Origin of the sequence: Mycobacteroides franklinii, from assembly GCF_001853795.1 — a bacterium.
GTDB classification, from domain to species: domain Bacteria; phylum Actinomycetota; class Actinomycetes; order Mycobacteriales; family Mycobacteriaceae; genus Mycobacterium; species Mycobacterium franklinii.
On the sequence record NZ_MLIK01000027.1, the window covers coordinates 56,938 to 113,313 of the forward strand.

The 56,376-nt window shown below is 64.3% G+C and carries 62 protein-coding genes and 1 pseudogene (2 of these 63 cut by a window edge); 23 read left to right on the forward strand and 40 right to left on the reverse strand.

Annotation, left to right across the window (positions count from 1 at the left end; genetic code table 11):
- Positions 1-880, forward strand: the 3' portion of a protein-coding gene (locus BKG76_RS23360; RefSeq protein ID WP_083338213.1) for an FAD-dependent monooxygenase. It extends 359 nt beyond the left edge of the window; the window shows 880 of its 1,239 coding nt (coding positions 360-1,239); the start codon falls outside the window, past its left edge; it ends in the stop codon at positions 878-880.
- Between the two features lie 7 nt (positions 881-887).
- Here BKG76_RS23360 and pgsA read toward each other — a convergent pair whose 3' ends face one another.
- Complete coding sequence (pgsA, locus tag BKG76_RS23365) at positions 888-1,487, reverse strand: CDP-diacylglycerol--glycerol-3-phosphate 3-phosphatidyltransferase (RefSeq protein ID WP_109420990.1); 600 nt, start codon at positions 1,485-1,487, stop codon at positions 888-890.
- A gap of 42 nt (positions 1,488-1,529) precedes the next feature.
- Between pgsA and BKG76_RS23370 the strand changes: the two genes are divergently transcribed.
- A complete protein-coding gene (locus tag BKG76_RS23370; protein WP_109420991.1) occupies positions 1,530-2,075 on the forward strand; it encodes an amino-acid N-acetyltransferase in 546 nt (181 codons plus the stop codon).
- A gap of 41 nt (positions 2,076-2,116) precedes the next feature.
- Entirely contained in the window at positions 2,117-2,773 is a 657-nt protein-coding gene (locus BKG76_RS23375) for a carboxymuconolactone decarboxylase family protein (protein ID WP_070940258.1), read from the forward strand.
- Here the strand turns inward: BKG76_RS23375 and BKG76_RS23380 are convergent.
- Positions 2,770-5,268 (reverse strand): FtsK/SpoIIIE family DNA translocase, encoded by a 2,499-nt coding sequence (locus BKG76_RS23380; RefSeq protein WP_070940139.1) that lies wholly within the window; start codon positions 5,266-5,268, stop codon positions 2,770-2,772. The two genes, BKG76_RS23375 and BKG76_RS23380, sit on opposite strands and share 4 nt — an antisense overlap.
- A 127-nt stretch (positions 5,269-5,395) precedes the next feature.
- A complete protein-coding gene (locus tag BKG76_RS23385) occupies positions 5,396-5,938 on the reverse strand; it encodes a hypothetical protein (RefSeq protein WP_070940140.1) in 543 nt (180 codons plus the stop codon).
- 147 nt (positions 5,939-6,085) lie between these two features.
- On the opposite strand from BKG76_RS23385, the gene BKG76_RS23390 reads away from it, so the two are divergent.
- On the forward strand, positions 6,086-7,450 hold the full coding sequence (locus BKG76_RS23390; RefSeq protein WP_070940141.1) for an oxygenase MpaB family protein: 1,365 nt from the start codon (positions 6,086-6,088) through the stop codon (positions 7,448-7,450).
- Here BKG76_RS23390 and BKG76_RS23395 read toward each other — a convergent pair.
- The gene (locus tag BKG76_RS23395; protein WP_070940142.1) at positions 7,447-7,950 is read right to left on the reverse strand and encodes a hypothetical protein; all 504 of its coding nucleotides are present in this window, start codon (positions 7,948-7,950) and stop codon (positions 7,447-7,449) included. The genes BKG76_RS23390 and BKG76_RS23395 overlap by 4 nt on opposite strands.
- Positions 7,951-8,118: 168 nt before the next feature.
- On the opposite strand from BKG76_RS23395, the gene BKG76_RS23400 reads away from it, so the two are divergent.
- Positions 8,119-8,685 carry a TetR/AcrR family transcriptional regulator gene (locus BKG76_RS23400; protein WP_070940143.1) on the forward strand — a complete coding sequence of 189 codons (567 nt, stop codon included), beginning with the start codon at positions 8,119-8,121 and terminating at the stop codon, positions 8,683-8,685.
- Here BKG76_RS23400 and BKG76_RS23405 read toward each other — a convergent pair.
- Positions 8,645-9,226, reverse strand: coding sequence for a hypothetical protein (locus BKG76_RS23405; RefSeq protein WP_070940144.1), 582 nt, complete (start codon positions 9,224-9,226; stop codon positions 8,645-8,647). The genes BKG76_RS23400 and BKG76_RS23405 overlap by 41 nt on opposite strands.
- Before the next feature lie 91 nt (positions 9,227-9,317).
- On the opposite strand from BKG76_RS23405, the gene BKG76_RS23410 reads away from it, so the two are divergent.
- The 3 genes from BKG76_RS23410 to BKG76_RS23420 are packed head-to-tail and all read left to right on the forward strand — an operon-like array spanning position 9,318 to position 11,321.
- Complete coding sequence (locus tag BKG76_RS23410; protein WP_070940145.1) at positions 9,318-9,629, forward strand: putative quinol monooxygenase; 312 nt, start codon at positions 9,318-9,320, stop codon at positions 9,627-9,629.
- A gap of 1 nt (position 9,630) precedes the next feature.
- Positions 9,631-10,449, forward strand: a complete 819-nt coding sequence (locus BKG76_RS23415) for a mycofactocin-coupled SDR family oxidoreductase (protein ID WP_070940146.1) — start codon at positions 9,631-9,633, stop codon at positions 10,447-10,449.
- A gap of 2 nt (positions 10,450-10,451) precedes the next feature.
- Positions 10,452-11,321, forward strand: coding sequence for an SAM-dependent methyltransferase (locus BKG76_RS23420; RefSeq protein ID WP_070940147.1), 870 nt, complete (start codon positions 10,452-10,454; stop codon positions 11,319-11,321).
- Here BKG76_RS23420 and BKG76_RS23425 read toward each other — a convergent pair.
- The 3 genes from BKG76_RS23425 to thyX form a co-directional block, all read right to left on the reverse strand.
- On the reverse strand, positions 11,318-13,009 hold the full coding sequence (locus BKG76_RS23425) for a ribonuclease J (RefSeq protein ID WP_070940148.1): 1,692 nt from the start codon (positions 13,007-13,009) through the stop codon (positions 11,318-11,320). The genes BKG76_RS23420 and BKG76_RS23425 overlap by 4 nt on opposite strands.
- Positions 13,010-13,885 carry a 4-hydroxy-tetrahydrodipicolinate synthase gene (gene dapA, locus BKG76_RS23430; protein ID WP_083338214.1) on the reverse strand — a complete coding sequence of 292 codons (876 nt, stop codon included), beginning with the start codon at positions 13,883-13,885 and terminating at the stop codon, positions 13,010-13,012.
- Between the two features lie 82 nt (positions 13,886-13,967).
- Positions 13,968-14,720, reverse strand: coding sequence for an FAD-dependent thymidylate synthase (thyX, locus tag BKG76_RS23435; protein ID WP_070940260.1), 753 nt, complete (start codon positions 14,718-14,720; stop codon positions 13,968-13,970).
- A gap of 67 nt (positions 14,721-14,787) precedes the next feature.
- Between thyX and BKG76_RS23440 the strand changes: the two genes are divergently transcribed.
- Positions 14,788-15,330, forward strand: a complete 543-nt coding sequence (locus BKG76_RS23440; protein ID WP_070940149.1) for a YceI family protein — start codon at positions 14,788-14,790, stop codon at positions 15,328-15,330.
- On the opposite strand, the gene BKG76_RS23445 is transcribed toward BKG76_RS23440, so the two are convergent.
- The 9 genes from BKG76_RS23445 to dapB form a co-directional block, all read right to left on the reverse strand.
- A complete protein-coding gene (locus tag BKG76_RS23445; RefSeq protein WP_070940261.1) occupies positions 15,293-16,510 on the reverse strand; it encodes a winged helix-turn-helix domain-containing protein in 1,218 nt (405 codons plus the stop codon). The two genes, BKG76_RS23440 and BKG76_RS23445, sit on opposite strands and share 38 nt — an antisense overlap.
- Positions 16,511-16,521: 11 nt before the next feature.
- Complete coding sequence (locus tag BKG76_RS23450; RefSeq protein WP_070940150.1) at positions 16,522-17,187, reverse strand: DsbA family protein; 666 nt, start codon at positions 17,185-17,187, stop codon at positions 16,522-16,524.
- Entirely contained in the window at positions 17,184-17,675 is a 492-nt protein-coding gene (locus BKG76_RS23455) for a dihydrofolate reductase (protein WP_070940151.1), read from the reverse strand. Before BKG76_RS23455 ends, BKG76_RS23450 begins: the two co-directional genes overlap by 4 nt.
- Positions 17,672-18,472: a thymidylate synthase gene (locus BKG76_RS23460; RefSeq protein ID WP_070940152.1), complete on the reverse strand. Its 801-nt coding sequence runs from the start codon at positions 18,470-18,472 to the stop codon at positions 17,672-17,674. The genes BKG76_RS23455 and BKG76_RS23460 overlap by 4 nt, the downstream gene beginning before the upstream one ends.
- Positions 18,473-18,546: 74 nt before the next feature.
- Positions 18,547-19,779, reverse strand: coding sequence for a phthiocerol/phthiodiolone dimycocerosyl transferase family protein (locus tag BKG76_RS23465; RefSeq protein WP_070940153.1), 1,233 nt, complete (start codon positions 19,777-19,779; stop codon positions 18,547-18,549).
- Between the two features lie 235 nt (positions 19,780-20,014).
- The gene (locus tag BKG76_RS23470; RefSeq protein ID WP_070940154.1) at positions 20,015-20,476 is read right to left on the reverse strand and encodes a hypothetical protein; all 462 of its coding nucleotides are present in this window, start codon (positions 20,474-20,476) and stop codon (positions 20,015-20,017) included.
- Positions 20,477-20,598: 122 nt separating this feature from the next.
- Entirely contained in the window at positions 20,599-21,051 is a 453-nt protein-coding gene (locus tag BKG76_RS23475) for a flavodoxin family protein (RefSeq protein ID WP_070940155.1), read from the reverse strand.
- Positions 21,048-21,509: a tetratricopeptide repeat protein gene (locus BKG76_RS23480; RefSeq protein ID WP_070940156.1), complete on the reverse strand. Its 462-nt coding sequence runs from the start codon at positions 21,507-21,509 to the stop codon at positions 21,048-21,050. Before BKG76_RS23480 ends, BKG76_RS23475 begins: the two co-directional genes overlap by 4 nt.
- Positions 21,510-22,238 carry a 4-hydroxy-tetrahydrodipicolinate reductase gene (gene dapB, locus BKG76_RS23485; protein WP_165611560.1) on the reverse strand — a complete coding sequence of 243 codons (729 nt, stop codon included), beginning with the start codon at positions 22,236-22,238 and terminating at the stop codon, positions 21,510-21,512.
- Between the two features lie 537 nt (positions 22,239-22,775).
- Between dapB and BKG76_RS25380 the strand changes: the two genes are divergently transcribed.
- Both BKG76_RS25380 and BKG76_RS23495 read left to right on the forward strand, forming a co-directional pair.
- Positions 22,776-23,000, forward strand: coding sequence for a hypothetical protein (locus tag BKG76_RS25380; RefSeq protein WP_070940263.1), 225 nt, complete (start codon positions 22,776-22,778; stop codon positions 22,998-23,000).
- 121 nt (positions 23,001-23,121) lie between these two features.
- Positions 23,122-25,371 (forward strand): SulP family inorganic anion transporter, encoded by a 2,250-nt coding sequence (locus tag BKG76_RS23495; protein ID WP_070940157.1) that lies wholly within the window; start codon positions 23,122-23,124, stop codon positions 25,369-25,371.
- A gap of 8 nt (positions 25,372-25,379) precedes the next feature.
- Here the strand turns inward: BKG76_RS23495 and BKG76_RS23500 are convergent, their stop codons facing one another.
- On the reverse strand, positions 25,380-25,895 hold the full coding sequence (locus tag BKG76_RS23500; protein ID WP_070940158.1) for an HTH-type transcriptional regulator AldR: 516 nt from the start codon (positions 25,893-25,895) through the stop codon (positions 25,380-25,382).
- A 101-nt stretch (positions 25,896-25,996) separates the two neighbouring features.
- Here BKG76_RS23500 and ald point away from each other — a divergent pair, with 101 nt between their 5' ends.
- Positions 25,997-27,112: an alanine dehydrogenase gene (gene ald / locus BKG76_RS23505; RefSeq protein WP_070940159.1), complete on the forward strand. Its 1,116-nt coding sequence runs from the start codon at positions 25,997-25,999 to the stop codon at positions 27,110-27,112.
- 78 nt (positions 27,113-27,190) lie between these two features.
- Here ald and BKG76_RS23510 read toward each other — a convergent pair whose 3' ends face one another.
- From BKG76_RS23510 to BKG76_RS23550, 9 genes are all read right to left on the reverse strand, one after another.
- A complete protein-coding gene (locus BKG76_RS23510) occupies positions 27,191-28,216 on the reverse strand; it encodes a hypothetical protein (RefSeq protein ID WP_070940160.1) in 1,026 nt (341 codons plus the stop codon).
- On the reverse strand, positions 28,213-29,739 hold the full coding sequence (locus BKG76_RS23515) for a flavin-containing monooxygenase (protein WP_070940161.1): 1,527 nt from the start codon (positions 29,737-29,739) through the stop codon (positions 28,213-28,215). Before BKG76_RS23515 ends, BKG76_RS23510 begins: the two co-directional genes overlap by 4 nt.
- A 106-nt stretch (positions 29,740-29,845) precedes the next feature.
- Complete coding sequence (locus tag BKG76_RS23520; RefSeq protein WP_070940162.1) at positions 29,846-30,667, reverse strand: SDR family oxidoreductase; 822 nt, start codon at positions 30,665-30,667, stop codon at positions 29,846-29,848.
- Between the two features lie 9 nt (positions 30,668-30,676).
- Positions 30,677-31,456, reverse strand: coding sequence for a DUF2182 domain-containing protein (locus tag BKG76_RS23525; protein ID WP_083338215.1), 780 nt, complete (start codon positions 31,454-31,456; stop codon positions 30,677-30,679).
- Positions 31,457-31,485: 29 nt separating this feature from the next.
- Entirely contained in the window at positions 31,486-32,799 is a 1,314-nt protein-coding gene (locus BKG76_RS23530) for a M16 family metallopeptidase (protein ID WP_083338216.1), read from the reverse strand.
- The gene (locus tag BKG76_RS23535; RefSeq protein ID WP_070940164.1) at positions 32,783-35,041 is read right to left on the reverse strand and encodes a polyribonucleotide nucleotidyltransferase; all 2,259 of its coding nucleotides are present in this window, start codon (positions 35,039-35,041) and stop codon (positions 32,783-32,785) included. Before BKG76_RS23535 ends, BKG76_RS23530 begins: the two co-directional genes overlap by 17 nt.
- Positions 35,042-35,328: 287 nt before the next feature.
- On the reverse strand, positions 35,329-35,835 hold the full coding sequence (gene lppU / locus BKG76_RS23540; protein WP_109420994.1) for an LppU family putative lipoprotein: 507 nt from the start codon (positions 35,833-35,835) through the stop codon (positions 35,329-35,331).
- A 17-nt stretch (positions 35,836-35,852) separates the two neighbouring features.
- Positions 35,853-36,122 carry a 30S ribosomal protein S15 gene (gene rpsO / locus BKG76_RS23545; protein ID WP_005057119.1) on the reverse strand — a complete coding sequence of 90 codons (270 nt, stop codon included), beginning with the start codon at positions 36,120-36,122 and terminating at the stop codon, positions 35,853-35,855.
- Between the two features lie 92 nt (positions 36,123-36,214).
- Complete coding sequence (locus BKG76_RS23550) at positions 36,215-37,177, reverse strand: bifunctional riboflavin kinase/FAD synthetase (RefSeq protein ID WP_070940166.1); 963 nt, start codon at positions 37,175-37,177, stop codon at positions 36,215-36,217.
- Positions 37,178-37,254: 77 nt separating this feature from the next.
- On the opposite strand from BKG76_RS23550, the gene BKG76_RS23555 reads away from it, so the two are divergent.
- The 6 genes from BKG76_RS23555 (at position 37,255) to BKG76_RS23580 (ending at position 41,316) form a co-directional block, all read left to right on the forward strand.
- Positions 37,255-37,977, forward strand: coding sequence for a metal-dependent transcriptional regulator (locus BKG76_RS23555; protein WP_070940167.1), 723 nt, complete (start codon positions 37,255-37,257; stop codon positions 37,975-37,977).
- Position 37,978: 1 nt separating this feature from the next.
- Positions 37,979-38,545, forward strand: a complete 567-nt coding sequence (locus tag BKG76_RS23560; protein WP_070940168.1) for a DUF4262 domain-containing protein — start codon at positions 37,979-37,981, stop codon at positions 38,543-38,545.
- A 106-nt stretch (positions 38,546-38,651) separates the two neighbouring features.
- Positions 38,652-38,969, forward strand: coding sequence for a WXG100 family type VII secretion target (locus BKG76_RS23565; RefSeq protein WP_070940169.1), 318 nt, complete (start codon positions 38,652-38,654; stop codon positions 38,967-38,969).
- Positions 38,970-38,973: 4 nt separating this feature from the next.
- Positions 38,974-39,285: a WXG100 family type VII secretion target gene (locus tag BKG76_RS23570; RefSeq protein WP_070940170.1), complete on the forward strand. Its 312-nt coding sequence runs from the start codon at positions 38,974-38,976 to the stop codon at positions 39,283-39,285.
- Position 39,286: 1 nt separating this feature from the next.
- Positions 39,287-40,579, forward strand: a complete 1,293-nt coding sequence (locus tag BKG76_RS23575) for a polymorphic toxin type 37 domain-containing protein (RefSeq protein ID WP_070940171.1) — start codon at positions 39,287-39,289, stop codon at positions 40,577-40,579.
- Complete coding sequence (locus BKG76_RS23580) at positions 40,576-41,316, forward strand: hypothetical protein (protein ID WP_070940172.1); 741 nt, start codon at positions 40,576-40,578, stop codon at positions 41,314-41,316. The genes BKG76_RS23575 and BKG76_RS23580 overlap by 4 nt, the downstream gene beginning before the upstream one ends.
- A 3-nt stretch (positions 41,317-41,319) precedes the next feature.
- Here the strand turns inward: BKG76_RS23580 and truB are convergent, their stop codons facing one another.
- Genes truB through BKG76_RS23600 form a run of 4 tightly spaced genes read right to left on the reverse strand, consistent with a single transcriptional unit; the run spans position 41,320 to position 44,335 of the window.
- Positions 41,320-42,216, reverse strand: coding sequence for a tRNA pseudouridine(55) synthase TruB (gene truB / locus BKG76_RS23585; protein WP_083338217.1), 897 nt, complete (start codon positions 42,214-42,216; stop codon positions 41,320-41,322).
- A complete protein-coding gene (gene pptT, locus BKG76_RS23590; protein WP_070940265.1) occupies positions 42,213-42,854 on the reverse strand; it encodes a 4'-phosphopantetheinyl transferase PptT in 642 nt (213 codons plus the stop codon). Before pptT ends, truB begins: the two co-directional genes overlap by 4 nt.
- Positions 42,855-42,891: 37 nt before the next feature.
- Complete coding sequence (locus tag BKG76_RS23595; RefSeq protein ID WP_070940173.1) at positions 42,892-43,845, reverse strand: metallophosphoesterase family protein; 954 nt, start codon at positions 43,843-43,845, stop codon at positions 42,892-42,894.
- Positions 43,846-43,858: 13 nt separating this feature from the next.
- Positions 43,859-44,335 carry a carboxymuconolactone decarboxylase family protein gene (locus tag BKG76_RS23600; RefSeq protein ID WP_070940174.1) on the reverse strand — a complete coding sequence of 159 codons (477 nt, stop codon included), beginning with the start codon at positions 44,333-44,335 and terminating at the stop codon, positions 43,859-43,861.
- A 119-nt stretch (positions 44,336-44,454) separates the two neighbouring features.
- Between BKG76_RS23600 and BKG76_RS23605 the strand changes: the two genes are divergently transcribed.
- Positions 44,455-45,075, forward strand: coding sequence for a DUF3558 domain-containing protein (locus BKG76_RS23605; protein WP_070940175.1), 621 nt, complete (start codon positions 44,455-44,457; stop codon positions 45,073-45,075).
- Between the two features lie 7 nt (positions 45,076-45,082).
- Here the strand turns inward: BKG76_RS23605 and BKG76_RS23610 are convergent, their stop codons facing one another.
- The gene (locus tag BKG76_RS23610) at positions 45,083-45,352 is read right to left on the reverse strand and encodes a DUF2277 domain-containing protein (protein ID WP_070940176.1); all 270 of its coding nucleotides are present in this window, start codon (positions 45,350-45,352) and stop codon (positions 45,083-45,085) included.
- Positions 45,353-45,433: 81 nt separating this feature from the next.
- Here BKG76_RS23610 and BKG76_RS23615 point away from each other — a divergent pair, with 81 nt between their 5' ends.
- The 3 genes from BKG76_RS23615 to BKG76_RS23625 are packed head-to-tail and all read left to right on the forward strand — an operon-like array spanning position 45,434 to position 48,536.
- Positions 45,434-46,642: an acyl-CoA dehydrogenase family protein gene (locus BKG76_RS23615; RefSeq protein ID WP_109420995.1), complete on the forward strand. Its 1,209-nt coding sequence runs from the start codon at positions 45,434-45,436 to the stop codon at positions 46,640-46,642.
- On the forward strand, positions 46,639-47,781 hold the full coding sequence (locus tag BKG76_RS23620; protein ID WP_070940177.1) for an acyl-CoA dehydrogenase family protein: 1,143 nt from the start codon (positions 46,639-46,641) through the stop codon (positions 47,779-47,781). Before BKG76_RS23615 ends, BKG76_RS23620 begins: the two co-directional genes overlap by 4 nt.
- The gene (locus BKG76_RS23625; RefSeq protein ID WP_070940178.1) at positions 47,778-48,536 is read left to right on the forward strand and encodes an enoyl-CoA hydratase; all 759 of its coding nucleotides are present in this window, start codon (positions 47,778-47,780) and stop codon (positions 48,534-48,536) included. Before BKG76_RS23620 ends, BKG76_RS23625 begins: the two co-directional genes overlap by 4 nt.
- Here BKG76_RS23625 and BKG76_RS23630 read toward each other — a convergent pair.
- Both BKG76_RS23630 and BKG76_RS23635 read right to left on the reverse strand, forming a co-directional pair.
- A complete protein-coding gene (locus tag BKG76_RS23630; RefSeq protein WP_070940179.1) occupies positions 48,533-49,141 on the reverse strand; it encodes a GNAT family N-acetyltransferase in 609 nt (202 codons plus the stop codon). The two genes, BKG76_RS23625 and BKG76_RS23630, sit on opposite strands and share 4 nt — an antisense overlap.
- A gap of 86 nt (positions 49,142-49,227) precedes the next feature.
- Positions 49,228-49,449: a hypothetical protein gene (locus BKG76_RS23635; protein WP_070940180.1), complete on the reverse strand. Its 222-nt coding sequence runs from the start codon at positions 49,447-49,449 to the stop codon at positions 49,228-49,230.
- A gap of 119 nt (positions 49,450-49,568) precedes the next feature.
- Between BKG76_RS23635 and BKG76_RS23640 the strand changes: the two genes are divergently transcribed.
- A complete protein-coding gene (locus tag BKG76_RS23640; RefSeq protein ID WP_070940181.1) occupies positions 49,569-49,931 on the forward strand; it encodes a hypothetical protein in 363 nt (120 codons plus the stop codon).
- On the opposite strand, the gene BKG76_RS23645 is transcribed toward BKG76_RS23640, so the two are convergent.
- From BKG76_RS23645 to BKG76_RS23665, 6 genes and pseudogenes are all read right to left on the reverse strand, one after another.
- Positions 49,932-51,239 carry an MATE family efflux transporter gene (locus BKG76_RS23645; RefSeq protein ID WP_070940268.1) on the reverse strand — a complete coding sequence of 436 codons (1,308 nt, stop codon included), beginning with the start codon at positions 51,237-51,239 and terminating at the stop codon, positions 49,932-49,934.
- Positions 51,240-51,258: 19 nt separating this feature from the next.
- On the reverse strand, positions 51,259-52,254 hold the full coding sequence (locus tag BKG76_RS23650) for a DHH family phosphoesterase (protein WP_070940182.1): 996 nt from the start codon (positions 52,252-52,254) through the stop codon (positions 51,259-51,261).
- Positions 52,235-52,711, reverse strand: coding sequence for a 30S ribosome-binding factor RbfA (rbfA, locus tag BKG76_RS23655; protein WP_070940183.1), 477 nt, complete (start codon positions 52,709-52,711; stop codon positions 52,235-52,237). The genes BKG76_RS23650 and rbfA overlap by 20 nt, the downstream gene beginning before the upstream one ends.
- A gap of 1 nt (position 52,712) precedes the next feature.
- Positions 52,713-55,472, reverse strand: coding sequence for a translation initiation factor IF-2 (gene infB, locus BKG76_RS23660; protein ID WP_070940184.1), 2,760 nt, complete (start codon positions 55,470-55,472; stop codon positions 52,713-52,715).
- Positions 55,473-55,662: 190 nt separating this feature from the next.
- Positions 55,663-55,878 (reverse strand): annotated as a pseudogene (locus BKG76_RS25480) (YlxR family protein); the annotation flags it as partial.
- A gap of 474 nt (positions 55,879-56,352) precedes the next feature.
- On the reverse strand, positions 56,353-56,376 hold the end of the coding sequence (locus BKG76_RS23665; protein WP_131815841.1) for a BTAD domain-containing putative transcriptional regulator. The gene runs 3,318 nt beyond the window's last position; 24 of the gene's 3,342 nt are visible here — the last part of the coding sequence; the start codon falls outside the window, past its right edge — the gene reads right to left on this strand; the stop codon is at positions 56,353-56,355.

The window sequence follows — 56,376 nt, forward strand, 5'->3', positions numbered from 1 at the left end:
GGGCATGGAGATCCGCTACTCCACCATGCCCATGAAGATCGACCAGCACACCGATGGCGTCTCGGTAACGCTGTCCAACAGTGCTGATTCTGCCAACACCACCGTCTACACCGAGGAATTCGACCTCGTAGTGGGCGCGGACGGATTGCGCTCCACGGTGCGCAGGCTCGCATTCGGGCCGGACGAGAAGTACTTGCGGCGTCTCAACCACATTGTCGCGACATTCGAAATGCCCCGAAAGCTCAGCGATTTGGCGACCGAAGACGGTGCCTGGTTGGTGGAATCGGGGCGCTCCCTCATCATCTACCCGATGCGCGGCCGCATGCCCACCGCGCAGCTCTCGTACCGGACAGACGACGTCGACGCGGAGTTCACCGAACCCCCCGCGGTACGGCTGCGCAAGGTGTTCGGATCGACGCCCTACGGTCCGATCCTGGGTGAAGTGCTCGATGCCTTTGACGGCACCGATGAGTACCTCTTCGACTCTGTCGAGCAGGTCCATATGGACCGCTGGCACAACGATCGCGTGGTGCTGGTCGGTGACGCCGCCTGGTGCGAAACGATGTATTCGGGCCTCGGGGTGTCATCGGCGCTGGCTGGCCCCGACCTACTGGGCACCATGGTGCAGCGCTACGCCAACGACCTGAACACGGCACTTGCCGAATGGGAACGTTCGCTGCGGCCGTTCATCGACGCATATCAAAGCTACGGGCTCACACAGCGCTTCTTCTTCACACCCGAGAACCGCACGGAACTACTCCTGCGGCGTGTGGTGGCCTGGCTCGTCCACACACCGTTCACCCGGGCGCTACTCACGTCGTTGACCCGCGGAAGCAAGGTGGCTCGCCTCAAGGATCAGGACATCGCCGCGGGAATCTAGCCTCTGGTCATGCGGTTTTCGGCCGCGGACGCAGCGCCTGCACCAGATAGTCGGCGCCGGTGAGGACGGTGAGCACCACGGCCAGTCCCATCAGCACCACGGCACCGGTATGCCAGTACCCCGTCAACGGCAGCAGATAGCCGGCGATCGCCAACGACTGCACCATGGTCTTGAGCTTGCCACCCCGGTTCGCGGGGATCACGCCGCTGCGGAGCACCGACAGACGCAGCACGGTGATACCGATCTCACGCACCAGGATGACCGCGGTGACCCACCACGGCAGATCTCCGAGCACGCTCAGGCCCACCAGCGCCGCGCCGATGAGGGCCTTGTCGGCGATCGGGTCGGCCAGCTGGCCGAACGGGGTCACCAGGTCGTAGCGGCGAGCCAGCACGCCGTCGTATCGGTCAGTGGCGATGGCCAGCGCGAATACGCCGAAAGCGGCAATGCGCCAGGAAGATTGGTGCCCACCCTCGGTGAACAGGACGACGATGAACACCGGCACCAGCAGGATGCGCAGCACCGTCAGGACGTTGGCGATGTTCAGCACCGGCACCGGCGCAGCCGAGGCCGCGGAATCGGGCTGGGTTTCCGGTGGCATCGGCACGTCAAACACCCTATCTGTTCTGGAGCTGGCTACTGTTCACGCATGAGCGCTGAAGGCACATCCGGCATCTCAGGGAATCCGGGGCACACCGCCCCCGCGGTGACTGTTCGTCGTGCCCGTACCTCCGATGTCCCCGCCATCAAGGCACTCGTCGATGTCTACGCCGGGCGCATTCTGCTGGAGAAGAACCTGGTGACGCTGTACGAGGCGGTCCAGGAATTCTGGGTAGCCGATCTCGATGGGGAGATCGTCGGCTGTGGCGCCTTGCACGTGCTGTGGTCGGACCTCGGCGAGGTGCGCACCATCGCGGTGCATCCCCGTCTCAAGGGTTCCGGCGTCGGACACGCGCTGGTCAGCCGCCTACTGGAGGTGGCCAGAGAGCTGGAACTCAAGAGGGTTTTCGTGCTGACCTTCGAGGTCGACTTCTTCGCGAAGCACGGTTTCGGTGAAATCGACGGCACACCGGTGACGGCCGAGGTCTACGAGGAAATGTGCCGGTCCTACGACACCGGCGTGGCCGAGTTCCTCGACCTGAGCTACGTGAAGCCGAACACCTTGGGCAATACCCGGATGCTCGTACATCTCTAATCGCGGTCTGCTCAGCGCGGCGATCGTCCATGATCGAGGGCATGCCACGACTGCGCCAAGTTTCCCGAGCCGAAACCGACGATCGACTTGTCCATCGCATGTACGACCAGATCTTCGGCGACCGCGACCCGGTCACCGATCCGGGAACGACCACGGGCACGCCGGGTGACTGGTGGACGGTTTTCGCACTCGTACCCGATGCGCTGAAGCACTCTGTTCAGGGTTTCGCGTTCTACCGCAGCCCTGATCGCAAACTCGACCCGGTGCTGCGTGAACTCGCGCAGACCAGGGCAGGTTGGGCGCGGCGCAGCCAGTTCGTCTTCTCCCAGCACTGCAAGTCGTGCCGCATCGTCGGCATAACCGAGGACATGATCGCCGCGATCCCGTCGTGGAGCACCGCCGATTGCTTCAGCCCCATGCAGCGCGCGGTGCTGGCGTACACCGACTGCCTGGTGCTCGATGGCGGCCGCGTGCCCGACGGGGTGTTCGCCGCGCTCAAGGCCGGCCTCTCCGACGAGGAGATCCTCGAGCTGACCTACATCACGGCGATGTACGAAATGCATGCGGTGATGAGCACCGCGCTGCGTCTGGAGTGGGACAACCGCGACGAGCCGATCGTGGAGATCGCCGCACCCGAGGGATTCACATCCTTCGACGTGGGTGACGCCATCGCCTTGCGGCGCGACGAGAACGCCTAGAAGTCCTCGGGGACTCCGCCGTCGTCTTCGTCCTCATCGTCGGATCCCCCGCCGCCGCGGATGGACGCCATCACGCTGCCGAGATCCTCGGGCTTGACCATCACCTCGCGGGCCTTGGATCCCTCACTGGGGCCGACGATTCCGCGTGTCTCCATCAGGTCCATGAGGCGGCCCGCCTTGGCGAAACCGACCCGCAGCTTGCGCTGCAGCATGGAGGTCGAGCCGAACTGGCTCGACACCACGAGTTCGACGGCCTGAAGGAAGGCGTCCATATCGTCACCGATATCGGGATCGACGTCGTCCTTGCCGGGGCCCCCACCGACCTTGGCGTTGGTGACGCCCTCGGTGTAGTCGGGCTCGGCCTGTTCCTTGGCGGCGTTGACGACGGCCGAGATCTCTTCGTCGGTGATGAACGCACCCTGCATACGGATGGGCCGCCCTGCCCCCATAGGCAGGAACAATCCGTCGCCCATACCGATGAGCTTCTCGGCACCGGGCTGGTCCAGGATGACGCGACTGTCGGTCAGCGATGAGGTCGCAAAGGCAAGGCGCGACGGCACATTCGTCTTGATGAGGCCGGTGACGACATCCACCGACGGACGCTGGGTCGCCAGCACCAGGTGGATACCCGCGGCGCGGGCCTTCTGCGTGATGCGCACGATGGCGTCCTCGACATCGCGGGGCGCCGTCATCATCAGGTCGGCGAGCTCGTCGACGACCGCGAGAATGAACGGGTACGGCCGGTACTCACGCTGGCTGCCCAGCGGTGTGGTGATCTCGCCGGAACGCACCTTCGCGTTGAAGTCGTTGATGTGCCGAACGCGACTCGCCTGCATGTCCTGGTAGCGCTGTTCCATCTCCTCGACCAGCCAGGCCAGTGCCGCCGCCGCTTTCTTGGGCGAGGTGATGATCGGCGTGATCAGGTGCGGAATGCCTTCGTAGGGCGTCAGTTCCACCATCTTCGGGTCGATCAGGATCATCCTGACCTCCTCGGGGGTGGCCCGTGCCAGCAGCGAGACCAGCATCGAGTTGACGAAGCTCGACTTACCCGAACCAGTAGAGCCCGCGACCAGCAGGTGCGGCATCTTGGCCAAGTTCGCGGAGATGAAGTCGCCTTCGATGTCCTTGCCGAGCCCGATCACCAGCGGATGATGATCACGGCGTGTTTCCGGCGCGGTCAGCACATCGGCCAGACGCACCATCTCCCGATCGGTATTGGGCACCTCGATACCGACCGCCGACTTGCCCGGGATCGGGGCGAGTAGCCGCACGCTGTCGGTGGCCACCGCATAGGCGATATTGCGTTGCAGCGCGGTGATCTTCTCCACCTTGACACCGGGACCCAGTTCGACCTCGTAGCGGGTGACGGTGGGTCCCCGGTTGAATCCGGTGACCGCGGCATCGACCTTGAACTGCTCGAGCACCCCGGTGATCGCGGCGATCATGTCGTCATTGGCCGCGCTGCTCTCCTTCGGTGGATCTCCCGCGATGAGCAGGTCCAGCGACGGCAGGGTGTACGGACCTTCGATTACCCGATCAACAACGGGCATCTGCTGTTTCGGCTTGGGCTTCTTGGTCGGCTTGACCACCGGCGCGGGTTTGGGCGCGGGCGGGGCAGGTGGCTCGGGCGCCGCGGCGGCCTCGTCCTCAAGCGGGTAGTTGTCCATCGGGGTCGCACCGCGCGTGAATTCGCGCGTCGCCTCGTAGTCGGCCTCGGGCTCGACGCCCTCATGGTCCTCGTAGTCCTCGTCGTCCCATTCCTCGTCCCATTCGTCATAGTCCCTGGGCGAGAACATGTTCCGAAGGGTCTCGGGGATGTCGCGAATCGTGGTGCCCGTCAACAGCAGCACCCCGAACACGATCGCCATCACGAGCAGTGGCGCGGCGATCCATGGGGTGAGGCCCTGCGCAAGCGGTCCACCAATGACGAATCCGACGAATCCACCCGCGTCCGAGCGCCCCTCGGCAGAATCCGGGGAGCCCGCAAACAGGTGCCACAGGCCCAGGATCGGCAGCGCGACCATGGCGAAGCCCAGCAGCAGGCGCGGACGCTCCTCCGGGTTCGGCTCGGTACGCATCAGGAACACCGCGATGACCAGCGCGATGATCGGAACCAGCGCGACGCCGGAACCGACGACCACACGGAAGGCGTTGTCGATCCAGCCGCCGACCGGCTTGGCGGCATGGAACCATGAACTCGCGCCCACCACGAACGCCACGCCCAGCAACGCCAGGGCGATACCGTCGCGCCGATGGCCATGCTCGATGTCGTGGGCACGGCCCACCGATCGGAACAACGACCCGACGCCATGGGCGCACGCATGCCACCCCGCACGCGCCCCGCGCCCTAGCGCCACCAGCGGTGACGTCCAGTGCTGGTTACGACGCTGCGGACGGCGGCGCGGAGCCGGACGACGGGTCGGCGCGGTGTTGCGCGGCCGAGGGCCCGACTTGGTGCTCCGGCCGCGTGAACGGCTGACAGTCTTACTCGCCATATGCGACAGCCTAGTCGCAACAGTCACATCTGCACCATCTGCAACACCGACAAAACCGCTAGTAAGCAAATGTTTTGTCACCTACGCGAGGCCGCTCCGAGACAGTCTCGTGACCTGAGAATCGCGGCTAGCGCTCCGGGCGCGGCTTGGTCTCGCCCAGCCAGGACTGATTCGCCGCGATATAGAACTGGTCGCCATTGAAACTGCTGGCCGAATGACCGCGGAAGCAGTACACACCCTCGTCCTTGGTGACAGCACATTTGACGGCGCGGTAGTTGAAGTAGTTACCGGGCGTGAGCACCGGCGGACGTGTCGCGGGAGTAAACAGCCGCTCGCCGGTCGCGTCGAAATGCGCGCGCCAATCCCCCGGAAACCACGCCACCTGATTGGTGCCCGCCGGCGCGCCAGGGAACGAACCGTTGCAGCCGAAACTCCCGTCGATCCAGATCGCACAGGTCAACCCGCGCGGCGTCGAGAACCAGGCGCCGTCGGTGTCATCACGCAGGAACTGCTCGAAGTCGGCCTGCCTGAACTTGGTGGTGTTGTTGACGTCCGGATAAGGGTTGGGGTCCCCCGAGATATCCGGGTCCGCCAGCGCGGATGCCAGCGATCCCGCGGTAAGTCCCAGCGTCAGCGCGATGATGCCCGCCCACCGAGTCAGCAGCCGCATTCAAACCCCTCCCGATATTCGTGGTTACCGAGTCAGCAAAATAGCGAGGCCGATTCTATTGGCGCCGTGGCCTCCGCGCGGGAAAATCAGCCAGACACTTGACAATGACTGTTGCCAACATGCCTAGACGCTCGCTAGCCTTGCCCCATGAGTGGCAATGGCGCCCTATCGACTGTCCGCACGCATCCCAACGACTACTACTGGCGAGCGGGCATGGATCTACGCCCCGCACCGCCCCGGTTGCGATTCGATGCGATGTGGACTCAATCCCGCCGAGACATCCTGCAGCCGTGGATGGACTTCCACGAGATCCCCCGGGAGACGCCGCGCACCCGGCTGCTTGCCGATCATCTGTGGCAGGGCGATGAGCTGATGGACGCTGTCGTGGACCGCATCCGCACGATGCCCGCCCGTCAGGGCCGCGCGATGCTCAACGAGGCCCTCGACCATGGCATCGAATCAATCGAGAACCCGCCTGCGGAATTTGTCGCATTGTTCGAGCAGCTCGACAACCCGCCCGGCTGGTACGACCCCGAACTCTGGGAGCGCGGGCGCCAACTGTGGAACAACTCCTCATTGGCCGCCAAGTTCGGCATGGGCTTCGGAGACACCTTCGGCACCTTCGTGGGCGACGAGGTTGCCTACGCCACCGGCGCGACAGGAAGATTCGTCAACGACACACTGCGCCGCAATCTGGAAACCACCGCGTGGTTCCGGAAGATGACCTATCGCGGTGCCCTGGAACGTTTCTCACAGCCGTTCAAGGACACTGTCCGGGTTCGTCTGATGCATGCGCAAGTACGCGCCGGACTTCGACGGTCCTGGGGCGACGAACAATTCGCCCACCACGGGAACCCGATCTCCAATTCGATGATGATGGGCGCCGCGATGACCTTCGGGCTCATTCCACCGCTGATCGATCACCAGCACGGGCGTACCCGCACCGACGCGGATCTCCAAGCAGCCGTGATGTATTGGGCGTACATCGCATACGTCTTCGGCGTGGCTGAAGAGCTCATACCGAAATCGGTGTCCGAGGGCATGGAGACGATGGACTATATGGTCGCCTACGCCGGCGGCCCTTCGGAATGGACCGATGTCATGATGGGCGCGGCATTCGGCTTCGTGGACAAGGGTTTTGCCGGTTTACTTGGGCGCGCGATTTTCACCCCGGTGCTCGGCGTCGCCGCGTACTACGGCGGCGAAGACCTGGTGCGGGCGCTCGTGCGCGCCACTCCCCTGCGTGACGCCCGGCTGCAGCCGTGGACGGCGCTCACCGGAATGGCCGTGCACGCCAACGTTCAGCTGCGCCGGCTTACCGACAAGCTGCCGGGCGCGCAGCGCCGGGCGCAACAACGCAATGGCGAGCTGTTGTGGTGGTCGGCGACGGTGATCAACCAGGCGCTGGCCAAGCTGGGCGGGATGCGCGACACGTCATACACCCACCACGACGCGACGGCGGCGACACCAGCGGGATGCCCGGTGCCGCACGCCCCGCGTGTCAGTGCCTAGTTCTGAGCTCCCAGCCAGGTCTTACCGGACGACACCATGAACTGGTTCGAGTAGCTCGCGTAGTTGCCGCCACCAGTGCAGTACACGTTGTTGTCCGGTGTCGTGGCGCAACGGGTGCTGCCGAGTTCGATGTAGTTGTTGGCCGGCAGCACGCGTTGTGCCTGCCCCGACGAGAACCGCGGCTGCGCGGTGTTGTCGAAGTGCGCCGCCGAATCTCCCCTGAACCAGCCGATCTGGTTGGTACCGCCGGGAGCGCCCGGAATGACACCGGTACACCCGAAGCTGCTGTCCTCCCAGATCCCACAGTCCAGCCCGAATGGAGTGGAAAACCACAGACCAGGCTTGTCGGCGATGCGGAACCCCTCGAAGTCGAGCTTGGCATATTTGCTGGTGTCCGGGTACGGATTCTTCGGCGTGTCTGCCGCAGCGGGCAAAGCCACCCCCACCGACATCGCCAAACCGGCCACCGCACCAAACATCGCAAACAATTTACGCGACATGACTTGCCTCTCCCCAGTTTCCCAATGACGTCGCATGACGTCCGTCATACACGGTCTTACCTCGAAAATAATACACACATTGGTTCGCCGCAGCCTCTCCGCAGGGGCCCACAGCTATCTTTTAGGAATTCCGGTCCATGACTCCGTAGGTTACTCTATGGTGATGTCATGACCGAGAAGGTCTCCCGCGATGATTTCTTCACTGCCGCCTTCGAGCTACTGGCTGTCGGCGGCAAGTCCGCGCTGACCACGACGGCCGTCTGCCGTCGGATCGGCGTGACAACCGGCTCGCTCTATCACCATTTCGGCAGCGGAGCCCAGTTCTACAAGGCCGTCATCGACTATTGGGAGAACGATGTGACCACCGCGCAACGCCAGCGCGTCGACGCGGTGGCAGACCCGCAGGAGCGGCTCGCGGCGCTGGAACAGGCTGCGCGCGAAGCTAATCACGACGTAGAGAAGGCGATCCGCGCCTGGGCTGCGGCCGACCGTTACGTCGCCGCAGCGCAACACCGTGTCGACCAGGTGCGGCAGAAGCACCTGACGAAGCACTACATCGACGCCGGGTTCGACTCGGCCCGGGCCGACACTCTGGCAGGCATCGGTTTCAGCATCCTGGTCGGTGCCCAGCAGATCGGCACCCGCGTGGACCACAAACGGCTCAACGCAGCGCTCGACGAGTACTCCGTCTGGATCAACTCGGCGGTCCGGTCGGAGGTGACCACTTCCCGCTGACCTTGGTGTACCGCGACATCAATGCCAGGGCCTGATCGGGAACGAGCTGGCGCGAAAACGCCTCACGCGTCCCAGGCCGCGCCGCGAACAAGATTCCCACGGCATTGTCGTTCACCACCACGTTCTTGATCTCGGCATAGTCGCGCAGGATCATCAGCCGTGTTGTCAGAAAAGATTGCCCGAGTAGGGCATTCGTCGTCGGACGCAATGTCCACAAGGTGAAGTCCGACGCCCCGAACTCGGCGCGCTGCACCGTCCCGGCTGGTATCGCCCGCATGGAAAGACGCATGCGGGAGCGAATTCTCGACGCGACCAGGGCCGCCGCGGCTACGACGACAACCAGGATGACAACCCCCGCGGGAACCGCGACGAACACGAAGAAGAACGCCACGTACAAGACCGCCAGGGCCAGCAGAATCCAGACACCTCGTGACCGCGCGACCGTCCGGAGCGCACCCTTGGTCAGTTTTGCGCGGACGTCCTCGGTAAGAACAACCTCCGTCCGGATCGGCAATCCACCGGTCAGCCCCTGATCGATCATGTCCCTCCCTTGATGTCCCGCACAGCCTATCGACGCGGCTCCGTTTCGGTACGGTGGAAATCGATCCACTCCCAACGACGAGAGGTGTTCCATGCCCACTGTGGTCGCGTTCCTGTATCCCCAGCCCGACAAGCGTGACGAGGTCCGTGCAGCGCTCCTGGAAACGATCCCCCAGGTTCACGACGAGCCCGGCTGCAGCCTCTACAGCCTGCACGAGGCACAGGATCGATTCGTCTTCGTGGAGTCCTGGGCCAGCGGCGAGGCACTCGCCGAGCACGCCAAGGCACCCGCCGTCACCGCCATGTTCGGCAAGGTGGGCCCGCTGCTGAGCCAGCCGCCGGAAATTGTTGTCGCTGAACCAATCCCGGCAGGCGATCCGTCCAAGGGCGACTTGGTGCACTGAGATGGGAAAGCTGGACGGCAAGGTCGCCTTCATCACCGGCGCCGCGCGTGGTCAGGGCCGCGCCCATGCGATCAAACTGGCCTCCGAGGGAGCCAGCATCATCGCTGTCGACATCTGTGCGCAGATCCCGTCGGTGGAGTACCCGATGGCCAATACCGAGGATCTGAATCTCACGGTCAAAGAGGTCGACGCGTTAGGGCGTGCCATCTCGGCACACGAAACCGACGTCCGGGACCGTGACGCGTTGCAGGCGGCGTTCGATGCCGGAGTCGAGGCCCTCGGGCCCGTCGACATCGTGGTCGCGAACGCCGGAATAGCCACCCTCACTCCCGAATGCGGTCAGGACGGCTGGCGAGATGTGCTCGATGTCAACTTGACCGGGGTGTATCACACTATCGAGGTGGCGCGGCCATCCATGGTGGATCGCGGAGCCGGCGGTTCCATCGTGCTCACCAGCTCGGTGGCAGGGCTGACGGGCATGGTCATGGACAACCCGGGAGGGCTCGCCTACACCGCGGCCAAGCACGGACTGGTAGGCCTGATGCGCAGCTACGCCAATATGCTTGCGCCACACAATATTCGGGTCAACACCATCCACCCGTCGGGTGTAGCTACGCCGATGCTGATCAATCCGGTCACGGAGAAGCTGTTCGCCGAAGGAGGGCCGGATGGCATGTCCGACACAGGAAATGCCTTGCCCGTGACTTTGATGGAGCCCGAGGACATGGCCAACGCCGTGGCCTGGCTGGTCTCCGAGGACGCACGGTATGTCACCGGCGTCGCGCTTCCCGTCGACGCCGGATTCACCAACCGGCGATAGCCATGCCCACGTCCAATCCTGCTGCCCAGACCGCCTTTGGTCCCATGGCCATCGCCGCGATCGAACAGCATGAACCACCCGGATCACGGATCGTCGACGACGACCTGGCGGCGCGGATCCTGCCCAAAGGCCTGCGATGGCTGGTCCGTGTCACCGCATGGACACCCCTACGGCACTGGTTGATCAGGCTCGGCGAACACAGCGGCCAGGGCGCCTGGTCGATCTTTGTCTGCCGCAAGCGGTATATCGATGATCAACTCGCCGCCGCGACAGTCGATGCCGTCGTCGACCTGGGCGCCGGCCTGGACACCAGGGGATGCCGATTGTCCCGGACCTCCCGGACGCCGGTGTTCGAGGTCGATCAGGTCGTCAATGTCGCCCTCAAACAGCAGGCAATCACGAGGGCGCTCGGTGCCGTGCCCGCGTCGGTCCGTCTTGTCCCGGTGGACTTTCAGCGTGACGACCTCGCCGAAGCGCTACAACACGCGGGGCACGACTCCTCACACCGCACGTTCTTCATCTGGGAGGGTGTCACGCAATACATTCCGGAGACAGCGGTGCGCGCCACCCTCGCATACCTGTGCACGGCCGCCCCCGGAAGCCGCCTGGCCTTTACCTACGTGCAGCGCGACTTCATCGACGGCAGCAATCTCTACGGAAATTCCATACTGTACAAGCGGTTTCGGGTACGCAGCCAGGTGTGGATGTTCGGGCTGACACCGAGCGGGGTGGCACCGCTGCTCGCCGAATACGGCTGGCGGGTGCTGGAAGATGTGAGCGGTCCCGAGTTCCAGGAGCGCTATCTGACGCCCGCCGGGCGCAGACTCTCGACCACTGAGCTGGAACGGACCGTACTCGCCGAAAAAACCTAGTCGACGGTGAGCACAGTCGGCACGATCATCGGCTGACGTCGATACGTCTCGCCGACCCATTTGCCCACCACCCGGCGCACGGCCTGCGCAATGCGGCCGGTATCGGTGACCGACTGTTCGGCAAGCGAATTCAACTCCGCAATCACCATCTCGGTCACCGGGTCCAGCGCCTTGGCATCATCGGAGAAACCACGCGAGAATAACTCGGGCCTGCCCACCAGACGCCCGTTGCTGCGCACCACAATGGTGACCGCCACGAATCCGCCGTTGCTCAGGACCAGCCGCTCCCCGACCGTGGCATCGGAGACGTCGCCATCGACCAAGCCGTGGACGAACATCTTGCCCACCGGAACACGTCCCGAGATGCGCACTCGCTCGTTGTGTAGGTCGACGCTGACACCGTTCTCTGCCAATACGATCCGGTCTTCATCCACACCGGTCTTGACCGCGAGCCCCGCGTTGGCACGCAGGTGCCGCCAGGTGCCGTGCACCGGCATGACATTGCGCGGCCGCACCGCGTTGTAGAGATACAGCAGCTCTCCGGCGTAGGCGTGTCCCGAAACATGGACCCGGGCATGGGTGTTGGTCACTACGCGAGTGCCCACCTTGGCGAGGGAATCGATGATGCCGTAGACGGCCTCTTCATTACCGGGCACCAATGATGACGACAGGATGACCAAATCGTCGGTAGTCAAGGTGATCTGGCGATGGTCACCGCGGGCCATCCGGGACAACGCGGCCATCGGCTCGCCCTGGGTACCGGTGGTGATCAGCACAACCCGTTGCGGCGCAAGCTCGTTCGCGGTCTCGATGTTGATCAGGTCACGATCATCGACATCGAGGAAACCGAGATCACGCGCGATACCCATGTTGCGCACCATCGACCGGCCCACGAGTGCGACGCGGCGACCGTGCGCCACCGAGGTGTCGATGATCTGTTGCACCCGGGCCACGTTGCTGGCAAAACACGCGATGATCACTCGGCCGCGGGCGGTCTCGATAAGCCGGTTGAGTGTCGGGGCGATCTCGCTCTCTGACGGACCCACACCCGGAATCTCGGAGTTGGTCGAGTCGACGAGGAACAAGTCGACGCCCCGGTCGCCCAGGCCGGATAGCCCCGGCAAGTCGGTCGGGCGACGGTCCGGGGGCAGCGGATCGAGCTTGATATCGCCGGTGTGCAGGACGGTCCCGGCCTCGGTGTGTACGGCAATGGCCAGGGCATCGGGAATGGAGTGGTTGACCGCGAAGTACTCGCATTCGAAGCCACCGTGGGTGGACCGCTGCCCCTCGGCGACCTTCACGAATCGCGGGGTGATGCGGTGCTCCCGGCACTTGGCCTCCACCAGCGCCAGCGTGAACGCCGAACCGACGACGGGGATGTCGGGGCGCATCTTGAGCAGGAACGGGATAGCCCCGATGTGATCCTCGTGGGCGTGTGTGAGGACCAGCGCCTCGACATCGTCAAGGCGATCTTCGATATGCCGTATGTCCGGCAGGATCAGGTCCACGCCCGGCTCTTCATGGCCCGGGAAGAGCACTCCGCAGTCGATGATCAGCAGACGGCCGCGTAGCTCGAAAACCGTCATGTTGCGGCCGATTTCGCTGATCCCGCCCAGTGCCGTGACACGCAGCGCGCCGTCGGCGAGCGGTCCGGGCGCACGCAGGTTCTCGGGTGGGGTGAGAGCCACCTACAGCACCCCGGCGGCGCGCATATCGGCGGCCAATCCCTCGATCTGCTCCGCGCTCGGCGGAACGTTGGGCAGGCGTGGATCGCCAACCTCGATGCCCTGCAACCGCAGCCCGGCCTTGATGGCACCCACGGCTCCCAGCCGGCGGCACGCCTCCGTCACCGGCGCAATCTGCGCGTTGAGCTTGCGCGCGGTCTCGACGTCACCGGCGTTGTATGCCGCCAGCAACTCACGCAGCGGCCCGGCGACGAAATGCGATATGACGCTGATGAATCCGACCGCACCCACCGAAAGCCATGGCAGGTTCAGCGGGTCATCGCCCGAGTAGTAGGCAAGGTCGGTACCGGCGATGACCTGGGCGCCACCGTGCAGATCGCCCTTGGCATCCTTGACCGCGATGATGTTCGGGTGCGCGGCCAGCTCACGAATGATATGGAAGTCGATCGGGATGACCGAGCGCGGCGGAATGTCGTACAGGATGACGGGCACGTTCACCGCGTCCGCGACGGCGGTGAAATGCGCCAGCAGCCCTGCCTGTGAGGGCCGCGAGTAGTAGGGGGTGACGACCAGCAGTCCGTGGGCTCCGGCGGCCTCGCACTCACGCGAGAGCTTGATGCTGTGGGCGGTGTCGTACGTGCCGGACCCGGCGATGACGCGTGCGCGGTCTCCGACGGCCGCTACTACCTCACGCAGCAAGGTGAGCTTCTCGGCGTCGGAAGTAACGGGAGACTCTCCGGTGGTGCCAGAGAGCACGAGGCCATCGCATCCGGAGTCGACCAAGTGCGCGGCCAGCCGCACCGCGGTATCGACGTCAAGGGCGCCATCGGCATCGAAAGGAGTCACCATCGCGGTGAGCACGCTGCCGAGCCGCGCCACTGTTTCACCTGCTGTCACGGCACGAGAATACCCGCCGCAACCAAGCGGTTAATCCCCGGCGGCTGTGTTCGATCCCTCAGTTCTATCCCTCGTAGACCAGCGGGGAGATCGCGACCTCCGTGCCGTCGGCCAGGGTCGCGATGTCGAAGTCGCCGAAGATCGATGGGGCCAGGTCGTTGAGCTGGCGCAGGCAAGCGATGGCCAGGCGCCGAATCTCCACGTCTGCGTGTTCGCTGGCGCGCATCGCGATGAAGTGGCGCCAGGCCCGATAGTTCCCGGTGACGACGATCCTGGTCTCGGTGGCATTCGGCAGCACCGATCGGGCGGCCTGGCGCGCCTGCTTGCGCCGCAGTACGGCGTTCGGCACGTCGGCCAGCGTGGATTCCAGTTTCTCCAGCAGCTCGACGTATGCCGCGCGGCTGGCATCGGTGGCCTTGCGCAGCAGCGCGACCAGCTCCGGATCATCCTCGACCGCGGGCGGCAGCACCACATTTGAATCGTCCTCGGGGACAAACCGCTGCGAGAGCTGTGAGTACGAGAAGTGACGGTGACGGATCAGTTCGTGGGTGCAGGAACGTGAGATGCCCGTGATGTAGAACGTCGCCGAGGCGTGTTCGAGCACCGACAGGTGCCCCACCTCGATGACGTGACGCAGGTAGCTCTCGTTGGTGGCGGTACGCGGGTTCGGCTTGGACCAGCTTTGGTAACAGGCCCGGCCGGCGAATTCGACGAGCGCCGGTCCGCCGTCCGCATCGGTGCTCCAGTCGATGTCCGGAGGTGCGATGAAGTCGGTCTTCGCTATCAGCTGCACGCGCAGCGGCACGATCTCAGCCACGCGCAACACCCTATCGATGCCGGGCTCGCGCACCGAAACGCCATAAGCGCCGCCTACCATCGGCCCCGTGAGTTCCTGGACGCTTGTACCCGAAAACGGCACCCTGACCCTGCACACCGGTGTCACCGGGCCGGCGGCGCGCATGGGACACCGGCTGACGATCGTCATGGACGCCTGGACCATCTCCGTCGACGGGCCCGATGATCGGCCGTCATCGGCAAGCCTCGTCGTGGACGTCAATTCATTGCGGGTAGACAGCGGGGAGGGCGGCCTGACGCCGCTGACCCCGCCCGAGAAATCCATGGTGCGCTCGAACGCGCTGAAGACACTGAACGCCAAGCGGTTTCCTGCCATTGAGTTCCATGCCGAGAAGGTCACCCGGAACGCCACCGGATATCTCATGCACGGTCCGCTGACGGTGCACGGAGTGACCCACGCCGTCGATATCGACCTGACCGTCACCGCGGACGGCGATGATCAGCGACTCAGCCTGCGCACGGAAGTCTCGCAGCGGGCACACCACATCAAACCGTTCTCGATGGCGATGGGATCGCTGAAGGTCGCAGACCTGGTCACCGTGTCGTTCGAAGGGCACCGCCCAGCGGTCTGACGAGGTCGCCGCGCTTTCCTACCGCCACACGCTCCAGTCCCAGCCAGGACGCCATGCTGGTCAGCTGCCCGGCCAACGGGCCCGCTATGTGCGCGGGATCTCGCCCTTCTTCGGCGAAGGCGCCGACGACATTGAGCGTGCCGGCCGCGCGATCGGCCTTGAGGTCAACCCTGCCGACCAGATGTCCGTCCAGCAGGAACGGCCAGACGTAGTAGCCGTACCGCCGTTTGGGCGCCGGCGTGTAGATCTCGATGCGGTAGTGAAAATCGAAGAGCCGCTCCACCCTTGGGCGAAAAAAGATCAGCGGATCAAAGGGACAGAGCAGCGCCGTACCCCGATCCACACGCGGAATCGTCTGTCCAGCAGCCAGATACGCCGGAGCGCTCCATCCGTCGACGGCCACCTTTTCGATCTCCCCCGCGTCGGCGAGCGCGGCCAGTGCCGGTTTGATCTGCCCGGCCGAGAGACGGAAGTAGTCGCGGATATCGGCCTCGGTTCCGATCCCCAGCGCACGCACCGCGCGGCGGGCGAGTTCCAGCACCGCCTCCTCGTCGGAGACTTCGCGTTGGTATATATCGGCGGGAATGACCTTGTGCGCCAGCTGGTAATGCCGTGAGAAACCGACACGTTTGTCGGTGGTCAGTTCTCCCGAGGAAAACAGGGCTTCGGCAATCCACTTGGTTTCGCTACGGTCCCACCAGGGGCCCTTGCCGCCCGGTGCCTCCCGCTCGAGATATGCCTCGATCTGCCCGGCCGTACACGGACCGAGTTCGGCGACGGCGGCGAGGACCTCGTCGACGAGCCGCGGATTCTCCTCGACAAACTTGCGCGCCCACCGGCCGTGCCGGTACTCGCGCATACGCCAGCGCATCAGCGGCCAATCCTGAATGGACATCAAAGCTGCTTCGTGCGCCCAGTACTCGATGAGTAGTCGCGGCGTCCGTGCGCTATGGCTCCAGGCGGCGTCGTCGAGAAGGGCGCGGTCGTAGGGTCCGAGCCTGCTGAACACCGGCGCATAGTGTGCACGCACCGCCACCGATACCGAGTCGAGTTGCAGCACCTGAATTCTGGAGATGAGCTTGCGCAGATGTGCGCGGGTTATCGGGGTGGCGGGCGCCGCGATTGCGTCCGTGAAGCCCTGCGCTGTGATCGCGATGCGGCGCGCCTGCGCGACGCTCATGGCCGATCGGCTCACCGTGCTCCCACGAGACGGGCCAACCAATCGGAATCGGACGGGTCGACCATCTCCCCCGAACTGTCAATGACACCGGGAACGCCACCCAGACCGTGACCGGTCAGCTGCTGCTCATTGCCCGCGGTGCGCTCACGATCGGCATCGCTGACCTGCAGAGACGAAATCTCGCGCAGTACCTCACCTGTTACCCCGGCCCCGGCAGCGATCTCGCTGATCTGCAGGTTCGTGAGATTTCCGACGCCTTCGACGGGCTGCCTCCGGAACATCTCGCCGATGAAGCCCAGGATTACCGCGTCCTTGGCACCCGACTTGGCGATCAGGAATAGCGAGGCCGCGGCCCGTGACGAGTAGTCGCCGCTGGCCGAGATCCGGTCCAGAAAACTCACCGGCCGATAGGTCACCTGCAGCCTGCCCGCAGTGACGTATTTGGTGATGTCGTCGCCATACTGGGCCTCGAACCGCTGACAGAACGGACATTGGAAATCCAGGAAGATGGTGATCCCCGCGGCGACGTCGCCGGCGGCGCCCACCGTCACCCCGGCACCCTGGCCACTCCCCCAGCCGGCGGCGCCGGCAGGTGCCGATGCGGTTCCATCCACGGTGCGGGTACAACCTGTCAGTACCAGCACCAGGACGGCCACCAGAAGCAGCGCACGCCTCACCCGTCGACCTTCCGGTAACTCAGGAACTGATATCTCAGACCGGATTCACTTGTCTGCCAATCATTTTCCTCGACGACCCAGCTCTCATCGAGCTCCGGAGCGAGGGCGTCACCCGGCACGTCAGCCTCCACCACCGTCACCTCGCATCGCTGCGCCAACGGAAGGAACAGCCGATAGATCTCCCCGCCCCCGATGACCCAGGGCGCCTCGTCGGAAGCCGCCAGGGCCGCGTCCGTGCAGCCAACGGCCAACGCGCCGTCAGGCTCGAACAGTGCATCGCGTGTCAGCACGATATTGGGCCGGCCCGGCAACGGGCGAACACTGGCAGGCAGCGACTCCCAGGTCTTGCGACCCATGATCACCGTGTGGCCCATGGTGATTCGCTTGAAACGTGCCTGATCTTCGGGTAGCCGCCAGGGTATGGCACCGTCCGCCCCGATGATGCCGGCGCGTGACTGTGCCCAAATCAGCCCGATGGTTCCCGTCATACCGCGACAGGCGCCTTGATGGCAGGGTGGTGCTGATAGTTCTCGACCGTGATGTCCTCGTATTCGTAGTCGAATATCGAATCACGCTGCGCCAGAACCAGCCTGGGGTAAGGATAGGGATCGCGGCTGAGCTGCTCGGTGACCTGCTCGACATGATTGTCGTAGATATGACAGTCGCCACCGGTCCAGACGAAGTCCCCGACCCCGAGTCCGGCCTGCGCCGCCATCATGTGGGTAAGCAGCGCGTAGCTGGCGATGTTGAACGGGACCCCGAGAAACAGGTCGGCGCTGCGTTGATACAGCTGGCAGCTCAGCTTGCCGTCGGCAACGTAGAACTGGAAGAAGGCGTGACAGGGTGGCAGCGCCATCTGCGGGATCTCGCCGACGTTCCACGCCGAGACGATGTTGCGCCGCGAATCGGGGTTGGTGCGCAGCATTTCCAGCGCGGCACTGATCTGGTCGATGTGCTCCCCCGACGGCGTGGGCCATGAGCGCCACTGCACCCCGTACACCGGCCCCAGTTCCCCGGTCTCCGAAGCCCACTCGTCCCAGATGGTGACCCCGTGTTCCTGTAGCCAGCCGACGTTGGATTCACCGCGCAGGAACCACAGCAGCTCGTAGATCACCGACTTCAGGTGGACCTTCTTGGTGGTGATCAATGGGAAGCCATCCTCCAGTCGGTAACGCAGCTGATGACCGAAGATGCTGCGAGTACCGGTGCCGGTGCGATCCGACTTCGGTGTGCCCTGGTCGAGCACGAGACGTAAGAGATCCTCGTAAGGAGTGGACACAGGCACGCAGCTAGCTTACGTCGGGGGCGCGACGATCCCGGGTCCCCGACGCACCCAGCGTGCCCCACCCGGCCCGCGTTCTAGGTTTTTGCGAGAGCTTCCACCCTGGCCACGATGTCTGCGCGCAGCGTGGCCGCCTGCTCCCCGGTGAGTGACCCCGCGGGGAATTTGCAGACGATGGTGAACTCCTCGCCAATGGAATAGACCTCGTAGCGGGACGCCCGCGGCATATACGGGCCGCCGACGGCAGTGGTTCGCGGTGTGGCCAGCTGGACGTCGAAATCTTCCAGAGTCAGGCCCGTCGGCAGGGGCGGGACGGGAAGAATTCCGGGGTTGGTGATCCGGATGAACGGCCCGAAACCGCCGGACAGCACTGCGCCCCCGAGGTGATACACGCTTTGCACAAGAAATCCGCTGGTGATGTCTTCGTTGATCTGACCCGCCACGTCGGCGCCAATTCGCACCGCATCGTCGTTCACGCGGACCATTACCTGACTTCGGGCGATCATGATTCCGTTGGCGATCTCGCCGAGTTCGGCGGGAGGTGTTAGGTGCTTGCGATAGTCCACCAGCGATTCGAAGCCCAGGTTCACCGGCTGGTCGTCGTCGACCCGTATCAAGGCACGTTCGGCAAGTGCGATCACTCCGGTGACGAGGGTGTTCACGGTGGTGTGACGTCGCCGGGCCGCCGAGCGCAGCAGGGTCGACACCTCCGGATCGAAGCGCTGTTTCCAACCCAAGACGGTTCGGGGCGAGGTGGGGTCTGCTCGCTGCCGACCGCCCCAGGAGGTGGGGCCGAACCGGGGTTTCTCCGGGAGCGCGGTAGGACGTACCCCTCGACTCGCCATCGCGGTCTCCGGCGCCACTGGCGCCGGTTGGCGCTGTGGCTCAGAGACCACGCCCGTCATCACGATCCCGGTGTACAACTCCCACAATTCGTGGAAGTACGCATAACTCAGGCGTGCGTCGGCGATCGAGTGATCCACTCCCACGGCGACGGCGCTGCCGCGGTCCCCCGGATAAACCAGAATCGCGAATGTGCCGTCGTCGAGTGCAAGCACTGGTAGTGCGGCGACGTCTTCGAGCGGCTCCATGCGTACGGACACGACGGTGTGGCGCACGGGCTCGGTGGTGATCTGAAAACGGCGGCCGACGGGATCGACCCGGGCGGCGAGGTACGGATGCTTGCGCTGCATGACTGTCCCCGCTGCGCCCAATGCCGCGAGGTCCAGGCCGCCCCGCAGCCATGCGACATACCAAATGGTCGTGTACTTGCGCAGGTGGTTCAATTCCGACTCTGCTACCGAGAGCATCCGCCGAATACCGGCGGCTTCGGCCGTTTGTAGTCTGACGTTCAAGGCAAATTCCGATTTCGCGTGAACTGAATAGGCAGAAGATATCCTACTGTCCATTATGTAGATAATTTACGTAGCCAGAGGCTCCATTGAATTAACATCACGTAATTTCCAGAATTTGATTTAACAGACTATGCGGAATATGACAGATTCGAATTCGTCATGGAATTTCCGGGCAGCGCGGCTACAACGATCACGGGGATCGATGCCGCCATCTTCCGCCCAGGCCCTGCACACCACGCACTACCGTGCGCGCGGCATAGAACCCGGCCACCAGCGTCAAGGCCAACATCACCAGAAACATGACCAGCCAGTTGCTCCGGGTGTGCTCGATGTTCCACCAGATCACGGTGAACAGAACGGCCCCGACGAACACCAGAATGTCCCGCCAGCCACCGCCATAGGAGAGGGCGGCATCGCGCAGCGAGCGGCCACGGTCGTTACTGGCGATCAGATCGTCGATCCGCAGATCAATCATGCGCTGGAATGCCGCCCGGCGTTCGGTCTGCTCCGCGGGGATGCGATCAAGCAGATCGAAGTCTTTGGTGATCAACCCACGGATGTCCGGCGGCTTGAGGTTGCCCGCCACCGCCCCCAGCAGCGCGCCGCCGGCGATGGGCGCTGCGCCCAGGGCAAGTTCGGCAAGTCCGGGCATGCCTGCCTCCTCATTGCATCAAGATCGCGGCGAGTCTGCCGCCAAGGTTATCGGCCCACTCGCACCGGGATGCGTTGATCGGCCGGACTGCATAATCAACCCACACCCGGCAGCAATCGTCGCTAGCCCATCAGCGTGGCCGCGACGGTAGCGCCAAGATTCCAGCACGCCTCGATATCGCCCTTGTCCGGCTTACCGGAAACGATCACCGCTTCAGCGCCCTGTACCCAGCCCAGCCCCGTAGTGATCGCCGCGAGGCCGCGTTCAGCGCCCTCCGTGCCCTCATTGCCGTGCATCCACACACCAAACGGTCTGCCACGGCTGCTATCGAGCAGCGGGTAGTACGAGCAGTCGAACGCATGCTTGAGCGCGCCGGAGATGTAGCCGAGATTGGCCGGCGTGCCCAGCAGGTAGCCGTCGGCCTCCAGCATCTCGGCGGGCGACACCGTCAGCGCGGCACGACGCACTACCTCCACGCCCTCGATCTGCGGATCGGTCGCACCCGCCACAACCGCTTCGAACATCTCCTGCATGTAGGGAGACGGGGTGTGATGCACCACCAACAGGCGGCTCATTGTGCGGCGTCCTGCTGCATCTGCACCGCGGTACGCATCGTCTCGCGGGCGCGGCCGCGGTCTCCCGCATAGTCATACGCGCGAGCCAGCCGATACCACCCCACCCAATCGTCGGGATCGGACTCGACCTCGGCCTTCACGGTAGCGAAGAGCGCATCGGCGTCCTCGCGGTTGACGCGTCCCGACGGTGTGGTGCGCAGCGCACTTACATCCAAGTCGCGGCCCTGTTCGGTGGCCAGCGCGGCAAGCCGCTGATGCGCGAAACCCGCACGCAGAGTGGCGATCATGGCCCACAGGCCGATGAACGGAAGGATCAGCACACCGATTCCCATGCCGATCGCCGCGGGCTTGCCGGACTGGACGAGGGCGATACCCATCCTCCCCAGGATCAGGAAGTACACCACCATCGCGACGCACATGAACGCGATGAGGATCTTGACCCTGGCCGCGGCGGACACCTACAGCTCCAGCAGGGGCTCGATACCGATCGTGAGGCCGGGCCGCTTCGCGATATTGCGCACGGCCAGCAGCACGCCCGGAACAAAAGAGGTCCGGTCGATGCTGTCATGCCGGATGGTCAAGGTCTCGCCCGCCGTCCCGAACAGCACTTCCTGGTGGGCGACAAGGCCGGCGACACGCACCGCATGCACCCGCACCCCGTCCACATCGGCCCCACGCGCGCCTTCGATCCCTGTGCTGGTGGCATCGGGGCTCGGCGGCAACCCCTTACGCGCCTCGGCGATCAGACGTGCCGTTCGGGTCGCCGTGCCGGAGGGGGCGTCGGCCTTATTGGGGTGATGCAGCTCGATGACCTCCACCGATTCGAAGAATCGGGCAGCCTGCTGAGCGAATTTCATCGACAACACGGCGCCGATCGCGAAGTTGGGCGCGATCAGCACGCCTGTCCCGGGGCTTTCCGCCAGCCAGGACCGCACCTGATCCAACCGCTCGTCGGTAAAGCCGGTGGTGCCGACAACGGCATGAATACCGTTGCCGATCAAGAACTTGAGGTTGTCCATGACAACGTCGGGGTGGGTGAAGTCGATGACAACACTGGCGGCGGTGAGCGCGTCCAACGAGTCGTCCTTGTCAACGGCGGCCACCAGGTCCAGATCGGCCGCGCCGTCGACTGCCTCACGCATGGCCTGACCGACCTTGCCCCGTGCTCCCAGCACTCCAGTCGCGATGTTAGTCACGCCGGTCACCCTAATCCTCCTCACCGAGATCGCGGAGAGGACGTCCGCCCAATGCCCGACTATGCGCGACACGACGGGCGGACGGCCCGAGCGCGTCGTTGCCCGTTGACGCAAGTTCACCAGAGCGCAACCCGGAATCACTACGAGCTACCCGATTCCTGTCGGTCACTCAATTTGCCAGAAAGTGATGTCAACTCCTGGTTGAGCCTGTTTTTGACAGCACAGACGCGTGTGATTGCCCCGATGCGAGCAACCGACTGTGACCGCAGTCACGGTTCTGGCAACCATTTGCCGACGTCATACAGAGCTCTCAGGTTCCTCTCAGAAACATATCTCTAGCTGCGGTACGGCCAATTTTCAGCAGTCACTGGTACTCTGGTGCGCATGTCGGGCCGCAAGCGATACGCGCGCGTGGGGGGCTTCTTGATCGCCCTTCTCGCGGCCGTGTGCTTCCTCGGACCGGCCGCCCACGGGCAGGTATTCGGATGGCGAGCGGCGGTCGTCGGAACTTCGCCAGCAACGAGCCTTCTGCCCGAAGAAATTCACGAGCACGTCAAAAGCTCGGTGAACGCGGCGGTCACCAGGGTCCGGCAGCAACCCACTTCGATACCGGTTCCGGTCGCGCTCGTGCTGACCACGCTCTTGGGCGCCAATCTGTTGGCGCTCCTGGCCGCGCGGGGCTTCGTGTTCTCACGAGCACCCGACAATCCGGGACGACAACGCCTTATCACCATCGGGATAGATCGACGCTGAGTCGTCGCCGTGACGGCAACGACGCCGTCATACGCGCCTCATCCACTCATCTATCCATAAGTCGCGCCTGCGCATTTAGCCGCAGTTGCAGCGACTCTTCATCCCGATAGGGCTTACTTCCATGACGACTCCTGTCACCGAGCAGGCCGCCAAGCCGTCGTTACTGCAGAATCTGCGGCACGACCTCCCGGCCTCCCTCGTCGTATTCCTCGTCGCGTTGCCACTTTCTCTGGGTATCGCGATCGCCTCCGGAGCCCCGCTGATGGCGGGTCTCATCGCGGCCGTGGTCGGTGGCATCGTCGCCGGCGCCATCGGCGGATCACCTCTCCAGGTCAGCGGTCCGGCCGCCGGTCTTACCGTGGTGGTCGCCGAGCTCATCAACGAATTCGGCTGGCAGATGACCTGCCTGATCACCATCGGCGCGGGGCTGCTGCAGATCCTGTTCGGGTTGAGCAGGATGGCCCGCGCCGCCCTTGCCATCGCGCCGGTTGTGGTGCACGCCATGCTGGCCGGCATCGGCGTGACCATCGCCCTGCAGCAGATCCATGTGCTGATGGGTGGTTCATCGCAGAGTTCGGCCTGGCAGAACCTCAAGGCACTGCCCCAGGGCGTGATGAACCACCATCTACCCGACGTCATCATCGGCCTGATGGTGATCGTGATTCTGCTGCTGTGGCCCAAGCTTCCGCCCAAGATCCGCATGGTCCCCGGCGCCCTGGTGGCGATCGTCGCCGCCACGGCACTGGCCTATTTCACCAACTCGCCTGCCGAGCGAATCACGTTGTCGGGCGACTTCTTCGATGCCATCACCTTCCCGACGCTTATCGGACCGGCGAACGGCGAATGGGGATCTGTGCTCCTGGGTGTGGTGACCATCGCCCTCATCGCGAGCGTCGAATCGCTGCTGTCCGCTGTCGCCGTCGACAAGCTGCACACCGGTCCCCGGACCAACTTCGACCGCGAGATGATCGGTCAGGGCAGCGCCAACATGGTGTCCGGCTTCCTCGGCGGTCTGCCCATCACCGGCGTGATCGTCCGTAGCTCGACCAACGTCGCGGCGGGCGCCAAGACTCGCGCTTCGGCCATCCTGCACGGCTTCTGGGTCCTGTTGTTCGCCTCGCTGTTCAGCAGCCTGGTGCAGCTCATCCCCAAAGCCGCGCTGGCCGGGCTGTTGATCGTCATCGGCATCCAGCTAGTCAAGTTGGCTCATATGCGACTCGCTTGGCGCACAGGCGATCTGGCGGTCTACGCCATCACCATGGTGTGTGTTGTGTTCCTCAATCTGCTCGAGGGTGTGGGTATCGGCCTGTTGGTCGCCATCGGCATTCTGGTTGGCCGCGTCATGCGGGCGCATATGGATGCCAGGCCGTTCGGCACCGAGGGATCGCGTCAGTGGCATGTCGAGCTCGACGGCACGCTGAGCTTCCTGTCGCTCCCCCGACTCACTAAGACACTCAGCACTGTCCCGCCGGGTGCGCATGTCACGCTGGCCGTGAACGCCGACTATGTCGATCACGCCATCTCCGAGGCCATCTCGGACTGGAAGCGCGCCCATGAAGCGGCCGGCGGCACCGTGATGATCGTCGAGTCCTCGCATGCCAAGATGCACCACGCCCACACCACCCGGCCGAAGCGCCATTTCGTATCGCGCGCTGTCGGTTTGGTGCCGTGGCGGTCGTGGCGTCGGGATCAGAACGGCGAAGCGGGCGCGTCGATCATCGACGGCATCAACGAGTACAACAGCCGCGGCTCGGGCGCATTGCGACCCCATGTCACCGAACTGGCTGACTACCAGGATCCCGATGCGCTCTTCCTCACGTGCGGCGATTCGCGCATCCTGCCGAATGTCATCACGGCGAGTGGTCCGGGCGACCTGTTCACGATCCGCAACGTGGGCAACGTGGTGCCCACCGATCCCGCCGATGGTTCTGTCGATGCCTCGCTTGACTTCGCCATCAACCAGCTGAATGTGAGTTCGGTTGTGGTGTGCGGGCATTCGTCATGCGGAGCCATGAAGGCGCTGCTGACGGAATCGACCGATACCCCCACCACACCGGTGGGACGTTGGCTCGACTATGCGCGCGACAGCCTCATCGCCTTCCAGGAGCACCACCCCGCGCGGGCGAGCGCGGAAGCACACGGGTTCAACGAGGTCGACCAGCTCGGCGTCGTGAACGTTGCCATCCAGGTCGAGCGTCTGATTCACCACCCGATCCTGGCCGGGGCCGTGGTGTCCGGGCGGGTACGTGTGGTCGGCACGTTCTTCAACATCGCCGAGGCACATGTGTACGAGGTGGACGAGAACGGGATCGTCGGACAGGACGGGACCACCGACGGCGTTCGGGAGAATCCCGCGCCCGCGGTCAGCTGATCACAGGTCTACAACGGCGCTCCCCCACGGAGATGCTCGAAGATCAACGACGTCTGCGTGCCCGCGACATCGGGCTGCGCGTTGAGTTTCTCAACGACGAAGGACCTCAGGTCCTCGGTGTCGCGGGCCGCGACGTGCAGGATGTAATCGTCGGCGCCCGCTAAGAAATACACGTCGATCACCTGCGGCAGCTGACGGATATCGCGGATGAATGTGCGGATGTTTCCGCGCGCGTTGGCCTGCAGGCTGACCGAGATCATCGCCTGTAGCGGCCGGCCGATGGCGGCGGGGTCTACGTCGGTGAAGAATCCACGGATCACGCCGGTTTCCTGGAGACGCCGGACCCGTCCATGACATGTGGATGCCGCGATCCCCACGGCCTCGGCCAGCGCACTGTTGGGTATACGTGCGTCGTCGTGCAGTTCCATCAGGATGCGGCGGTCAACGTCGTCGAGATCCACACGCCGAACATCATTCGGCGCTGGCGGTATGTCGAACCGAGATTCCGGTGATTTTGCGGTCATATTTGCAATGTATCGAATCTTCCACACAAATATTGCGTGTTTATCGACGCTTCTTCACACTTGAACACGGGACTTAGATGTGAAACAGGAGAAGGAAAATCATGCGCGTAGGCATCCCTACCGAGATCAAGAACAACGAGTACCGGGTGGCGACCACCCCCGCGGGTGTGGCCGAGCTGACCCGCCGCGGTCATGAGGTGATCATCCAGGCGGGCGCGGGCGAGGGCTCCTCGATATCCGATGTGGACTTCAAAGCTGCTGGCGCACAGGTCATCAACGGCGCCGAGCAAGTCTGGGCCGAGGCCGATCTGCTGCTCAAGGTCAAGGAACCGATCGAGCCGGAGTACGCCCTCATGCGTCGCGGCCAGACCCTGTTCACCTACCTGCATTTGGCCGCCTCGCTGCCGTGCACGGAGGCGCTGCTGACGTCGGAAACCACCTCGATCGCCTACGAGACGGTGCAGACCGCCGACGGTGCGCTCCCCTTGTTGGCCCCCATGAGCGAGGTGGCCGGACGACTCTCCGCACAGGTCGGCGCCTACCATCTGATGGCCCCGGTGGGCGGCCGCGGCCTGGTCATGGGCGGTGTTCCCGGCGTCGGCCCGGCCGACGTGGTCGTCATCGGCGGTGGTGTGGCCGGGTACAACGCGGCACGGATCGCTGCCGGAATGGGTGCTCATGTCACGGTTTTCGACGTCAACCTGAACAAGCTGCGTGAGTTGGACGCCGAATTCGGCGGTTCCATCCGGACCCGGTACTCGTCCACCATGGACTTGGAGGGAGCAGTCAAACGGGCTGACCTGGTGATCGGCGCGGTTCTCATTCCGGGCGCCAAGGCACCCAAGCTGATTTCGAATTCGCTTGTGGCTCAGATGAAGCCGGGGTCTGTGTTGGTGGACATCGCGATCGATCAGGGCGGTTGTTTTGCCGATTCACGCCCCACCACCCACGACGAACCGACCTACACGGTGCACGACAGCGTCTTCTACTGCGTGGCCAATATGCCCGGCGCCGTGCCGCGCACATCCACCTTCGCCTTGACCAACGCCACCATGCCGTACGTGTTGGCACTGGCGGACAAGGGCTGGCGGCAAGCTTGCCGCGACGACGCCGCCCTGGCCAAGGGGCTCTCCACACATGAAGGCGCCCTGCTGAACGCCCATGTCGCCGAGGACCTTGAGCTGCCCTTCACCGATCCCGCGGGATTGCTGGTCTAGGAACGGCGCTGGGCGGCGCCCGCCTCTGAGCGACACATCCGGCCGGCCCGGGAGTTGTCGCTCGAAGGCGGGCGCTGCCTATACCGCCGTTTCGGCGGTGAGGTCGTTGGTCCAGGTAGGCATCTTGATCTTCTTGCGGTACGGCACCTTGTCGTTGAACGTGTTCACCATGCGTCCCACCTTGTGCAACGGATGATCGAAGTCGGTGAAGTAGGTGCTGTTGACAATGGGGTACCGCAACGCCCTGAATACGGGCAACCGTCGGGCATTACTGCTCTTGCGACCTCCAGATTCCGCATAACGGTCGAACGCACGCTGAATGAGTACCGTGTCGATGCCCATGTTTCGCATCGCGTCGCCCACCCGCGTCAGGAAGCCCGCGAACCGGATGACGTGCGGATTCGCCAACCCGACGGCACGAACAATGGTCACCGGCTTGAGCAACGGCGCCACATCCTCCACCAGCATCCGGGAGAAGGTGCGAGTACCCAGCATGTCCATAACCGCGAAACCGACTGCCAGATGGCGTGATTCGTCGGAATTGATCTTGGCGAACACCTCGTGAAACAGGGGGTCCTCAACCTCACCGGAAAGAAACTTGAGTACTGCGCCATCGAGCCCCACCTCGAAGAAGGGGATGACGGTGGCCATGTAGACGAATGGAAGCCGGCGGTCACCGAGGTTGTCGAATCCGCGTAACGCCTGCAGCAGGGCCTTGATATCTCCCGACTGCGGCGGAATTTCCCCGGCATCCAACATGCCCCATCGACGCATCAGCGCGATCTCGGCGTTGGCGTGCCGCTGTTCCTCGGCATGGAAGTAGCTGTAGATCTCGCGCAGGGTGTCGTTGGGAGCGGTGATACCCAACGTGCCCATCATCCGGCCCCCGATGTGCTCGATCCACACCAGATCCGACATGAACTGCTTGAGGTCATCGAACTGTTCGGGGTCGATGGTCTCGGCGCCGGGCTTGTCCCAGTCAAAGTCGGCAAGCGTCCATTGTCTGGCCTTGATCTTGCCGAGAACACTCTCGAAGAATGCGTCGTTCTTCTCGATGTTCTTGGTGTTCTCTCTGGTCACGTCATCGGCGAGTACCGCGGTCATTGGGCTACCCCTATCGTCGTTGAATTGGTGATGGCGCCGAGTTCCTGCTCGGTGAGAATCTTGTAGTCGGCGATCTCGACATCGCCCAGACGCCGCCGGAATTCGGTTGCGGTACCGGGGAACAGCTCATTTGCCGCCGTTTCACGCTGGCGGTACCAGCGGAAGGCGCCGTCACGCCAGGTGCTCTTGTCGAGCCGCCCGGAGGACCACGCCAGCTCCCGCTTCAGGGCCTGAGGGCGCACCTCGATGGAGACGAAGGCCAGCGAATCAACCAACGCCAATGCCGCTACCACATAGTCGATCTGGGCCTCGGTGTGCGATAGGCCCGCGAAAGCATGCGAGCCCGAACCCGGCCCGTTGAGCAGAAACATGTTGGGGAATCCCGGCACGTTGACCCCGTGGAACGCGGTCGGTTCGGTACCCCAGAATTCGTCGAGCGTGGCACCCCCAAGCCCGTGAATCGGAAATGGCGGCTCCAGCATGACCTCTGGAGTGTCCAGCGCAAAGACCAAACAGTCGGCGCGGTGCGTCATGGCATCCGCCGATCGCACTCCGACCGCGCTCACACCTGTGACGGGCCACGGCACAAGCTTGCAGTTGTCTTGTTGCAGTGCGCGATAGAACTCATCGGAGAAGAGAATGCGACGGGTGCCGGCGCGGTAGGCAGGTAACAGGTTTCGCCGTAGCCAGCCGTCTTTCACATTGCGGTTGAGGTGATTCTCGGCCACCGCCTCGACCAAACGCGTACCCACCCCCTGGCGCACCAGCCCTCGGGCCAGCACCTCGTGATAGCGAGCGGACACCGCCCGTCCCGCGAGGGTTCCCGACGCACGCGATAGCAGCCGTCCGGCCAGGCTCGGAGACTCCCCTCCCCAACGTGGCAGCACCCAATCGGGCGTGCGCTGAAACACGCGCACCCGCGCAGCCCGCTTGACCAGTTCCGGGACCACATGCACGGTGGTGGCACCTGCCGCGATCACCGCGACATTGCGGCCGGAGAAGTCGAAGTTCGGGTCCCAGTCGGCGGTGCTGAGCACTGGCCCGTCGAACTGGTCGATTCCCTCGAGTTCCGGTGGCATGGGTAGTTTTCCGGCACCCACGGCCAGGATCACTTTCCGCGCGACAACGGATTTCTTCCCCGCTACGGCGATCCGCCAGGTGGCGCCGGCCGCGTCGAAGGTCAGACCGGTGACGCGGTGGCGCAAGCGCAGCGCCGGTTCGAGGTCGTGTCGGGCCACCAAGTCCCGGTGATACTGCCGCACGCCATCACGCGTTGCCCAGACCGTAGACGCCGAGGCACTCGGGGAGAACGAGTAAGACTGTTGCACCGCAAGTTCATCGGACGCGGAAGCGCCGTAGTCACTGACGCGCCAATAGCCGCCGATCTCGTGGGCTTGCTCGAGAACCAGCAGGCTCTGCACGCGAGCCTGACGCAACCGGGCGGCCATACCCAATCCGGCCGTGCCCGCCCCCACCACTACGACGTCAACAGGACCATCAACTGCCATCTGCGTGGCCACCACTCTCATCTACATTGACGAAACGCCTTATTACGTCAACGCTAGCAGGACATGGCGGTGATACGACAAGACCAACATTAGTCACAGCCGTATGAATATGTGACTTACATCACAAATGACTACTTCTACTCAACTCTTCCAGGGCACCTTGATAGCGGCGCATACCGAGGATCCAGCGGTCGTAGTCGGCACCCTTCTGCCGATACATGTCCAGAACCTGCGGGTGCGGCAGGACCAGGAAACGCTCGTCACGGATCGCATCCAGCGTGATCGCCGCGACGGCGGCCGGCTGCAACACCTCACCGGCGGTGGTGATGGAACTGCCCGCCACCCTGGTGGCGGGGTCGTCGGATTCGGTGAGGCCATCGAGCAGGGCTGTCTTGACCCCCATCGGGCACAGGCAGCTCACCCCGATCCCCTTGTCGCCATAGGTAATCGAAAGCCATTCGGCGAAGCCGACCGCAGCGTGCTTGGTCACCGAATAGGCAGGCGAACCGATCTGAGTGAGCAGCCCGGCCGCCGATGCGACGGACAGGAAATAACCACGTCCCCGTTCCACCCACTGGGGCGTCAGCAGGGTGGCCGCGCGGATGTGCGCGCGCAGATTCACATCAATGGTGAGGTCCCATGCGGCCTCGCCGATGTCGAGCCCGAGGCCTCCCCCGATACCGGCGTTGGCCGCATAGAGATCGACGGGCCCAAATTCCTTCTCCGCCAGGGCGATGAGATTCTCGATATCGGCGATCGAACTGGCATCGGCACGCTGCCCGACGATGCGGCCTTCCCGGGCCGAGGCGGTATGCGTGGCCGCATCCTGATCGATGTCGGCGGCAATCACGGAAGCTCCCGCGTCGGCAAGACCCCAAGCGAGAGCCTGCCCGATTCCAGAACCGGCTCCGGTGACGATGGCGACGCTGCCGTTGATATCCATACCCGGACCCTATGGGATGGCTGCGAAGACCCCCACGGCGGCGGCCGCGACAAGGAAAACACCGGCAAGGATGCGTGCCGTCCGGCGGGGATTCTGGGTGTAGCGCTCCCAGGTAACCGCGGCCGTCAACGGCACCATCCACAAAATATGCGCTGTCGGGGCAAGGGCCATCGCCACCATCACGGCCCAACACGACCTGACACATGCCCACCCGCCGAACGCGCCAAACCGCATGACGCCGTCGGCGGCGGGCCAACCGGTGGGCGGCAACGGGCGTGACTTGTGACAGTCACCGAGTGCCCGGCACTTGAGTGGGGTCAACTGCCAGAGTGCGGCGATAACAAGGGCTCCGGCGAAAAGCCACCAGGGCGAGGGGCCTACCACCGCCGATTGCGCCACGGTGATGGCGACGCCGATGACGGTCCATACCGCGAGCCAGACGGCGGCGTAGCCGACAACAGCTCCTCCCCGGCGGCCCCGCGGCATGTTCTGCTCGATGTACTGGATCGAGGGCAAGGTGGCCGGTCCCATCATCGCGATGGTCATGACAACCCAGGAGGCGATCGCGATCCACAGCACGGGGTGATGCACCACCGGCGCGGCCATCGGCGCCATGCCGGCGTGATGCATGCCATGCATGTGCTCGGCGGCCGGTGCGTGGCCGTGGCCGCCAGAGTGTTGCGGAAGCAACGCGAAACCCAACCACGACAACAGAATTATCGCGGCCGCGATCCCGGTGTATGTGCCAGCCGTCAGTTCCCTGACGCGCTGGATCGCGTTGGCGACCATCAGTGAGAGGATATCTCCCCGACCGTCACCTAGCTTGCTGATTCAATCATCGTCCGCAATGTGCGCGGCAACGTCCGCTTGGATCGGTACGGTCCGACAACCGCCGCCCCGACAGGTCTGCCGAGCAGCTGACGGGCGATGGCATTGACCTCGTCGGTCGTCACGGCGTCGATCTTGTCCAGGGTCGCGGAAATCGTGCGGTGCTTGCCGTTGTTCAGCTCGCTGCGGCCCATCCGGTTCATCCGCGATGCCGAATCCTCAAGCCCCAGAACAAGTCCACCAGACAGTGCACCCTTGGCCCGATCGATCTCCGCCACGGTGAACCCATCCTCGACCACCGATCCCAGTACCTGCGAGGTCACCTTGGCAACCTCGTCGAAGCGCTCCGGTGAACAGCCCGCGTACACCGACAAGGCCCCCGTATCGGAGAAGGTATCCACCGTCGAGTACACCGCGTACACCAGCCCACGCTGCTCGCGAATCTCTTGGAACAGACGGGAACTGAGCCCACCACCGAGCGCACTGTTGAGCACCGACAGCGCCCAGCGGTACTTCCAGCCTCGCCCGGGGGTACGCACACCAAGCGACAGGTGTACCTGTTCACCGTCGCGCGACACCAATTCCAGCCCGGGCTTGGCCGTGACCCGACCGTTGCCCTTGCGCGGCGCGACGGTCAGCGCCGACGGGTCCAGATGCGACTTGAAGTACTTGCGCGCCAACCGAACTACGCGATCGTGCTCGATGTTGCCGGCAACGGCCAGCACCATGCGTTCAGGCCGGTACCGGCGCACATGGAACGAATGCAGCTGTGCGCGCGTCATCGCCGATATCGACTCCGAGCTACCCAGCACACTGCGGCCGATCGGATGGTCTCCGTACAGGGCGCCGAGAAAGGCCTCCCCCAGCAGATCCTCCGGATCGTCGTCGCGCATCGCGATTTCTTCGAGCACGACATCGCGTTCGATCTCGACATCGTCACTCGCGCATCGCCCGCGTAGCACCACATCGGCCACCAGGTCGATGGCCAGCTCCAGATCGGAATCCAGCACGTGTGCGTAATAGCAGGTCTGCTCGCGCGCGGTGAAAGCGTTCAGCTCACCGCCAACAGCGTCGATCGACTGTGCGATATCGGCCGCCGACCGCGTGGGCGTGGATTTGAACAGCAGATGCTCGAGGAAGTGCGCCGCACCAGCGACGCTGCGCCCCTCATCGCGGGACCCAACGTCCACCCACACCCCGACAGACGCCGAGCGCACCGAGGGCATTGCCTCGGTGACTACTCGGAGCCCACCTGGAAGAACCGTGCGGCGTACCGCGCTCGGAACGCTATTCGGCGACGGCATCTACCGGCTGGGCCTCGGCCGCGCCGTTGGAAGCCTCGGCAGCATCGTCATCAGCGACCGGGACCAGCGAGATCTTGCCGCGGTTGTCGATATCGGCGATCTCGACCTGGATCTTGTCGCCGACCTTGACCACGTCCTCGACCTTGTTGATCCGCTTGCCCTTGCCGAGCTTGCTGATGTGCACCAGTCCGTCGCGTCCCGGGAGCAGCGATACGAACGCACCGAAATCGGTGGTCTTGACCACGGTTCCGAGGAAACGCTCGCCGATCTTGGGCAGCTGCGGGTTGGCGATCGCGTTGATCATGTCGATCGCCGCCTGCGCTGACAGTCCATCGGTGGCGCCGACGAACACGGTGCCGTCGTCCTCGATGGAGATGCTGGCGCCGGTCTGCTCGGTGATCGAGTTGATCATCTTGCCCTTGGGCCCGATGACCTCGCCGATCTTGTCGACCGGCACCTTGATCGCGGTGACGCGAGGTGCGTGCGGGCTCATCTCGTCGGGTGCGTCGATGGCCTCGGCCATCACCTCGAGGATGGTGCCACGAGCATCCTTGGCCTGTGCCAGTGCGGCGGCCAGCACCTGCGAGGGGATGCCGTCAAGCTTGGTGTCGAGCTGCAGGGCGGTGACGAAGTCCTTGGTGCCGGCGACCTTGAAGTCCATGTCGCCGAAGGCATCTTCGGCGCCCAGGATGTCGGTGAGCGCAACGAAGCGGCGCTCGGTGGTGCCGTCGGCGAGCTCGATGTCATCGGACACCAGGCCCATGGCGATGCCGGCGACCGGGGCCTTGAGCGGCACACCGGCATTCAGCAGCGACAGGGTGGAGGCACACACCGAACCCATCGAGGTGGAGCCGTTGGAGCTCAGCGCCTCCGAGACCTGACGGATGGCGTACGGGAATTCTTCGACGCTCGGCAACACCGGCATGAGGGCGCGCTCGGCGAGTGCGCCGTGTCCGATCTCGCGACGCTTGGGTGAGCCGACGCGGCCGGTCTCACCGGTGGAGAACGGCGGGAAGTTGTAGTGGTGCATGTAGCGCTTCGACTTCTCCGGCCCCAGCGAGTCGATCTGCTGAGCCATCTTCACCATGTCCAGGGTGGTGACGCCCATGATCTGGGTCTCGCCACGCTCGAATAGCGCGCTGCCGTGGGCCCGCGGTATCACGGCAACCTCGGCCGACAGGGCGCGGATGTCGGTGACACCGCGGCCGTCGATGCGGAACTGGTCCTTCAGGATGCGCTGGCGCACAAGCTTCTTGGTGAGCGAGCGGAATGCGGCGCCGATTTCCTTCTCGCGGCCGTCGAAGCCTTCCTGCAAACGTCCGAGAACGTCGACCTTGACCTCGTCGGTCTTCTCATCGCGCTCGGTCTTGCCGGCGATGGACAGTGCTTCGGAAAGGGGCGCGGCGGCAACAGCTTGAACCGCGGCGTACACGTCGTCCTGGTAGTCGGGGAACAGCGGGAACTCACCGGTGGGCTTGGCGGCACTGGCTGCCAGCTCCTCCTGCGCGGTGCACAGAGTGGCGATGAACGGCTTGGCGGCCTCGAGCCCCTCGGCGACCACGGCTTCGGTCGGTGCGCCGGCGCCGCCCTCCACGAGCGCGATGACGTTATCGGTGGCCTCGGCCTCGACCATCATGATCGCGACGTCGTCGCCGACCTTGCGGCCGGCCACCACCATGTCGAACACGGCGTTCTCCAGCTGCTCGATGGTGGGGAATGCCACCCACTGGCCATCGATCAGCGCGACCCGCACGCCACCGACCGGGCCCGAGAACGGCAGCCCGGAAATCTGGGTGGAGGCCGAGGCGGCGTTGATGGCCAGCACGTCGTAGAGGTCCTGCGGGTTCAGGCTCAGCACCGTCACCACGACCTGGATCTCGTTGCGCAATCCGGAAACGAAGGACGGACGCAGCGGCCGGTCGATCAGACGGCAGGTCAGGATGGCGTCGGTGGAGGGACGTCCCTCACGACGGAAGAACGAGCCGGGGATGCGCCCAGCGGCGTACATCCGCTCCTCGACGTCGATCGTCAGGGGGAAGAAGTCGAAATGGTCCTTGGGGGTCTTACTCGCGGTGGTCGCCGACAGCAGCATGGTCTCGTCGTCCAGGTAGGCGACGACAGAGCCGGCGGCCTGCTGAGCCAATCGTCCAGTCTCGAACCGGATGGTGCGGGTGCCGAAGCTTCCGTTGTCGAGAACCGCGGTGGACTCGAAGACGCCCTCTTCAATTTCTGTAGCAGACATGGTTTCTGGAATACCTCTCATACGTTCTCAGTTAGCAGCACATTGGCTGTATTGGGCATGCGTGCCATCACGCGGTCAGCGCGCGGACGTACCAGCGCGAAGTGGACCCGGAAGGTGATCGGCCACGGCCGTTCGATCGAAGCGGCCGGGGATCGAATGAGTGCTTGCGCGATGAGCACAAGCACCGAACCCGGCAGCCACTACCGAAGACCGCCCGTTACCCGGCGGGACCAGCATGACAACGCACACACCCTACCACCTGCGGCGTTTGCGACCACGCAGTGTGATCAGGGCAGTTCCTCCACACATACGGTGAAGTTGCGGTCCACGTAGGGATAGCCAAGTCCGGTGATGCAGTCGTCGGCGGTCGAGACTTCCTGCAGAACCTGGGTGACACGTTTCTTGCTGTGGGCGTTGCGGTCGTTGCAGTCGACGCGTACCGGATCGCCGTCCCACTTGTCCGGGACGTCCATGCAGCTGCCCACCACCCAGTCGATGTCCAGGCACAATGCCTGGCTCTTACGACCGAATCCGCGCTTGGCGTAGTACGAAGAGTCGGCGTCACGCGGGCAGTCGGTATCCGTCGCAGCTTTGGCGAAGACCTTGAAATTCGACTTGGGACTTCCGCACGGTTCCTTGACGACCTTGGCCCGCTGGTCACTCCCGCTGAGGCTGACGCAATCGCCAACAGCCAAGCCGTCGGTGGCCGCCGCTGCCGAACACGCCGACAACAGCGCCACCCCGACGACAAGGAGGGCGATGGATGCCGCCGCTGAGTTTTCAGGGCGGCCCAATCGAGGAGGAACCAAAATCAGCGGCGCAGACCCAGGCGCTCGATCAGCGAGCGGTAGCGCGCGACGTCAACCTTGGCGACGTACTTGAGCAGGCGGCGACGACGGCCGACCAGCAGCAGCAGACCACGACGGCTGTGGTGGTCGTGCTTGTGGGTCTTGAGGTGCTCGGTCAGATCGACAATGCGCTTGGTCAACATCGCGACCTGCGCCTCGGGGGAACCGGTGTCGGTCTCGTGCAGCCCGTACTGGGCGAGGATTTCTTTCTTCTGCTCGGTAGTCAATGACACGGCAGGCATCTCCATCAGTGGGGTTCGCGTCGAACATCTGTAGCGGGCCACCGCGAACTGCAGCACCACCAGCGACAAAGTGTAGCGGTGCTTTAGTTTCGCGCCAAAATGGTGCGGGCCTTCTCGGCGTCCTTGCCCATCGCCACGATCAGATCGTCGACCGAATCGAACTTCTCCATGCTGCGAACCCGTGCCACGAAATCGACCGCCACATGCTGTCCGTACAGGTCCGCGGCGGTGTCCATGATGAAGGCCTCGACGGTGCGGGCCTTGCCCGAGAAGGTCGGGTTACTACCCACCGAGACAGCCGCCTGATAGCGCTCGCCCGGAACGACGGTACCCATGGTCGGACCGTGCCCGAGCAGCGTGAACCAGGCTGCGTACACGCCGTCGGCGGGGATGGCCGAGAACATCGGGGGTGCCACATTGGCGGTCGGAAAACCCAGTTCCCGGCCGCGACCGTCGCCGCGCACGACGACGCCTTCGACCCGGTGCGGACGGCCGAGGGCCTCGGTGGCCGCGACCATGTCGCCGGCGTCGACGCAGGACCTGATGTATGTCGAGGAAAACGTCACGGCATGTTCGGTGACAAGGGTGACGGCGTCAACCTTGAAGCCGAAGCGCTCGCCGGCCTTCTTGAGCATGTGGACGTTCCCGGCTGCCTTCTTGCCGAAGGTGAAGTTCTCCCCGACCACTACCTCGGCGACGTGCAGCCGCTCAACCAGTAGCTCATGTACATAGCGCTCGGGTGAGAGCTTCATGAATTCGGGAGTGAACGGCACCACCAGGAAGACGTCGACGCCCAGTTCTTCGGCCAGCTCCGCACGCCGGGTCAGGGTCGTGAGCTGGGCCGGGTGGGTTCCGGGGAACACCACTTCCATCGGGTGGGGGTCGAACGTCATCACGACGCTCTTGAGATTGAGCTCACGTGCCGCCTTCACGGCGCGTCCGATGAGTTCGGCGTGACCACGGTGTACACCGTCGAACACACCGATCGTCAGCACGCACCGACCCCAGTCGGACGGGATTTCGTCTTGCCCGCGCCACCGTTGCACGGCCTAAAGCCTACTTCGGAAGGCGCGAGAAGGCCGACTTGGCGTTCGTTCGTCGCTCCCTGACTAGGCTGACCTTCGTGAGCCCCACTCGATCCGACCGGTCTGCCGGATCCACTGATACCGATCTGACGACGGTCGCCCAGGACTACCTCAAGGTGATCTGGACCGCGCAGGAGTGGTCGCACGAGAAGGTCAGCACCAAAATGTTGGCCGAGCGCATGGGCGTGTCCGCGAGCACCGCATCCGAATCGATTCGCAAGCTGGCCGACCAGGGCCTGGTGGACCACGAGAAGTACGGCGCGGTGACGTTGACAGACCAGGGCCGCAAGGCGGCGGTATTGATGGTCCGCCGGCACCGGCTCCTGGAGACCTATCTGGTCAACGAGCTCGGCTACGGCTGGGACGAGGTACATGACGAGGCCGAGGTGCTCGAACATGCGGTCTCGGATCTGCTGTTGGCCAAGATCGACGCAAAGCTCGGCCACCCCCGACGTGATCCGCACGGAGACCCGATACCGGGCCCCGACGGACAGGTGCCCACTCCCCCGGCACGCCAGCTGTCGGACTGCTCCAACGGCGATACCGGCGTGGTGGCGCGAATCTCCGATTCCGATCCCGAGATGCTGCGTTACTTCGACACCGTGGGCGTGGCATTGGATGCGCGCGTCACGGTCGACGAGCGACGCGACTTCGCCGGAACCATCTCGGTGTCCATCGAGGGCGACCACCCGGCCGGCGGCGAGAAGAAGCTGGAGCTGGGAAACCCAGCAGCACAATCGATTTGGGTCGTACTCGACTGAGATGACCGACCACGCGGCGTGTGAGTGCCTTCTGTGCGTCGACTACGGCGATCGCCATCAGTACAACGAGAGCGATCGGGACATCATCGGCAGCGTCACCGAATACGGTTGGAGCGCGCTGGGAATCGGGCCGACATCGTCTGACGAAAGCCCGCCGTTCGCCTACACCGTAGGGATGTGGCACACCATGCGGCTACCCGAACTGGCGATCTACGGGGTCAACGACATCTCGATGATGCAGCGCGCCCTCAACACGGTGGCCAAGCAGACACAGGAGGGGCGGGTCCTGCAGGTCGGCGAAACCTTCGCTGATGTGCTCGCACTGCCCGAGGTGGACGACTACCGCGTCAAACTCTCTCCCATCGATCCGAGTTGGTACGACAACGAATTCGGGTTCGGACTGTGGTTCAACCGCACCAACCACGTGCGGTACCTGCAGATCCTGTGGCCCGATGGCGCGGGACGCTTTCCGGGAAATCCTGAGTTCGACCCGCATTTCGCCGATCGACAACCGCTGATGTGGATGCCGCGCGAACTGCATCCGCCCAGCCGGTGGATCCGCGACTGAAGCTGGGTTTCTGTATTCGGACATCCCCGAAAAAGATGGAACCGAATCTCCACTAGGCACGTCGGACCTATACAAGACCGCATCAAACCTAGGAAAGGGCGAGGTTATGACGTCAGCCGGTGATGCGCCTTTGCAGGTGGTGATCGACGAAGTCAACGCGCTCGGCAAGTTTGTTTCCGGCCTCGCGGACCAAATGAGGGCGGGGTCTACCTCGCTGGATCGCGAGGTTCAGGCGCTGTTCGGTGTGTGGAAGGGCAGCGCCGCCGATGCGTATCGGTCCGGATGGGACGAAATGCAAGACGGTGCAACGAAAGTGTGGGACGCACTCACCAACATCGCCTCCACGCTGGACTCCAACGCTGCCGCCTTCCAGGCTCAGGAGACTTCAACAGCGTCGACCATCAACTCCACACAGGCAGGGTGACGCAATGGCCGCCCATGTGGAATCGGAGTTCTCCTTCGATCTCGACCACATCGAACAAGTCACTTCACGTGCTCGGGGTTTCAAGGAGTTTGTCACCGAGAATCTCGATCAACTGGATTCGCGCGTGCAGAAACTGGTGCAAAGCGGGCAGTGGACCGGTGCCGCTGCCGCCGCCTACACCGAGGCGCACAAAGAGTGGATAGCGGCAGCACGTGAGCTCGTCGAGGGTCTGAATCAGATGGAAGAGGCCGCGCGAACCGCTCATGGCGCCTACTCGGAGGCACAGGAAGCCAACCTTCGAATGACGAGGGGTTGACGTGCCCGTTGTCGTCGAATCAGCGGCGTACTACGCGGCCGCGAATACCTGCTACAAGCTGTCGACGGATGTCCAGGCCGCGTTCAAACCTCTTTCACGTGTGCTCACCTTGGAGACCAGCGGTATGGCCGGCGGCTATCAGGCCGTCAAAGCATGGTCTTCGGGCTATGACGAGCGTGCCGCGGCCCTCACAACGGCGACCACCGAATACGCACGAGCGCTGCAACGCCTGGGCGACATCCTGACTGCGGCGGGCTACAACTGGGCCATCGCCGACTGGAGAGCGAACCGCGATCCCAACAAGGGAACGGGCCCAGCCTGCCCTCGGACGATCCCGTCCGAATTGCCTTATGGGGCAGATGTTGTCGTCGGTGTGGCATCGTCAAAACACAACGGCCCGGGTCTTGAGTCGGATGTGCCCGACCTGTACAAGAAGGTCGTTGCCCAGGTCGCGGGCGGCGAGATCCCGGACGGTGATACGGACAAGCTCGACAGTGCCGCCAAGGCGTGGAAGACCTTTGCCGATAATGACGCGATCTCACGGGGCGAATCCGATCTGAGGCTCGCGGCTAGCGCATTGAGCAATTTTCACGCCCCCGACATCCCTAACCTCAGCGACCATCTCACCACGCTCTCGACAAGCGCGGGCAGAATCAAGCTGGCCGCAAGCGATCTCGCCACCTCGACAACCGCCCACTATGCGGCGCTTAGTCAGCTGCGCTCGGATATGCAGTTCGCGGTGGCCAGCACCCTCGGAGTGGGAATAGCCGCCATCGCCGCCATCGCCGTCATCACTCGCGGGCGAGCCGTCGCGGGAGGTGGGGAGATCGCGGCCACAGCGGTGGACGCATGCGCGTCTGCGCTCGCGGCGTGCATCCGTCCATTCCTTGCGACGTTGAGCGGCATCACCTTTAGTGCCGGATCGGTCACCGCTGCCGGGCTCAGCGCGATCATCGGATTGTCGATCGCGACGATTACCGGGGAAACGGTCGTCTACTCGAACTACAAACCACCTGGTGACGCGTTCGACAAGACCGGCGCAAAGGCACCTGGCCAGCCGGGCACAGCGGAAGGCTTCGTGCCACCCAAAGCCGGAGACAGGTGGGTGCCAAACCCCAGCGCCAGGGGCAAGAATCGCTTCGGATGGGAGGACGCCGATGGGAACGTTTGGGTACCTACTGGACCGGGCTCGCCAGCTCGCCCTGGAGATGCACACGGCGGTCCCCACTGGGACGTGATCGACAAGAACGGCAAAAAGATCAAAGATGCCTACCCAGGAGGACATACACGATGAATGACGTCAACGATGTGGTGCTCGAAGCCACAGGCGTTCAGTATCAGATGTCTCTCGACGAAGCCGCGTTCTTCGAATGGCTTAACAAGATCCCCAGTGTCGACTCCTACCAAGGGCAGCGATTCACGTTGTACATCAAGGTAATCGTCGACACCTTGGACGAAGACGCACTACACGAGCTTGCGGCGCTATACCGTCGGTATCGCATCGATCCGAGAGAGCTGCGTGTTCTAAACACAGGGCGGCTTGGCTATTGGTTCAGCAGCCCCGACCGTTGGTGGCACAACGAAGTATTCGGCACAGACTCAACCGCGAAGGACGGGCCGCACCTGGGTGAGAAACATGCGCTTTCGGACAATGCCGACCACGAGTGGGCGGTAGGAGACGCGGGTACTCATGCAAACATGTGGCCGCCAGTCGAAGTAGCCGAGTTTATGAAGGAGGGCAATGCTGTCCTCAAAGCTACGGGTGTGCGTTACTACTCCGAACTCGATGAAGCCGCGTTCTTCGAATGGCTGGATAAGAACCCCCAAGTCGACTCCTATCGGGGCCGAGGCGACACTCTCTACATCAGTGTGAACGTCAACATCGGCGACGAATCAGAGTTGTCCGAGTTTCCCGCACTGTACGAGCGATACAACATCGACATGACCGAACTACGAGTTCTGAAGTCGGGCAACTTCGGCTCGTGGTTCAGCGATCCCAAATGGTGGTGGCACACAGCAGTTTTCGGATAGTCGTTACAGATTCGCCGGCCGCAGCACAACCACCGACGTCGTACGAGATCCCTTGTCCGCCAAGAGTGCGATGACCCGGTTCTCGGCATCCACCGCCGCATAGGTCCCCTCGATGCCCGCCGCTGACAACGGCCGCCCGTTGCGCACCGAGTCGACCTCCGCCGCATCCAGATCGCGGCGGGGAAATCCGTCTCGGCATGCCGTGTCCAGGTCCAGCGAGAGTGTCGCGTCGTCGGCCAACTCATCGAGCGTGCGCGCCCGATCCAATCCGAAATCGCCAACCCTGGTGCGCCGCAATGCCGTCAGATGCCCACCGACGCCCAGCGCGGCCCCGGCATCCCGGGCCAGCGCACGAATGTAGGTCCCTGAGGAGCAGTCGACTTCCACGTCCACATCGACAAAACCGTCGGCCGGCCGGCGCACGGCCAACACGTCGAAACGCGAGATGCTCACGGGACGCGCGGCCAACTCAACCGACTGTCCCTCCCTTGCCAGCTTGTACGCGCGCTGACCGTCCACCTTGATCGCGCTCACCGAGGACGGCACCTGCTCGATATCCCCGCGCAACGCCGCCACGGCCGCCTCGATATCGTCGTCAGTCACCCGGGAAGCCGAAACTGTTTGCAGTACCTCGCCTTCGGCATCATCGGTGGTGGTGCTCTGGCCGAAACGGATGGTCGCCGCGTACGACTTGGTGGTCAACGTCAGCAGTCCCATGATCTTGGTAGCGCGCTCAATACCGATAACCAGCACACCCGTGGCCATCGGATCAAGGGTTCCGGCATGTCCCACCTTGCGGGTGGAAAATATTCTCCGGCAACGAGATACCACGTCATGGCTCGTCATCCCGGCGGGCTTGTCCACAATCACCAGGCCCGCACGGCTCAAGGGATCGGTCACGGCACCACGATCGCGGTCAGGATCAGACCCTTGTCGATGATCCATCGCCCATCGAAGCTCGACAGCACGCTGCCATCATTGGCCTTGCCGTCGATCAGGATTCGCGAGGTGAATGTCCCGTCGGGGTCGAGGGTGATGTGAGCGTCCTCAAAACCGAGCCAGCGAGTGGTCAGCGGGAACCACGCCTTGTACGTCGTCTCCTTCGCACAGAACAGCAACCGGTCCCAGTGTGTGCCTTCGGGCAACGCCGCCAGCTCGTCACGCTCGACGGGCAGGGTGATCGACTTGAGTACACCGTTGGGCAGCACGTCGTGCGGCTCGGCGTCGATCCCGACCGAACGAACCTCCCCGGCCCGCCCGACGACGGCGCCGCGGAATCCTTCGGTGTGCGTCATGCTGCCCACCACCCCATTGGGCCATAGCGGCTGTCCCTTGTCTCCCTTGAGGATCGGCCCTTCGGGGACACCAAGAACAGATAGCGCCTGCCGGGCGCAGTACCGCACCGTGATGAACTCGTTGCGCCGCTTGGCCACCGACTTGGCGATCAGTGGTTCCTCTTCAGGCAGCGGCACCAGGCCGGGAGGATCCTCGTACAGCTCGGCCGACGACAACACGTCGGGAACCACCGAGGCGATCAACTCATCGGTCTTGTCGCCTCTTCGCGCGAGACGCTCATCAGTCACTGGCACGCTCCTTGGCAAGCCGTTCACGGAATCGCTTGGCCGCCACCCTCATCTGTTCGGTGATCTCAAAGTGACCACCGAACTCGTTGAGGTAGCCGGGCGGATAGTGCGGGGCGGGCAAGATCTGCCGAAGCCACGAATACGGTTTGCGCTGAGCCCATTCCCTCGGGTAGCCCACCGATACCTCTTCGAACCGAACGTCGTCATACCAGGTGGTTCGCGGGATATGCAGATGGCCGTATACCGAGCAGACCGCGTTGTAGCGGGTGTGCCAGTCCGCAGTCTCCGTGGTTCCGCACCACAGCGAGAACTCGGGGTAGAACAACGCATCGCAGGGATCGCGCACCAACGGAAAATGGTTCACCAGGACCGTCGGCGTCATCCAGTCCAGATCTTCCAGCCGCTTACGGGTGTACCGCAGCCGGTCTCGGCACCAGGCATCGCGCGTCGCGAAAGGTTCACTGGAGAGTAAGAATTCATCGGTCGCCACCACGTTGCGATCGCGGGCGATCTTCAGCCCCTCGGCCTTGCTATTGGCCCCCTCCGGCAGAAATGTGTAGTCGTACAACACAAACATCGGCACGATGGTCGCCGGACCACCCTGCTCCACCCACACCGGATACGGATGCTCGGGGGTAATCACGCCCATCTCGTCGCACATGTTGACCAGATAGTCGTACCGGGACTGTCCAAATATCTGCATCGGGTCGCGCGCCGTCGTCCACAGCTCGTGGTTACCCGGCACCCAGATCACCTTGGCGAACCTGCGCCGCAACAGATCCAGTGCCGCCCGGATGTCATCAGTGCGCTCGGCGACATCACCGGCGACGATCAACCAATCCTCGGGTGAGGCCGGATGCAGTTCCTCGAGAACGGACTTGTTGGCCGACTGCCCCACATGCAGGTCACTGATGGCCCAAAGTCTGGGCTCCCGTTCCTGCGTCATCCGGCCAATGTACCTACAGGTTTATCTTGCAGCTCTGCCCCACGTCGAGAACTCGCAGCGCGCGTCCACTTCCCACCCAGAACGCACAGGACAACGCCAGATCAGTCAGCAACCCGTCATCGAAGTGTGCGCGGGCCCGCTCCCAGAACTCGTCGTCCTCGCGCAACCCGACGTGATCGGTGGCGAAGCGGTGCGCGAACTCGGCGGCCGTCCGCTCTGCCTCGCTGTATCGCGGCGAAGTGCGCCACTGTTCGGCGTCGGCATAGAAGTCTGCGTCGAGCTCACCGCTCTGAACGAAACGGGTGTTCTGACAGACCGAGCATTCATTCGCGAAGGCCACGGCCATACGGGCGAGCTCACGCACCCCGAGTGGAAGCCGACTGCGGTTGTATACCGCGTCGGAGAATCCGGCGAAGCCGGGCGCCATCTCGGGCGCGCCCATCAGCCAGCCGGCCACATCATCGTCCGCATAATTGCCAATTCGTGCCATGGTGTCACGGTACTCCTGAACTAGAACGTGTTCTAGTGTTTTCGACGTTCCGTATGAGACGAGGACGCGCACGGTTAGACTTCGGCGCACCGCGGCAGACCAGATTGAGGTGAATTCGCATGGCCCAACGGGCAGGCCTTGTCCGAGCTGGATTCTGCGTCGCCCTGATGGCACTGGCACTCAGCGCTCTTGTCGTCTGGCGCACCGCCCCCACAGAGCACGCCGCCAGCGCGCCGGTTCAACTCCGGTTCTCCACCGCGCCCATGACCGGCCCCGCGGTCACGGGCGCCACCACCACCATCAAATGGCCGGTCGTCCCCGTCACCGACCCGCGCCCGTTCGATCCCTGCTACGACATCCCCGGCTCGGTCATCGCCGCAGCAGGCCTCGATCAGACCCCGCCCGCTCCCGAGGAAGGGTTGCGCTGCCGTTACGACTCGCGCAACAACTACCAGTTGGCCGTCGAGGCAATCGTGTGGCGCACCTATGAAGACTCCCTACCGGCCGATGGCGTGGAGACCACCATCCAGGGTCATCGCGCGGCCGAATACAACATCATGAAACCGACCGACTGGAATAACCAGTGGTGGGTGTCCTGCATGATCACCTTCAAGACGAGTTACGGCGTGGTCCAGCAGTCGCTGTACTACGCCTCGCAGAAGTACTCCCCCGACGGCCCCGGCTGTCTCGTGGAAAACCGCCGGATCGCAAATATTCTCGCGCCCGCCTACAAGTTCTGAGACCGCCTCAGCCGCGTGCCGCGATACGCGCCTGCACCTCGGGCCGTCGCAGCGGCGGCACCGTCTTCGGCGGCTGACGGCGCGCCGGCAGTAGATCCAACAGCCGCATCGTCGTGGCCGTCACCTCCGCCACCGCATGCTCGAACGCCTCCCGATTGGCGTCGGACGTTTTCTGAATTCCGCTGATCTTGCGCACGTATTGCCGCGCCGCCGCCTCGATCTCCTGGTCGGTCGCCGCAGGTTCAAGCCCGCGTAGCTCGGTGATGTTCCTGCACATACCTACGACAGTAGAAAGACAATCCGGAAGACGCCATGCCCCACCCACCGGTTAGTTCCCCTGCGCGTGTATACGTAAGTCATGCCAGTGACGTCATCGGAGCCGTCGAACGTGCTGCGCGAGCGCATCGCCGCCGCCGCGCACGAGGTTCTCGCCAAACATCCCCCCGCCAGCACCCCCGTCGCCGAACTGTTGGGCGCCGTCTATGACGCGGGCCTGGCCTGGGTCCACTTCCCCGCCGGCCTCGGCGGCCTGGACGCCCCACCGGCACTACAGGCCGTCTCCGACACCATATTGCGTGCGGCAGGCATGCCGGACCCGTTGTTTGTCAACGTGATTGGGTACGGCATGGCAGCGCCGACGGTGCTCGCCCATGGGCAGCCGGAATTGACCGAACGAATTTTGCGGCCTCTCTTCACCGGTGAAGAGCTGTGGTGTCAGCTCTTCAGCGAGCCCGGCGCCGGTTCCGATCTGGCGGGCCTGGCCACCCGTGCGGTGCGCGACGGCGACGACTGGGTGATCAACGGCCAGAAGGTGTGGACGTCGGGTGCCCACCAGGCACGCTGGGCGCTGTTGGTGGCCCGCAGCAATCCCGACGCACCCAAGCACCGCGGTCTGACCTACTTCGTCCTCGACATGACCGATCCGGGCGTCGAGGTCCGCCCGTTACGGCAGATGACCGGCGACGCCGAGTTCAACGAGGTCTATCTCACCGATGTCCGCATCCCGGACGCGCATCGCCTGGGTAACGAGGGCGACGGCTGGCGGGTATCGATGACCACGTTGATGAACGAGCGCAGTGCACTGGGTGGCGCCTTCGACCACGGCCGCGGCGGCGGATCCATCGGCAATGCCCTGAACCTGTGGAAACAACGCCCCGACCTACACACCCCCGAGCTGCGGGCCAAGTTGACGAATCTGTTCGTCCGCTCGGAGGGAAACCGTTACGGCACACAGATGCGGATCGCCGCGCAGGGCGACGCACCCATGGGCCCGGAAGGATCGATCGGCAAGCTGATGGGCGCGGAGCTCAACCAGCAGATCTACGACTTCTGCGTTGAACTGCTGGGCATCGAGGCGACCCTGTACGCCTCATACGACATGCGACGCGTCGTCGAAGAGGACCGGCGCGCCGACACCATGTGGGCTTTCCTGCGGTCCAAGGCCAACACCATCGAAGGCGGTACCTCCGACGTGATGCGCAACATCATCGGAGAACGCGTTCTCGGACTGCCCGGCGATATCCGGGTCGACACCGACAAAGCCTGGAAGGACGTGCCCCGCGGATGAGTGCCAACGAAGACAATCAGACCCGGATCAGTGAGTTCGAGTTCACCGAAGAACACGGCGACCTGCGCTCACTGGTACGTGGCTGGTGCGAACGGGTCTGGACACCCGAGCATGTACGCCGGATCGCCGATGCCGGCACCGTCGACCTGAAGGCCTGGCATGCCCTTGGCTCCGAGCTTGGCGTGGTGGGCCTGAGCCTGCCCGAAGAGCACGGCGGCGCAGGGCTGGGCGTCATCGAATTGTCCATTGTGGCGGAGGAACTGGGACGCGCACTGGCGTGTCTGCCGTGGATATCCAGCGCGGCCCTGGGCGCCACCGCCTTGGTGGCCAGCGGCGACAATGACGCCCTTGCCGAGTGGGTGCCCGCGCTGGCCTCCGGTGACAAGACGATCACCCTGGCCGGCGGCCGCACCCGGCTGTCCGACGCGATAACGGTATCGGGCGAATCCGATGCCGACGGATGGAAACTCACCGGCGACACCGAGCATGTTCCCGACGGTGCCACCGCCGACGTGATCCTGGTCTTGGCCGATACCGATTCGGGTCCAAGTCTTTTCGCCGTCGACGGCAACGCGGCGGGTGTGGACCGGCACGCTCTGGCCACCCTGGATCTGACGCGCAGGCAGGCCAACATCCACTTCAACTCCGCGCCGGGACGTCTGATCGGCGAGCAGGGACGTGGGACGCAAGCTGTGGCCAAGGCACTCGACGTCGCGGCCACGGTGCTCGCGGCCGAGCAGGCCGGTATAGCTGCCCATATGCTGGATGTGACAACCGAATACGCCAAATCCCGAATTCAGTTCGGGCGGATCATCGGTTCATTCCAGGCCGTCAAACATCGCCTTGCCGATATGGCCGCGGCCACCGGCAATGTGCGTGGTGCCGCCTATCATGCCGCCTGGTCACATGACGACCCACGCCTTGACGATCCGGCGCTGGCCACCAGCATTGCTCAGCAGGTGGCATCGGCGGGTGCGGTGGAGGTAACCGCCAAGGCCATCCAGAGCCATGGCGGCATCGGTTTCACCTGGGAGCATCCCGCTCACCTGTATTACAAACGCGCCGTGAGCAATTCGGCCCTCTTTGGAGGGCGCGCCGTCCACGCCGAACGCATTGCCAAGGAGATAATCGACGCATGACCGAACCAATTTTGTTGACGCAGACCGAAGACCGTATCTGCACCATCACCCTGAACCGGCCGCAGGCACGCAATGCCTTGAGCACCGCGCTCGGTGAGGAGATCGTCAAAGCCGTCACCGCGGCCGACGCCGACGAGAACGTCGACGTGATGATCCTGACCGCCGCCGACCCGGTGTTCTGCGCGGGCGTTGACCTGAAGGAATTGGGCGGCGGCGACCGCGCCGAGTCCCTGGACCCGTGGTGGCCCGAGCTGAACAAGCCGGTGATCGGCGCCATCAACGGCGCGGCCGTGACCGGCGGCCTGGAGCTTGCGCTGGCCTGCGACATCCTGATCGCCTCGGAGAAAGCACGTTTCGCCGATACTCATGCGCGCGTTGGCATCTTGCCTACCTGGGGGCTGACCACCCTGCTACCGCTCTCGGTGGGGCGCGGCCTGGCGCGGCGCATGAGCCTGACGGGCGACTACCTCTCGGCCGAGGATGCGCTGCGCGCCGGTCTGGTCACCGAGGTGGTTGCTCATGAGGACCTGCTCCCTGCAGCCAAGCGCCTTGCCGCGACGATCGCCGGTAACAACCAGCCCGCGGTGCGTGAACTGCTGGCGTCCTACCGCCGCATCGAGTCCGAGCTCATCGGTGACGGCCTGCAGGTGGCCCTCGACGACGCTCATCGGTGGATCGACCAGAACTCCATCGCCGAGGGCGTAGAGGCCCGGCGCGCCGCCATCATGGAACGCGGGCGCAGCCAGAACGCCTAGTCGCGGTCGGTTCGGTACAGGGCGATCCGGCGGTCGGGCCGAATATCGAACTCGCCCATGGCGGTCCACTCAAGACGAGCGAACACCTTGTGTATTGGAGGATTACCTAGCGCCGGATCGCCCAACAGCCGTCGGCACAGCGGGTCGGCAGCGAACACCGCATGCGGCAGCAGCCGGATCCATCCCGAGATGACACCGCGACCCAAATATTCCACGCCTGCCGTCGCGATATGAAATCCGGTGTCGTGAGGACGAGCGTCGTAGATACGGGCTATCTCGTCACGTGCGGCACGGTACAGCTCGACGTAACCGACCTCGACACCGTCCACCGAAAGGATACAAGGACGCGAGTAGTGCCCGGCCAGCCGATATGAGGAATCTTCATGCCAGCGGGCGGCAGACCATGGCTGCTCCCAGGTCTCAACCAGATGCGGACGGGCGAACCACTCGCTGAGCATCTCCGGATCGCCGCCGTCTGGATCCACCAGGCGTAATCCATACCGGCTCCCGCCGAACGACGGCAGCGGCGGCGGCCCGGCGGCGATGACCTCGGCCGCCACATCGGTGATCTCACGCGCGATGCGATAACCGGTGGGGGTATTCATCGGCCAGCGGGCTCCGTTCGATTGTTCGACCTAACTTAGGTAAGCCTACATTCTACGAAGCAACCGCCGGGATGGCCGCCGCACCCTTACATCAGATGCGGCGTCTCCTTGTGGATCTTGTGATCGTGATGCACCGTGCCGCCTACCACCGCGAATCCGAGGCCCGCGGTGATCAGCAGCGCGATGGCCGCGACCATTCCCCAGCCGTGATGCCCGGCGGCCAGCGCGGCCAGACCCAACGCGGTGATGGTGACCGACACCAACCCAAGGAAGTAGCCGGTCCACACGGCAAATCGATCAAGGTTCATTCGAAACACCTCCTCGTTCAGCGTTCCCAGAGTACTCCGAAGGTGACCTGGATCACATAGCCGCATGTTGAGTGCACCCCGATATCATCGGATGAGCTATCGGAGCAGGGGGAGAGATTATGTCGTATCCACAGCAATACCCGGCCGCGGCGCCCAGATACTTTCAAGTACGGCTGACCAAACACACCGGGATGCTCATCATGTTCAGCACCCGCAGCTACGCGATCACCGGGACGCTTGAGCAATGCGAGGCCGCCTACCGCGACGCACAGACCCACAATCTGGCGGCCGGCTGGTGGAGCTTCCTGTCCATCCTCCTCATGAACTGGATCGCGATCTTCGGAAACATGGGACAGATCAAGCAGATTCGGCGTCTAGCCGCACAGCCCCCGGCATACCAGGGGTACCCGCCCGCGGGATATCCACCGCCACCGGCCGGGTACCCGCAGCCCCAGTACCCCCAGTATCCGCAGACCCACTGATCAGGATCCGGTGCCGGGTACGGCCCAGCGTCCCGACACCGCGCGCCAGCCAACCAACACCAGCCGCAGGACCAGGAAAAGGGTTAGGCCGCACCAGATTCCGGCGAGCCCCCACCCGAAGGCCAGTGACAGCCACACCAGCGGCAGGAATCCACACAGCGCGCTGATCATGGTGGCGTTGCGCATGAACCGCGCGTCGGCGGCTCCCAGCAGCACCCCATCCAGCGCGAAGACAAGACCGGAAATCGGCAACTGACATACCAGGAACCACCACGGCACCCTCATCTGATGCACCACGGTGGCATCGGGGGTAAAGAGCCCCGGCAACACCGGAGCACCGAGAGCCAGCAGAGCAGCCAGCATCACCGCGAACCCCAGCGAGAAGATGGTCACCCGTCGGGCCACCGTCTTGGCCTCCGGCACTCGGCCGGCTCCCAGTGCGGAGCCGACGAGGGTTTGAGCCGCTATGGCAAGCGAATCGAGAACCAGCGCAAGGAAACCCCACATCTGCAGAACCACCTGATGCGCTGCCAGCGCCGCGGCCCCGAATCGCGCGGCCACCGCGGCAGCACTGATGAAACAGGCCTGAAAGGCCAAGCTGCGCACCAGCAGGTCGCGCGCCAACACCAGCTGCGCGCGCAGCACCGCAGTATCCATCCGGAGTCGGGCGCGCTCGGCGTGCAGGGCACGCAGGAACAGGATCGCCGCCAGCCACTGCCCCACCAGATTGGCTACCGCCGACCCCGCCACCCCCATCCGGGGCGCACCCAGCAGTCCGTAGATCAGCACCGGGCACAGCACCGCCGAAACCGCAAAGCCGGCAAGCACATACCGCAGGGGCCTGACCGTGTCCTGCACTCCCCGCATCCACCCATTGCCCGCGAGTGACACCAGGATGGCCGGCGCCGCAAAAATGGCGACACGCACCCACATCAGGCCCTGAGCCGCGACATCGGGTGCCGCGGCGATGGTTCGCACCACCGGTCCCGCCACCACATGCACGATGAGCACCAGCGCGACCCCGATGAGCAGTGCCAACCAGGTTGCCTGCACACCCTCGTGCACGGCACCGCGGCGGTCACCGGATCCGAACAGTCGTGCCGAGCGGGCGGTGGTGCCGTACGACAGGAAGGTCAGCTGGGTCCCTACGAGTCCAAGGACCAGTCCCCCAACGGCCAATCCCGCCAAGGGAACCGCACCTAGTCGGCCCACCATGGCGATATCGAAAAGCAGATACAGCGGTTCGGCCGCCAACACACCCAATGCCGGCACTGCCAGCGCGATGATTCGGCGAGCCAGGCTGGACATTCCCGCCGTGTCGGGGACCTCAGTCAAGGGCGCGAACCAGCGCCGCCACCACTTCGTCGACGGGGCCATTCGCCGAGAACCCGGCAGCCAGCCGATGTCCGCCTCCACCGAAAGTGGCCGCGACCGCAGAAAGATCCACCGCGGACCGTGCTCGCATCGACACCGACCAATGCCCCGGCTCAATCTCCTTGAACACCACCGCAACCTCAGCCTCGGTCGTGGTGCGGACGATATCGACTATCGACTCGACTTCTTCGGTGCGCGCGCGGGACCAGACGTCGTGGGTGACAACGGCATACACCATTCCCGCGCCCCCAACCGCGTCGGGAACGAGCTCGGCGGTGCCCAGTACACGCGACAAGATCGGCAGCCAGACAAATGGGTGCGAATCCATGAACGTGCGGGTGATGTTCACACCGTCGGCGCCCAAGTCCAGCAGCCGAGCCGCCAGCCGGTGCCCCCTCGGAGTGGCCCAGCGGAATGACCCGCTGTCGGTGACCAGGCCCGCATACAGGCAATGCGCCATCTCGCGGGTGATCTCCACACCCCAGGCGTCGAGCAGCTGGGCCACCATCATCGTCGTCGAATCCGCTTCGATATCAACGTAGTTCGCTGTACCGAAGAGCTCATTGGACACGTGATGGTCGATCACCAGAACCGGTACGGACCCCTCGGTCAGCTCGGCAAGTTGACCGAGTCGGCGCATGCTGGGGCTGTCCACCGTCACCACGAGATCCGGATCTCTGCGCAGTTCCTGAGGTCGGACCAACAGTTCCGCGCCCGGCAATGTGCCCACCGATTCCGGAGGCGACGCCGGCTCGCCGAAGCTCACCTGGACGTCAACGCCCTTGGCCACTAACGCCTGTCCAAGTGCTAACCCGCTGCCCACCGTGTCGGCATCCGGATGCACATGGCAGATGATCGCCACCCTGCTGGCCTTGGCCAGCAGGGCCACGGCGCCATCCTCGTCTACGCGTGCCCCTGCGGCACCCGTCTCAATCGGGACGGCGCTCATCGTCCTCGTCGGATGCGGGTTCCTCGACTGAAGGAGCCTTGTACGGGTCAGCATCACCGGCGTGCACGGCCCCCTGCCGCACCTCGGCGAGCGCGGCATCGGCTGCGCGTGTCCGGTCCAGCAGCTCCTCCATGTGCCGGGCCGAATCTGCAATGGTGTCGAGCACGAAAGTCAGGGTAGGGGTAAACCTCACCCCTGTCCCGGCACCCACCTTGGTTCGAAGCACACCCTTTGCCTTATCTAGCGCAGCCGCCGCGCCAGCGAAATCCGGCTCGTCGGACAGAGTCTGCCCCATCACGGTGTAGTACACGGTCGCATCGTGAAGATCGTTGGTCACCCGAGTATCGGTGACCGTGACCATCGTCAGCCTCGGGTCCTTGATCTCATACTCGATCGCCGAGGCGACGATGGCCCCGATCCGCTTCGCCAGCCGGCGTGCGCGAGCGGGATCTGCCACGTTAGACCCGCTCCTTCTCGCGCAGCTCGTACGCCTCGATGATGTCGCCTTCCTTGATGTCGTTGTACGTCAAGGTCAGACCACACTCGTAACCGTCGCGAACCTCGACCACGTCGTCCTTCTCACGCCGCAGCGAGGAGATGGTGACCGTTTCGGCGACCACGATGTTGTCCCGCAGCAGTCGGGCCTTGGCGTTACGACGGATGATGCCCGAAGTGACCAAGCAGCCGGCGATGTTGCCGACCTTGGACGACCGGAACATCGCACGGATTTCGGCGCGACCCAGCTCGACCTCTTCGTAGACCGGCTTGAGCATGCCCTTGAGCGCGCTCTCGATCTCGTCGATGGCCTGGTAGATCACCGAGTAGTACCGGATGTCGACACCCTCGCGGTTGGCCAGCTCGGTCGCCTTGCCCTCGGCTCGCACGTTGAAGCCGATGATGATGGCATCCGAGGCCGAGGCCAGGTTGACGTTGGTCTCGGTCACACCACCGACACCACGGTCGATGACGCGCAACTGCACCTCGTCGTCGATCGCGATACCCAGCAGCGCCTCTTCCAGAGCCTCGACCGTACCGGCGTTGTCGCCCTTGAGGATCAGGTTCAGCTGGCTGGTCTCCTTCAGCGCGGCATCCAGATCGTCCAGGCTGATGCGCTTGCGGCTACGTGCGGCCAATGCGTTGCGCTTGCGCGCGCTGCGCCGGTCGGCGATCTGCCGGGCGATGCGGTCCTCGTCGACGACGAGCAGGTTGTCACCCGCGCCAGGCACGGACGTGAATCCGATGACCTGAACCGGACGTGACGGGAATGCCTCTTCGACATCCTCGCCGTGCTCATCGACCATGCGGCGCACGCGACCGTACGCGTCACCGGCGACAATCGAGTCGCCGACACGCAGCGTGCCGCGCTGGATGAGCACCGTGGCCACCGGACCGCGACCGCGGTCCAGATGCGCCTCGATGGCAACACCCTGAGCTTCCATATCGGGGTTGGCCCGCAGATCCAGCGCCGCATCGGCGGTCAGCAGTACTGCCTCCTCCAGCGCCTGGATGTTGGTGCCGTTCTTCGCCGAGATGTCGACGAACATCGTCTCGCCACCGAAGTCCTCGGCCACCAGGTTGTACTCGGTGAGCTGAGCGCGAATCTTCTGCGGGTCGGCGCCTTCCTTATCGATCTTGTTGACCGCGACCACGATCGGCACATCGGCCGCCTGGGCGTGGTTGATGGCTTCCACCGTCTGGGGCATCACGCCGTCGTCGGCAGCGACCACCAGGATCGCGATATCGGTGGCCTTCGCACCGCGGGCGCGCATGGCGGTGAACGCCTCGTGACCGGGGGTGTCGATGAAGGTGATGAGCCGTTCGGCGCCCTCATGCTCGACGGCGACCTGGTACGCACCGATGTGCTGGGTGATGCCACCGGCCTCGCCCTCGCGGACGTTCGCTTTACGGATGGTGTCCAACAGCCTGGTCTTACCGTGGTCGACGTGACCCATGACGGTCACCACCGGCGGACGTGTCCGCAGATCCTCTTCACCGCCCTCGTCCTCGCCGTAGGTGAGGTCGAACGACTCCAGCAGCTCGCGGTCCTCGTCCTCGGGGCTGACGACCTGAACGACGTAGTTCATCTCGCCGCCCAGCAGCTCCAGCGTCTCATCACCCACGGACTGGGTGGCCGTGACCATCTCGCCGAGGTTGAACAGCGCCTGCACCAGCGATGCCGGGTTGGCGTCGATCTTCTCCGCGAAGTCACTCAGCGACGCGCCACGTGCGAGGCGGATGACCTCGCCGTTGCCATGCGGCAACCGGACGCCGCCGACGACGGGCGCCTGCATGTTCTCGTACTCGGCGCGTTTGGCCCGCTTCGACTTGCGACCACGCTTCGGGGCGCCGCCGGGACGACCGAATGCACCGGCCGCGCCACCGCGCTGACCGGGACGGCCACCTCCACCGCCACCACCGCCGGGACGGCCGCGGAAGCCGCCGGCTGCACCGGCACCGGGAGGACCGCCAGCGGGAGCACCGGCACCAGTACCGCCACCACCGCGGTAGTTACCGCCGCCGCCACCGGGACGACCGGCACCACCGGGACGAGGACCGCCGCCGGGACGGGGGCCACCACCGGGACGCGGCGGGCGCGGACCCATGGATCCGGGCGACGGACGCGGCGGCATGTTGCTCGGAGAGGCGCCACCGGGACGGGGAGCCCCGGGACGCGGTGCCTGCGGACGAGGCGCCGGGCGCTCAGTCGGCTGAGCCGAGGAGAACGGGTTGTTGCCAACACGCGGCACCCGAGGAGCTCCGGGCTTGGGGCCGGGTGTCGCACCCGGACGAGGGGCCGGTGCGGGTGTCGGTGCGGCCGCGGGTGCCTCTGCCGCGGGCTGCGCCGCGGGGGTCGGCTTGGGGGCGGGAGCCGCTGCCGGCGTGGGAGCGGGTGCGGGCGCAGGTGCGGCCACAGGCTCCGGCGCGGGGGGCGCCTCGACAACCGGTTCCACAACCTTCTTCGGCGCCGGCTTCGGGGCCCCCGGCTTGGGACCGGCCTTCCTGGGGGCAGCTGCCGTCTCTGCGGCCGCGCCATTGGACGCGGCGGGAGCGGACTTGTCGCCGCCGAATGATTCACGAAGACGCCGCGCGACGGGGGCTTCCACCGTCGACGACGCGGACTTAACGAATTCGCCCTGATCGCTCAGTCGGGCGAGAACTTCTTTACTGGTCACACCGAGTTCTTTAGCTAACTCGTGTACCCGGGCCTTGCCTGCCACTGCTCTCCTGTCTGCGAGGCAGCGGCTTCAGGCGCCGTGCCTCGTGTTAGCTGTGATGGACGATCATCATCGACGCTTCACGGTGTGCTCATTGTTTGTCGTTGCCAATCTCTTGGTATTGCTCAACATGTTCGAAGACCGCGGTCGTATCTGGGCTTCCAGTGATCCGGAGCGCTCGCGCAAAAGCTCGCCGCTTTACCGCCAGTTGGTAACACTGCGCTGACCGATGCAACCAAGCACCTCGGCCGGGCAGTCTATGTCGAACGTCGACCACTATGTGCCGATCATCCGCAGCAACCACACGAAGCAGATCTGCAGCCAGCTCTCGCCCCCGGCAGCCGACACATGTCCGTACCGGCTTACCGGTTTGGGCAGGTGCAAACGCCGAAGTCTCGCGCTGGATCACGGCTTAGTCTACCGTCCGCGGCACCTAATTTATGAATCGGCCCACAGCGTCGAATAACACGGCTGTTCTTCCCCGCCGGACCCCTCGTCCCGGCAGGGAAGAACAGCTGTCCCCCAACAGTCGTTATGCATTGCCCCCCAGGCTGCGATGAACGACAACAACCTCAGACTTTCAAGGACGGCTTGCAAGGCGCTTGCAAACCTTTGGGGCTCACGTAAACCACCCGTTAACCGCGTGAGATGCCGGGCCGAATCCCTGTCAACGCAACATGGCCAGCGCGCCGGGATCTGATTCCGACAGCCCGGTAGATGCTCGCGGGCGGGCGTGCCGTCAACGAAGACGAAGACGGTCCACTGCCCCGACGCGAACACGAACGCCCACAGGCACCGCTCGTTCGAGACAACAGTCACCCCAACCGCTCGGGTCGACGAGGGGATGACGGACCGATGACCGGAGCGTCCTGACCGATTGCGGTCAGGAATACCTGGCACTCCAATG

Bases quoted from the DNA above. Each gene is read 5' to 3' on its own strand.
- BKG76_RS23370 (WP_109420991.1), top strand. From the start codon at position 1,530: ATGAGCGCTGAAGGCACATCCGGCATCTCAGGGAATCCGGGGCACACC.
- BKG76_RS23375 (WP_070940258.1), top strand. From the start codon at position 2,117: ATGCCACGACTGCGCCAAGTTTCCCGAGCCGAAACCGACGATCGACTT.
- BKG76_RS23380 (WP_070940139.1), bottom strand. From the start codon at position 5,268: ATGGCGAGTAAGACTGTCAGCCGTTCACGCGGCCGGAGCACCAAGTCG.
- BKG76_RS23385 (WP_070940140.1), bottom strand. From the start codon at position 5,938: ATGCGGCTGCTGACTCGGTGGGCGGGCATCATCGCGCTGACGCTGGGA.
- BKG76_RS23390 (WP_070940141.1), top strand. From the start codon at position 6,086: ATGAGTGGCAATGGCGCCCTATCGACTGTCCGCACGCATCCCAACGAC.
- BKG76_RS23395 (WP_070940142.1), bottom strand. From the start codon at position 7,950: ATGTCGCGTAAATTGTTTGCGATGTTTGGTGCGGTGGCCGGTTTGGCG.
- BKG76_RS23400 (WP_070940143.1), top strand. From the start codon at position 8,119: ATGACCGAGAAGGTCTCCCGCGATGATTTCTTCACTGCCGCCTTCGAG.
- BKG76_RS23405 (WP_070940144.1), bottom strand. From the start codon at position 9,226: ATGATCGATCAGGGGCTGACCGGTGGATTGCCGATCCGGACGGAGGTT.
- BKG76_RS23410 (WP_070940145.1), top strand. From the start codon at position 9,318: ATGCCCACTGTGGTCGCGTTCCTGTATCCCCAGCCCGACAAGCGTGAC.
- BKG76_RS23415 (WP_070940146.1), top strand. From the start codon at position 9,631: ATGGGAAAGCTGGACGGCAAGGTCGCCTTCATCACCGGCGCCGCGCGT.
- BKG76_RS23420 (WP_070940147.1), top strand. From the start codon at position 10,452: ATGCCCACGTCCAATCCTGCTGCCCAGACCGCCTTTGGTCCCATGGCC.
- BKG76_RS23445 (WP_070940261.1), bottom strand. From the start codon at position 16,510: ATGAGCGTCGCGCAGGCGCGCCGCATCGCGATCACAGCGCAGGGCTTC.
- BKG76_RS23455 (WP_070940151.1), bottom strand. From the start codon at position 17,675: ATGACGGGAACCATCGGGCTGATTTGGGCACAGTCACGCGCCGGCATC.
- BKG76_RS23465 (WP_070940153.1), bottom strand. From the start codon at position 19,779: ATGCTCTCGGTAGCAGAGTCGGAATTGAACCACCTGCGCAAGTACACG.
- BKG76_RS23470 (WP_070940154.1), bottom strand. From the start codon at position 20,476: ATGCCCGGACTTGCCGAACTTGCCCTGGGCGCAGCGCCCATCGCCGGC.
- BKG76_RS23475 (WP_070940155.1), bottom strand. From the start codon at position 21,051: ATGAGCCGCCTGTTGGTGGTGCATCACACCCCGTCTCCCTACATGCAG.
- BKG76_RS23495 (WP_070940157.1), top strand. From the start codon at position 23,122: ATGACGACTCCTGTCACCGAGCAGGCCGCCAAGCCGTCGTTACTGCAG.
- BKG76_RS23500 (WP_070940158.1), bottom strand. From the start codon at position 25,895: ATGACCGCAAAATCACCGGAATCTCGGTTCGACATACCGCCAGCGCCG.
- ald (WP_070940159.1), top strand. From the start codon at position 25,997: ATGCGCGTAGGCATCCCTACCGAGATCAAGAACAACGAGTACCGGGTG.
- BKG76_RS23510 (WP_070940160.1), bottom strand. From the start codon at position 28,216: ATGACCGCGGTACTCGCCGATGACGTGACCAGAGAGAACACCAAGAAC.
- BKG76_RS23520 (WP_070940162.1), bottom strand. From the start codon at position 30,667: ATGGATATCAACGGCAGCGTCGCCATCGTCACCGGAGCCGGTTCTGGA.
- BKG76_RS23525 (WP_083338215.1), bottom strand. From the start codon at position 31,456: ATGGTCGCCAACGCGATCCAGCGCGTCAGGGAACTGACGGCTGGCACA.
- BKG76_RS23530 (WP_083338216.1), bottom strand. From the start codon at position 32,799: ATGCCGTCGCCGAATAGCGTTCCGAGCGCGGTACGCCGCACGGTTCTT.
- BKG76_RS23535 (WP_070940164.1), bottom strand. From the start codon at position 35,041: ATGTCTGCTACAGAAATTGAAGAGGGCGTCTTCGAGTCCACCGCGGTT.
- BKG76_RS23560 (WP_070940168.1), top strand. From the start codon at position 37,979: ATGACCGACCACGCGGCGTGTGAGTGCCTTCTGTGCGTCGACTACGGC.
- BKG76_RS23565 (WP_070940169.1), top strand. From the start codon at position 38,652: ATGACGTCAGCCGGTGATGCGCCTTTGCAGGTGGTGATCGACGAAGTC.
- BKG76_RS23570 (WP_070940170.1), top strand. From the start codon at position 38,974: ATGGCCGCCCATGTGGAATCGGAGTTCTCCTTCGATCTCGACCACATC.
- BKG76_RS23580 (WP_070940172.1), top strand. From the start codon at position 40,576: ATGAATGACGTCAACGATGTGGTGCTCGAAGCCACAGGCGTTCAGTAT.
- BKG76_RS23595 (WP_070940173.1), bottom strand. From the start codon at position 43,845: ATGACGCAGGAACGGGAGCCCAGACTTTGGGCCATCAGTGACCTGCAT.
- BKG76_RS23600 (WP_070940174.1), bottom strand. From the start codon at position 44,335: ATGGCACGAATTGGCAATTATGCGGACGATGATGTGGCCGGCTGGCTG.
- BKG76_RS23605 (WP_070940175.1), top strand. From the start codon at position 44,455: ATGGCCCAACGGGCAGGCCTTGTCCGAGCTGGATTCTGCGTCGCCCTG.
- BKG76_RS23610 (WP_070940176.1), bottom strand. From the start codon at position 45,352: ATGTGCAGGAACATCACCGAGCTACGCGGGCTTGAACCTGCGGCGACC.
- BKG76_RS23615 (WP_109420995.1), top strand. From the start codon at position 45,434: ATGCCAGTGACGTCATCGGAGCCGTCGAACGTGCTGCGCGAGCGCATC.
- BKG76_RS23620 (WP_070940177.1), top strand. From the start codon at position 46,639: ATGAGTGCCAACGAAGACAATCAGACCCGGATCAGTGAGTTCGAGTTC.
- BKG76_RS23625 (WP_070940178.1), top strand. From the start codon at position 47,778: ATGACCGAACCAATTTTGTTGACGCAGACCGAAGACCGTATCTGCACC.
- BKG76_RS23630 (WP_070940179.1), bottom strand. From the start codon at position 49,141: ATGAATACCCCCACCGGTTATCGCATCGCGCGTGAGATCACCGATGTG.
- BKG76_RS23635 (WP_070940180.1), bottom strand. From the start codon at position 49,449: ATGAACCTTGATCGATTTGCCGTGTGGACCGGCTACTTCCTTGGGTTG.
- BKG76_RS23640 (WP_070940181.1), top strand. From the start codon at position 49,569: ATGTCGTATCCACAGCAATACCCGGCCGCGGCGCCCAGATACTTTCAA.
- BKG76_RS23645 (WP_070940268.1), bottom strand. From the start codon at position 51,239: ATGTCCAGCCTGGCTCGCCGAATCATCGCGCTGGCAGTGCCGGCATTG.
- BKG76_RS23650 (WP_070940182.1), bottom strand. From the start codon at position 52,254: ATGAGCGCCGTCCCGATTGAGACGGGTGCCGCAGGGGCACGCGTAGAC.